The organism is Winogradskyella sp., from assembly GCF_013213975.1.
In the GTDB taxonomy this organism is placed as follows: domain Bacteria; phylum Bacteroidota; class Bacteroidia; order Flavobacteriales; family Flavobacteriaceae; genus Winogradskyella.
The window spans coordinates 1-57,671 of record NZ_JABSST010000005.1 but is presented as its reverse complement, the minus strand read 5'-3'; the positions used below and the strand labels follow the sequence as shown (position 1 = coordinate 57,671).

At 33.7% G+C, this 57,671-nt stretch carries 53 protein-coding genes and 1 pseudogene (1 of these 54 running past the window's edge); 28 read left to right on the top strand and 26 right to left on the bottom strand.

Annotated elements, in window-relative coordinates:
- Window positions 1-203: the 5' end (the start) of an alpha/beta hydrolase gene (locus tag HRU49_RS01150; protein WP_296353288.1), read on the bottom strand. Its footprint begins 1,240 nt before the window's first position; only the first 203 of its 1,443 coding nucleotides appear in the window; it begins with the start codon at window positions 201-203; its stop codon lies beyond the left edge, outside the window.
- 36 nt (window positions 204-239) lie between these two features.
- Window positions 240-1,964 (bottom strand): ankyrin repeat domain-containing protein, encoded by a 1,725-nt coding sequence (locus HRU49_RS01145; protein WP_296353286.1) that lies wholly within the window; start codon window positions 1,962-1,964, stop codon window positions 240-242.
- Between the two features lie 318 nt (window positions 1,965-2,282).
- Here HRU49_RS01145 and HRU49_RS01140 point away from each other — a divergent pair, with 318 nt between their 5' ends.
- A complete protein-coding gene (locus HRU49_RS01140; protein WP_296353285.1) occupies window positions 2,283-2,495 on the top strand; it encodes a hypothetical protein in 213 nt (70 codons plus the stop codon).
- Between the two features lie 183 nt (window positions 2,496-2,678).
- Here HRU49_RS01140 and HRU49_RS01135 read toward each other — a convergent pair whose 3' ends face one another.
- Window positions 2,679-2,831, bottom strand: coding sequence for an SsrA-binding protein (locus HRU49_RS01135; protein WP_296353283.1), 153 nt, complete (start codon window positions 2,829-2,831; stop codon window positions 2,679-2,681).
- A gap of 682 nt (window positions 2,832-3,513) precedes the next feature.
- Between HRU49_RS01135 and HRU49_RS01130 the strand changes: the two genes are divergently transcribed.
- Complete coding sequence (locus tag HRU49_RS01130) at window positions 3,514-5,469, top strand: endonuclease (protein WP_296353281.1); 1,956 nt, start codon at window positions 3,514-3,516, stop codon at window positions 5,467-5,469.
- 77 nt (window positions 5,470-5,546) lie between these two features.
- Here the strand turns inward: HRU49_RS01130 and HRU49_RS01125 are convergent, their stop codons facing one another.
- Window positions 5,547-7,466 (bottom strand): M56 family metallopeptidase, encoded by a 1,920-nt coding sequence (locus HRU49_RS01125; RefSeq protein WP_296353279.1) that lies wholly within the window; start codon window positions 7,464-7,466, stop codon window positions 5,547-5,549.
- A gap of 2 nt (window positions 7,467-7,468) precedes the next feature.
- On the bottom strand, window positions 7,469-7,828 hold the full coding sequence (locus tag HRU49_RS01120) for a BlaI/MecI/CopY family transcriptional regulator (protein ID WP_296353277.1): 360 nt from the start codon (window positions 7,826-7,828) through the stop codon (window positions 7,469-7,471).
- A 159-nt stretch (window positions 7,829-7,987) separates the two neighbouring features.
- Between HRU49_RS01120 and HRU49_RS01115 the strand changes: the two genes are divergently transcribed.
- Entirely contained in the window at window positions 7,988-8,938 is a 951-nt protein-coding gene (locus HRU49_RS01115) for a calcium/sodium antiporter (RefSeq protein ID WP_296353274.1), read from the top strand.
- A gap of 48 nt (window positions 8,939-8,986) precedes the next feature.
- On the opposite strand, the gene HRU49_RS01110 is transcribed toward HRU49_RS01115, so the two are convergent.
- Window positions 8,987-10,003 carry a glutamine synthetase beta-grasp domain-containing protein gene (locus HRU49_RS01110; protein WP_296353273.1) on the bottom strand — a complete coding sequence of 339 codons (1,017 nt, stop codon included), beginning with the start codon at window positions 10,001-10,003 and terminating at the stop codon, window positions 8,987-8,989.
- A gap of 175 nt (window positions 10,004-10,178) precedes the next feature.
- Between HRU49_RS01110 and HRU49_RS01105 the strand changes: the two genes are divergently transcribed.
- The 5 genes from HRU49_RS01105 (at window position 10,179) to HRU49_RS01085 (ending at window position 15,859) form a co-directional block, all read left to right on the top strand.
- Window positions 10,179-12,365 (top strand): glutamine synthetase III, encoded by a 2,187-nt coding sequence (locus HRU49_RS01105; protein ID WP_296353271.1) that lies wholly within the window; start codon window positions 10,179-10,181, stop codon window positions 12,363-12,365.
- 257 nt (window positions 12,366-12,622) lie between these two features.
- Window positions 12,623-12,760: a hypothetical protein gene (locus tag HRU49_RS01100; RefSeq protein WP_296353269.1), complete on the top strand. Its 138-nt coding sequence runs from the start codon at window positions 12,623-12,625 to the stop codon at window positions 12,758-12,760.
- A 181-nt stretch (window positions 12,761-12,941) separates the two neighbouring features.
- The gene (locus tag HRU49_RS01095; RefSeq protein WP_296353267.1) at window positions 12,942-13,613 is read left to right on the top strand and encodes an outer membrane beta-barrel protein; all 672 of its coding nucleotides are present in this window, start codon (window positions 12,942-12,944) and stop codon (window positions 13,611-13,613) included.
- Window positions 13,614-13,658: 45 nt separating this feature from the next.
- On the top strand, window positions 13,659-14,837 hold the full coding sequence (locus HRU49_RS01090) for an AIR synthase related protein (protein ID WP_296353265.1): 1,179 nt from the start codon (window positions 13,659-13,661) through the stop codon (window positions 14,835-14,837).
- A gap of 11 nt (window positions 14,838-14,848) precedes the next feature.
- Window positions 14,849-15,859, top strand: a complete 1,011-nt coding sequence (locus tag HRU49_RS01085; protein ID WP_296353263.1) for a DUF3078 domain-containing protein — start codon at window positions 14,849-14,851, stop codon at window positions 15,857-15,859.
- Here HRU49_RS01085 and HRU49_RS01080 read toward each other — a convergent pair.
- Complete coding sequence (locus tag HRU49_RS01080) at window positions 15,856-16,509, bottom strand: ABC transporter ATP-binding protein (RefSeq protein ID WP_296353261.1); 654 nt, start codon at window positions 16,507-16,509, stop codon at window positions 15,856-15,858. The two genes, HRU49_RS01085 and HRU49_RS01080, sit on opposite strands and share 4 nt — an antisense overlap.
- A gap of 721 nt (window positions 16,510-17,230) precedes the next feature.
- On the opposite strand from HRU49_RS01080, the gene prfA reads away from it, so the two are divergent.
- The 4 genes from prfA (at window position 17,231) to HRU49_RS01060 (ending at window position 20,585) form a co-directional block, all read left to right on the top strand.
- Window positions 17,231-18,307: a peptide chain release factor 1 gene (prfA, locus tag HRU49_RS01075; protein WP_296353259.1), complete on the top strand. Its 1,077-nt coding sequence runs from the start codon at window positions 17,231-17,233 to the stop codon at window positions 18,305-18,307.
- Window positions 18,308-18,338: 31 nt separating this feature from the next.
- Entirely contained in the window at window positions 18,339-19,157 is an 819-nt protein-coding gene (pyrF, locus tag HRU49_RS01070) for an orotidine-5'-phosphate decarboxylase (RefSeq protein WP_296353257.1), read from the top strand.
- 5 nt (window positions 19,158-19,162) lie between these two features.
- Window positions 19,163-19,948: a helical backbone metal receptor gene (locus tag HRU49_RS01065; protein ID WP_296353255.1), complete on the top strand. Its 786-nt coding sequence runs from the start codon at window positions 19,163-19,165 to the stop codon at window positions 19,946-19,948.
- 514 nt (window positions 19,949-20,462) lie between these two features.
- Window positions 20,463-20,585, top strand: a complete 123-nt coding sequence (locus tag HRU49_RS01060; protein ID WP_296353252.1) for a hypothetical protein — start codon at window positions 20,463-20,465, stop codon at window positions 20,583-20,585.
- Window positions 20,586-20,919: 334 nt separating this feature from the next.
- On the opposite strand, the gene HRU49_RS01055 is transcribed toward HRU49_RS01060, so the two are convergent.
- Window positions 20,920-21,624 (bottom strand): DUF4197 domain-containing protein, encoded by a 705-nt coding sequence (locus HRU49_RS01055; protein ID WP_296353250.1) that lies wholly within the window; start codon window positions 21,622-21,624, stop codon window positions 20,920-20,922.
- Window positions 21,625-21,664: 40 nt separating this feature from the next.
- Between HRU49_RS01055 and HRU49_RS01050 the strand changes: the two genes are divergently transcribed.
- The gene (locus HRU49_RS01050; protein ID WP_296353248.1) at window positions 21,665-22,633 is read left to right on the top strand and encodes an MBL fold metallo-hydrolase; all 969 of its coding nucleotides are present in this window, start codon (window positions 21,665-21,667) and stop codon (window positions 22,631-22,633) included.
- Window positions 22,634-22,635: 2 nt separating this feature from the next.
- Here HRU49_RS01050 and purU read toward each other — a convergent pair whose 3' ends face one another.
- Window positions 22,636-23,490, bottom strand: a complete 855-nt coding sequence (gene purU / locus HRU49_RS01045) for a formyltetrahydrofolate deformylase (RefSeq protein WP_296353246.1) — start codon at window positions 23,488-23,490, stop codon at window positions 22,636-22,638.
- A 144-nt stretch (window positions 23,491-23,634) separates the two neighbouring features.
- Here purU and HRU49_RS01040 point away from each other — a divergent pair, with 144 nt between their 5' ends.
- The gene (locus HRU49_RS01040) at window positions 23,635-27,051 is read left to right on the top strand and encodes a methylmalonyl-CoA mutase family protein (RefSeq protein WP_296353244.1); all 3,417 of its coding nucleotides are present in this window, start codon (window positions 23,635-23,637) and stop codon (window positions 27,049-27,051) included.
- Between the two features lie 228 nt (window positions 27,052-27,279).
- Window positions 27,280-27,825, top strand: coding sequence for a sigma-70 family RNA polymerase sigma factor (locus tag HRU49_RS01035; RefSeq protein ID WP_296353242.1), 546 nt, complete (start codon window positions 27,280-27,282; stop codon window positions 27,823-27,825).
- Here HRU49_RS01035 and HRU49_RS01030 read toward each other — a convergent pair.
- Window positions 27,822-28,217, bottom strand: a complete 396-nt coding sequence (locus HRU49_RS01030; protein WP_296353241.1) for a hypothetical protein — start codon at window positions 28,215-28,217, stop codon at window positions 27,822-27,824. The two genes, HRU49_RS01035 and HRU49_RS01030, sit on opposite strands and share 4 nt — an antisense overlap.
- Before the next feature lie 117 nt (window positions 28,218-28,334).
- On the opposite strand from HRU49_RS01030, the gene HRU49_RS01025 reads away from it, so the two are divergent.
- A complete protein-coding gene (locus tag HRU49_RS01025) occupies window positions 28,335-28,778 on the top strand; it encodes an Lrp/AsnC family transcriptional regulator (RefSeq protein ID WP_296353239.1) in 444 nt (147 codons plus the stop codon).
- Here the strand turns inward: HRU49_RS01025 and HRU49_RS01020 are convergent.
- The 4 genes from HRU49_RS01020 to HRU49_RS01005 all read right to left on the bottom strand — a co-directional run bounded on the left by HRU49_RS01020 (window position 28,762) and on the right by HRU49_RS01005 (window position 31,130).
- On the bottom strand, window positions 28,762-29,037 hold the full coding sequence (locus tag HRU49_RS01020; RefSeq protein ID WP_296353236.1) for a hypothetical protein: 276 nt from the start codon (window positions 29,035-29,037) through the stop codon (window positions 28,762-28,764). The genes HRU49_RS01025 and HRU49_RS01020 overlap by 17 nt on opposite strands.
- Window positions 29,038-29,211: 174 nt before the next feature.
- The gene (locus HRU49_RS01015) at window positions 29,212-29,373 is read right to left on the bottom strand and encodes a hypothetical protein (protein WP_296353234.1); all 162 of its coding nucleotides are present in this window, start codon (window positions 29,371-29,373) and stop codon (window positions 29,212-29,214) included.
- A 165-nt stretch (window positions 29,374-29,538) separates the two neighbouring features.
- Window positions 29,539-29,919: a VOC family protein gene (locus HRU49_RS01010; protein ID WP_296353232.1), complete on the bottom strand. Its 381-nt coding sequence runs from the start codon at window positions 29,917-29,919 to the stop codon at window positions 29,539-29,541.
- On the bottom strand, window positions 29,919-31,130 hold the full coding sequence (locus HRU49_RS01005; protein WP_363146077.1) for an MFS transporter: 1,212 nt from the start codon (window positions 31,128-31,130) through the stop codon (window positions 29,919-29,921). The genes HRU49_RS01010 and HRU49_RS01005 overlap by 1 nt, the downstream gene beginning before the upstream one ends.
- Before the next feature lie 233 nt (window positions 31,131-31,363).
- On the opposite strand from HRU49_RS01005, the gene HRU49_RS01000 reads away from it, so the two are divergent.
- A complete protein-coding gene (locus HRU49_RS01000; RefSeq protein WP_296353229.1) occupies window positions 31,364-31,963 on the top strand; it encodes a DUF1684 domain-containing protein in 600 nt (199 codons plus the stop codon).
- Here the strand turns inward: HRU49_RS01000 and crcB are convergent.
- Together crcB and HRU49_RS00990 are read right to left on the bottom strand one after the other, a co-directional pair.
- Complete coding sequence (gene crcB / locus HRU49_RS00995; protein WP_296353228.1) at window positions 31,960-32,328, bottom strand: fluoride efflux transporter CrcB; 369 nt, start codon at window positions 32,326-32,328, stop codon at window positions 31,960-31,962. The genes HRU49_RS01000 and crcB overlap by 4 nt on opposite strands.
- Window positions 32,329-33,087 carry a transcription activator effector-binding protein gene (locus tag HRU49_RS00990; protein WP_296353226.1) on the bottom strand — a complete coding sequence of 253 codons (759 nt, stop codon included), beginning with the start codon at window positions 33,085-33,087 and terminating at the stop codon, window positions 32,329-32,331. It abuts the gene before it with no gap.
- A 91-nt stretch (window positions 33,088-33,178) separates the two neighbouring features.
- On the opposite strand from HRU49_RS00990, the gene HRU49_RS00985 reads away from it, so the two are divergent.
- Both HRU49_RS00985 and HRU49_RS00975 read left to right on the top strand, forming a co-directional pair.
- Window positions 33,179-35,218 carry a dihydrofolate reductase gene (locus HRU49_RS00985; RefSeq protein WP_296353224.1) on the top strand — a complete coding sequence of 680 codons (2,040 nt, stop codon included), beginning with the start codon at window positions 33,179-33,181 and terminating at the stop codon, window positions 35,216-35,218.
- Window positions 35,219-35,761: 543 nt separating this feature from the next.
- Window positions 35,762-36,148, top strand: a complete 387-nt coding sequence (locus tag HRU49_RS00975) for a nucleoside triphosphate pyrophosphohydrolase family protein (RefSeq protein ID WP_296353220.1) — start codon at window positions 35,762-35,764, stop codon at window positions 36,146-36,148.
- Between the two features lie 9 nt (window positions 36,149-36,157).
- Here HRU49_RS00975 and HRU49_RS00970 read toward each other — a convergent pair whose 3' ends face one another.
- Entirely contained in the window at window positions 36,158-37,228 is a 1,071-nt protein-coding gene (locus HRU49_RS00970) for a branched-chain amino acid aminotransferase (protein ID WP_296353218.1), read from the bottom strand.
- 119 nt (window positions 37,229-37,347) lie between these two features.
- Here HRU49_RS00970 and HRU49_RS00965 point away from each other — a divergent pair, with 119 nt between their 5' ends.
- The 4 genes from HRU49_RS00965 (at window position 37,348) to HRU49_RS00950 (ending at window position 39,975) form a co-directional block, all read left to right on the top strand.
- Window positions 37,348-37,851, top strand: a complete 504-nt coding sequence (locus HRU49_RS00965; protein ID WP_296353215.1) for a DUF4920 domain-containing protein — start codon at window positions 37,348-37,350, stop codon at window positions 37,849-37,851.
- A 97-nt stretch (window positions 37,852-37,948) separates the two neighbouring features.
- Window positions 37,949-38,284 (top strand): hypothetical protein, encoded by a 336-nt coding sequence (locus HRU49_RS00960; protein WP_296353213.1) that lies wholly within the window; start codon window positions 37,949-37,951, stop codon window positions 38,282-38,284.
- A gap of 46 nt (window positions 38,285-38,330) precedes the next feature.
- Window positions 38,331-39,005, top strand: coding sequence for a tRNA (5-methylaminomethyl-2-thiouridine)(34)-methyltransferase MnmD (mnmD, locus tag HRU49_RS00955; RefSeq protein WP_296353211.1), 675 nt, complete (start codon window positions 38,331-38,333; stop codon window positions 39,003-39,005).
- Window positions 39,006-39,069: 64 nt separating this feature from the next.
- Complete coding sequence (locus tag HRU49_RS00950) at window positions 39,070-39,975, top strand: TIGR01777 family oxidoreductase (RefSeq protein ID WP_296353209.1); 906 nt, start codon at window positions 39,070-39,072, stop codon at window positions 39,973-39,975.
- Here HRU49_RS00950 and HRU49_RS00945 read toward each other — a convergent pair whose 3' ends face one another.
- The 3 genes from HRU49_RS00945 to HRU49_RS00935 form a co-directional block, all read right to left on the bottom strand.
- Entirely contained in the window at window positions 39,976-41,154 is a 1,179-nt protein-coding gene (locus HRU49_RS00945; RefSeq protein ID WP_296353207.1) for a P1 family peptidase, read from the bottom strand. It lies immediately after the preceding gene.
- A gap of 105 nt (window positions 41,155-41,259) precedes the next feature.
- Window positions 41,260-42,045, bottom strand: coding sequence for an anti-sigma factor (locus tag HRU49_RS00940; RefSeq protein WP_296353205.1), 786 nt, complete (start codon window positions 42,043-42,045; stop codon window positions 41,260-41,262).
- Window positions 42,045-42,599: a sigma-70 family RNA polymerase sigma factor gene (locus tag HRU49_RS00935; protein ID WP_296353203.1), complete on the bottom strand. Its 555-nt coding sequence runs from the start codon at window positions 42,597-42,599 to the stop codon at window positions 42,045-42,047. The genes HRU49_RS00940 and HRU49_RS00935 overlap by 1 nt, the downstream gene beginning before the upstream one ends.
- A gap of 129 nt (window positions 42,600-42,728) precedes the next feature.
- On the opposite strand from HRU49_RS00935, the gene HRU49_RS00930 reads away from it, so the two are divergent.
- Window positions 42,729-43,241, top strand: coding sequence for a fasciclin domain-containing protein (locus HRU49_RS00930; protein WP_296353201.1), 513 nt, complete (start codon window positions 42,729-42,731; stop codon window positions 43,239-43,241).
- A gap of 166 nt (window positions 43,242-43,407) precedes the next feature.
- Here HRU49_RS00930 and HRU49_RS00925 read toward each other — a convergent pair whose 3' ends face one another.
- Window positions 43,408-44,061, bottom strand: a complete 654-nt coding sequence (locus tag HRU49_RS00925; protein WP_296353199.1) for a YceI family protein — start codon at window positions 44,059-44,061, stop codon at window positions 43,408-43,410.
- Between the two features lie 149 nt (window positions 44,062-44,210).
- Between HRU49_RS00925 and HRU49_RS00920 the strand changes: the two genes are divergently transcribed.
- The 4 genes from HRU49_RS00920 to HRU49_RS00905 all read left to right on the top strand — a co-directional run bounded on the left by HRU49_RS00920 (window position 44,211) and on the right by HRU49_RS00905 (window position 47,955).
- A complete protein-coding gene (locus tag HRU49_RS00920) occupies window positions 44,211-44,762 on the top strand; it encodes a nucleotide exchange factor GrpE (RefSeq protein WP_296353197.1) in 552 nt (183 codons plus the stop codon).
- A 69-nt stretch (window positions 44,763-44,831) separates the two neighbouring features.
- A complete protein-coding gene (gene dnaJ, locus HRU49_RS00915) occupies window positions 44,832-45,938 on the top strand; it encodes a molecular chaperone DnaJ (RefSeq protein WP_296353195.1) in 1,107 nt (368 codons plus the stop codon).
- Window positions 45,939-46,180: 242 nt separating this feature from the next.
- Window positions 46,181-47,107: an ABC transporter ATP-binding protein gene (locus HRU49_RS00910; protein WP_296353194.1), complete on the top strand. Its 927-nt coding sequence runs from the start codon at window positions 46,181-46,183 to the stop codon at window positions 47,105-47,107.
- Window positions 47,108-47,109: 2 nt separating this feature from the next.
- A complete protein-coding gene (locus tag HRU49_RS00905) occupies window positions 47,110-47,955 on the top strand; it encodes a caspase family protein (protein WP_296353192.1) in 846 nt (281 codons plus the stop codon).
- 100 nt (window positions 47,956-48,055) lie between these two features.
- Here the strand turns inward: HRU49_RS00905 and HRU49_RS00900 are convergent, their stop codons facing one another.
- The 5 genes and pseudogenes from HRU49_RS00900 to HRU49_RS00880 form a co-directional block, all read right to left on the bottom strand.
- Window positions 48,056-51,043 carry a tetratricopeptide repeat protein gene (locus tag HRU49_RS00900; RefSeq protein WP_296353189.1) on the bottom strand — a complete coding sequence of 996 codons (2,988 nt, stop codon included), beginning with the start codon at window positions 51,041-51,043 and terminating at the stop codon, window positions 48,056-48,058.
- Between the two features lie 31 nt (window positions 51,044-51,074).
- Window positions 51,075-54,290 carry a CHAT domain-containing protein gene (locus tag HRU49_RS00895; RefSeq protein WP_296353187.1) on the bottom strand — a complete coding sequence of 1,072 codons (3,216 nt, stop codon included), beginning with the start codon at window positions 54,288-54,290 and terminating at the stop codon, window positions 51,075-51,077.
- 136 nt (window positions 54,291-54,426) lie between these two features.
- Window positions 54,427-54,705, bottom strand: coding sequence for a hypothetical protein (locus HRU49_RS00890; RefSeq protein ID WP_296353184.1), 279 nt, complete (start codon window positions 54,703-54,705; stop codon window positions 54,427-54,429).
- A 61-nt stretch (window positions 54,706-54,766) separates the two neighbouring features.
- On the bottom strand, window positions 54,767-56,806 hold the full coding sequence (locus HRU49_RS00885; protein ID WP_296353182.1) for a caspase family protein: 2,040 nt from the start codon (window positions 56,804-56,806) through the stop codon (window positions 54,767-54,769).
- A gap of 10 nt (window positions 56,807-56,816) precedes the next feature.
- A pseudogene (locus HRU49_RS00880) lies at window positions 56,817-57,671 on the bottom strand (caspase family protein); the annotation flags it as partial.

The window sequence follows — 57,671 nt, the reverse complement described above, 5'->3', positions numbered from 1 at the left end:
GAATTATCCAGTAATTGTAATTTAAATCGAGAATAATCACTTCTATTGGTAAGGCATGAATCTGAGATGGTAATGGCATCATCAAGAAGCTTGATGTATTCATTGTTTTGGGCCTTTACAGATGCAGAGAATAGAATAACAACTATCGCAATAATGTTATTGCGTAAGGCTTTTCTATTTAACATTGCATAAATATTTGACATAAAATACATTTGAGTAATAATTTTAGTCATTAATATCTAACTTTTTCTAACTTTTCTTAAGTACTTCGCTAATGACTTATACCCAGCCTTTTTTGCTATTTTCTCAGGTCTCATCTTGTCTTTGTTTTTTGATTTAGTACTGACATTGTTTTTAATCAGTAGTTTTGCCAAATTCATGTTTCCAGTTTTTGCTGCCAGATGCAAAAGATTATCATTATCGGAAGTTTTTATATCTACATCAGCACCATAAGAAATGAGTGTTTCTACAATGTCAATTTGTTCTTCTTTTACAGCAATCTGAAGTGCGCTGAGCATCCCAGGAGCAGATGCATCAGGTGAGATGCCTGTATTGAGATATGTTTCTAAAGATTCGGTTGTCTCATTGCGTATGGCCGCATCAAGTAAGACTCTAACTTGCTTATTTGTAAGTGTTTTAACGTCGGCCCCAAAGGCTATTAATAATTCTGCTACAGCAATGTTCTTATCATCTAGTGCATTTTGAAGGGCGGTATATCCTGTAGTTATACCTGCATCAGCAAGCAGATCGTTATTTAATAGTAATTCTAAAAGTTCTAAATTGTTTTTGCTTATAGCAATATCAATTAGAGCTCTTGCATAATCATCAGATAAATTTTCTGCAGAATACTTTAAAATCTTTTCTAAGGCCTGAATGTTATTACTTTCTAATGCAAGGTTTTCAAATCTTCCTCTAGCTGTGGTATAGGTGTGGTTAAAAATCCAACTATAGATTTCCCAAGATTCAAAGCGTTCTATTAAGTTATTTACTATAGCATACGCTATGTTGGAGTAGATAGCATTTAAAAGGACTTCAGTAGGTAAGGTATTGATTTTGTGAGCCTGACAACCTGCTGTATATTTGACGTCATCCCACTGCACGGTTTTAACACAATTACAGGTAGAATCATATTTATAATCGCCAGTATATCTGCCTTCGTTATAAGTAACAGCACCTCGCACAAGAATTCCTTCGATAAAACCGTTTTTATCAAATACAGGTCCGCCAGAGTTACCGGGAAATGCATCGATATCAGATTTAAACCAATACTCTGGGCTAGTATCAACAACCATAGCATTTGTAGAAAATTTAAGAGGAAGCCCGGTTGGTGTTCCTATTGTATAAATTGGGCCATTTTCTAATACAGTGCCACTGGTTCTAAATCTGTAAGGTGTTCTTTCTGAAGCCCTTTTAAGTTTTAGTACAGCATAGTCTTCTGAAGTTTCATCATCGAATTTCGAGGCTAGAATTTCTTCAACTTCATAAATATTTTCGTTTTTAAAATTTAGGCGTTTACCATCTATAAAATTAGACTCACTTGTATAATCAAATATCCAAACGACATTATTTGCTTCTTCCATAGAGTTAATACAGTGGCCTGCTGTAACTAGAATGTCAGGCGCAATTAAAAAACCAGTGCAACTTGCAACTGTAGGCTGGTCTAAAAATTTGACATTATTATCAAAGTTATCTGTGTTAAATTGAAAAGATAACCGATCTCTTAATGACCAAGAATAGAAGTCGTCATCGTAAGCATTACTTTTTGTGACCATTGCTGCTGTGGCTCGCGCAAATTGTTTAAAGCCTTCGGCATCTTTAATTTCTTTTCGATCGTCTTTACCAAAGACTCCTCTTGAGGGTTCTGAACCGGGTTCATTAAAAGGGTATTCAATAATTTTTTGATCTTGTGCATTTGCTGTTAATAGAGAAGTCGAAACTAGTAATAGTGTTAGGAAATATTTCATGATTATTTGGAATTAATAGCATGTTAAAGTTATCTATTTTTATCTTTTGAACAAATTATGTGCCAAATACCTAGAATTTGTTTAGACTATAATATTTTACTGAAGTGATAATGAGATAACGACGATTTCTGATTCCTTGCGCTATTTCGTAAATTATATTAGTTTATAATTGTAAGAGTTCTTGCATTTAGGCTTATGATTTTGCTAAATTTTTATACCACAACTTTGACATACCGAGTGATCATAAAAAGATAGTTTTAGGGTTAATGAAATTAAGTTTCTCAGCGCTATCGTTGTATTAGTGACAATGATGATAAAATGCTTTCTCCCTCGGAATTACCTTTAAACCTTAACGGATCAGAATCCTTAGGTTCAAATTGTGTATGTAAGGTTTCGATAATTGTGAACGGACAATGCTCCAGTACCGATATCTTTTCTGGTGTTGTTTTTCTTCAGTTTTTTGAAGTAAGTACCTTATTATTTAATCCAGCAACGGATGAATTTGGTGCAAATAATGAAAACGTCCAGTAGCGCGTTTGGTTTGGAACACCAGAAAGGCTTTAGACTCCAAACTTTATTTTCTGAGATGACCTGCTGGATGGACACAGCGAGGTTGGACTGTTAGGAATTCTCGACCTTTAAGCACAAGAACTTTTACCGCTTAAACGATAGATTAAATTGATTTTTTAAAAGGCCTAGATTTGGCAGTCTTGTTTAATTTAATGCCTTTTTAGTAACGTATGTGCGCCAAGCAATAATAGCGAGTTGGATCTTAGTAGCTTTACTAAGATCTAACTGCCTTTTAGAATAACTTGGAAGAATAATCTTATTAAGTTTTGCAATAGCCTTAAAAATAGATGTTTTCATTGGTGTATAAAAGCAAAAGTTGCGGTTGTCTTGTGCTCATTTTTGCGTGATTAGTGCAAAAATAGTAAAACTTATTCTAGAACTAAGTTTTACTTTATAATTGGTTACATTGATTGACCTTCCTTTGATTGATTAGTTCGTTTTGATTGATTGGTTCGTTTTGATTGATTGGTTCGTTTTGATTGATTTTTTAGTGATTTTAAATTTAGAAAATTGAAAAAATAATATCAATAATTAGTTTAGCTAAAGTCATCATATTTTTTTGGTTTAGAGGTTAATAAATTGTTTTACTTTCTTGATTGAGTTTTCAATATATAATGGTAACAAATGTTCTTCCAAACATTTTAATGAAAATTGGTGAAATTGAATTTAAATATATAAGTAAAAAAATGAAAAGGGTTACTAATTAATGCTACTTGTCTTCATTTAAAATAATAAATGTAAGCTTAAATAGTGTTAAGTGTTATAATATAAAACAATTGTAGGGTGTTTTTAGGTCTGATTTTAAAATCGTAGAGGAATTTGATCTTTAAAATCCCGATATTTTGAGTTTTCATCTTTTCAGCTCATCAATAGTATGATCAAAATCAGAGTTTATTTTGAGGTGAATTAGTGTAATTATATCAACTAGTTTTTTGACTCAATTGCTGAATTTAAACCTATCTTTGCCTAAATTTTAGATATGAAACGATTTTTACCACTAAGTTTAATCCTTCTTATTAATTTAACTTGGTCTCAAGTTTTGGTGATAAATGAGTTAGATCCAGATTCACCAAGCATCGATACGGAAGAATTTATTGAATTAAAGTCTGTGACACCTAATTTTTCAACAGATGGATATATTCTAGTGTTTTTTAATGGATCAACTAATGGAGGCGATTCGAGTTACATGGTAATTGACTTGGATGGTTATGCAACAGATAATAATGGTTTGCTTGTTGTTGGGAGCTCTGGGGTATCCCCTTTTCCACAGTTTTTAATTTCAGATAATGTAATTCAGAACGGGGCAGATGCTGTTGGAATCTATCAAGCAACTGTTGCTGACTTCCCAGAAGGAACCTTAGCTACTCAAGATAATCTTATTGATGCGATAGTTTATGGTACCAATGATTCAGAAGATACCGTTCTATTAAGTTTGATGGGGGAGACGGTCCAATATAACGATAATGGTACAAACGCTAATGCAAGATCAATTCAGCGTTTCGTTGATGGTATGGGGTTAGAATCATACACAACTGCATCCCCAACTCCAAGACGTGAAAATGATGGTTCTGGAAATGCTATAAATCCAATTTCAATTTCTACGTCTCAAACTCAATATGATGAGGGTTCAAGTTTTAATATTATGTTTTTAGCCGAATCTAATGTGACTTCAGACTTGAATTTTACGATAAGTTTGGATAATTTTGGCTTTAATACTTCCGATTATACAGGTAATATTAATCTTATAATGCCGAGTGGTGCAAATTCAACAAGCACTACTATTACCCTAATCGATGATCCAGACGATGAAGGTGACGAGGTTGTTAAAATTCGATTTACAGATTTGGTTGAGCCGATCGTGCCTTCAAATAATTTTGTTGAAGTTAGAGTAGTAGATAATGATTTCACAACGGCTGCATGGGGAACCCCATTAAATCCTACAACTGGGATTGTGCAAAGTACACAGCCGCAAGGCTATTACGATAGCTTAGATGGATTATCTGATCTTGCCCTTAGACAGGCGATACAAGATATTATTGCTGATCCAAATAATGTCAGAGCACAGACTTATGCAGATGTAATTAATATTTTAAAGGAGGCGGATCAAAATCCAGAAAATAGTAATCAGGTGTGGTTATTATATACAGAGGAAGGTCGAGCAAAATTAGACCTGCAAACTGGGAGTAGTAATACAGGGAAGTGGAATCGTGAGCATACCTTTCCGAGGTCCAGAGGTGGCTTTGATGATATAGAAGAAGATCAAATTGCCGATGGAATAGACGTGTTTTGGACTACCGAAGCAGATTCTTTACGTCATGGTAATTCAGATGCACATGCGCTTAGAGCAGCTGATGCTTCCGAAAACAGCGCTAGAGGAAACCAACATTATGGGCAATATACTGGACCAACTGGTACTTTAGGTAGTTTTAGAGGAGATGTGGCGCGCAGTGTCCTATACATGGAAATTAGATACAATGGACTCGAAGTTGTTAATGGGTTTCCTAGTACAGCGGGTCAGTTAGGAGATTTGGTAACTTTACTTGATTGGCATAGAAATGATCCACCAGATGATTTTGAAATGCATCGTAATAATACTGTTTATAATTGGCAGAGAAATCGAAATCCTTTTATAGATCAACCGCTTTTAGTGGAGTACATTTGGGGTAATAATGTTGGTGATGTTTGGAATCAATCCCTTGGTTTCAATGATAGTGAATTACAGAATGTATTTGTGTATCCAAATCCTTCTGATGGAAGATTTTATGTAAAGACTTCTAAGCTAGTTGACATTGAACTTCTTTCTCTTGAAGGTAAAGCTTTAAAACGTTACAGTAATGTAGAAACTTACATTGATATAGAATTGGCTTCTGGTTTGTACCTGCTTAAGATTACTCAGGAAAATTCAGTGACGTTTCGAAAAATTATCATCAATTAGATATGAATGAAATAAAAAATATTAAAAGCCAAACTTATTTTAAGTTTGGCTTTTTCGTTTTGATTGATGAAAGACGTCTAGTTTTTTTTAGTCTTTATGATCACAACACCGTTTTTGCCTTTATCGCCGTATTTTTCCGCGGCACTCTCATCTTTTAGAATAGTAACTGATTCAATATTTTTTGGGTTAATATCCTGGATTTTGTTAGGGTCTATTTCTTTGCCATCTACAATAAATAACGGTTTTTTATCTGAACCCTCAGAAATAAAAATATTGTTATTATTTTCATTTTGAATGGCCATGATATCTTTCTTATCACCATCTTTGCTTTTCCAAGTATTATAACCTTTAATCATTACGTTATTATCTTCTGATGTATCGATATTAGTACGTTTACCATTAACGATAATTACTTTGCTATCATTGTCTTTATCTTCTTCAATAGTAATCTCAACCCTTTCTTCATCACCAGAAATAACTTCCATATATTTAGAACTCTTAACCATTGTTGTTTTTTCTTTATCGGCATGGCCTTTAACAATGATTTTTGTTTTTTCATCTTCATTTTTATCGTCGTCCTGTTCTTCGGTAATAACGATAATATTATTTCCGTTCAATGATTTTTGAAATTTATATTTAGTTCCGTCTCCTTCATCAGATTCAAAAACATATACATGTTCTGCATGGTTATTATCGCTGGTTCCTATAACAATTAAATCTTTCTCTTCGTCGTAAATAATTTTAATAACATTTATGGCTACATCAGAATTAACATTATAACTTGCATTAGAATTACTTGATTTTGCATTTATTTTAATAGCGGTAATTTCTCTTTCACTATTTCGTTTTACGCCTTTAACTTTTAAAGTTATACCTTCTTTTTTTAGGTCGGACTTAATTTTGTCGAGTTCGGCATCACTCGTATTTTTTTCTATTACAGTAATGTGAAATTTTTGGTTAGATATTGGAAAAACAATCTTAGATTCAGCTATAAGAGCAGAATTAGCTTTTAATTTTGTTTTTGTAGTCTTTGCTTTGTTTTTTGTCTTTTCCTTATTTTCAATGACATTGTAAAAGTGATTGAGCTGCGCTGATGCTTCAATTTGAGGTGTGTCAATTAAACGTTCAGTCTTTTCTTTTTCAATGAAAATGGTTTTGGTGTTAAAACTCATCAGAAAAAGGCTCAGAGTGGGAATTAATAATCCAAATTTCCAGAGTTTGATTTTACTTGATTTTGATTTGTGTAACATAATTATTCTTTTTTTGATTTGTGAATTGTAGAAGTTGTTTGTGATTATAAATTTATGATTTGGAACACTAGATTTCAATAATAATAGTTGATAGCTCTTTTCGCATTTTGCAATTTCTTGAGCTTTCTTATCGGCAATAAACTCTAGGTTCTGTTCAATTTCTTTTTTATAGAGCCAGGTGAGTGGATTAAACCAAAATATGACACATGCTATTTGTGCTAGGATAATATCTAAAGAGTGCCAATCCTTTGCATGCGCTTTTTCGTGATGTAAGATATCTTGAAGCTCATTTCTACCATATTTTTTTGGGTTGAAAATTATCCAATTAAAGAATGAGAAAGGAGAGATGTCCTTTTCTGTTTCTATAAAAATATATTTTCCATTTCTATAGTACTTATGCTGTTTGAATAAAAGTGATAATGAAGTCAATTCAATGATGAGCTTACCTAAAAATAGAGTTAAACCAAAACCATAGATAAGGTAGAGCCATTGCTCCCCGTTTATAGTGCTACCAGCATCTTTAGATGCAACTTCAAAACCATTGACTTCAGTATTAATAGTCTCAATAACTGTTGGATTATGTTCAACATAAACAGGAATTACAATCAACGGTATACAAATGGCAGAAAGCATTCCAATAAGTAAGAACACGCGATTCGCTTGGAAAAATGTCTCCCGCTGTAGAAATAATTTATACAAAAAATAGAATAAGCATAGTACGGCAGATGCCTTTAATAGGTATTCCATGATTATTTGTTTTTTTCTATTAAAGCAATTATTTCTTTTAATTCATCTACACTAATTTTTTCTTCCTTCGCAAAAAAAGAAACGACATTCTTATAGGAGTTGTTAAAGTAATTTTCTATTGCAGTGTTCATGAATTTCTTCTTGTAATCCTCTTTAGTTACAATAGGGAAGTATTGATGTGTTTTGCCATAGGCATTATAGCCGACATAGCCTTTGTCCTCTAAGTTTCTTATTATAGTGGACAGGGTGTTGTAATGCGGTTTGTCATTTTTGACTTCTGCTAAAACATCTTTTACAAAAGCTTTTTGCAATCTCCATAAGATGTGCATGATTTCTTCTTCTTTATTGGTTAGTTTCTGCATAGTACTTCTTTTAATTTGTTTGTTTTCAAATATAACTATTTTTATAGTTATAAAACTAATTTAATAGTTATTTAACGAAATATTTAGTTTTACTTCGCTTTGAAAATGAAGTGTTATCTTCGCTCCTTAACATATTCCAAGTTTAATTTATAATAGTAAATGAGTGTAATTCTTGTTCTTGTTGGTCTAACACTTTTAGTTGTTGGTGGTGATTTTCTTGTTAGAGCTTCAGTTGGATTGTCTTTTAAATTAAAAATATCTAAGCTTGTAATAGGTATGACAGTAGTGTCCTTTGCGACATCGGCCCCAGAATTGCTTGTGAGTTTACAGGCCGCTTTTGATGGTATTACTGATATTGCTCTTGGTAATGTAATAGGTTCCAACATTGCCAATATAGGCTTGGTCTTGGGAATTACAGCTGTAATTTCACCTTTAGCAGTAGATAAGGATTTTTACAAGTACAATTGGCCAATGATGATGTTGGCTTCATTTGCACTCTATTATTTTTTAAAGAATGATGAATTTTTATCAGCAATAGAAGGTGTTATTTTATTTTCTTCCTTAGTGGTTTTCTTGTTTTTATTGATTAGAAGTTCAAGGAAGACCACTCAAGTAAATCTTGAAGAGGTTGATGATGCGTTAGCAGAAGTATCCAATTTTAAAATAGCAGCTTGGTTGCTAATTGGTGCAGCTGGTCTGTATTACGGATCTGAATGGTTAGTGGAAGGAGCCAAGCAATTAGCCATGGCAGTTGGTATTAGTGACTATGTCATTTCTGTGACAGTTATCGCTATTGGTACTAGTGTGCCTGAACTTGCAGCTTCAGTAATTGCTGCATTAAAGAAGGAAAAGGCTATTTCTTTGGGTAACCTTATTGGTTCGAATATTTTTAATATAACTTCTGTTTTAGGATTAACGGCTATTATAAAACCAATTGTTGTTAATCCAGAGACACCAGAAATTTTGTCAACTAATATTTTCTGGATGATCGCGTTCTCAGCTGTTCTTATCCCTTTAATGCTAATACCAAAGCAATTTATTATAGGTCGTTATAAAGGTATGTTACTATTTGGTGCCTACATGGTATTTATTTTTTTAGCACTTAGATAAAAAAAAAGCCTGCATAGAGCAGGCTTCTTAGCTTTATATTGTTATTGTTTAGGCGTCAGCACTTTTTACAGTTTTGATAATTCTTCCTGCAATTTTGTATGGATCACCATTAGAAGCAGGACGACGATCTTCTAACCATCCTTTCCAACCTTTCTCAACAGTGATAATCGGAATGCGGATTGAAGCACCTCTATCTGAAATTCCATAACTGAAGTCATCTATGGAAGCTGTTTCGTGATCTCCAGTTAAGCGTTGCTCGTTAAACTCACCATAAACTTCAATGTGTTCTTTAACAACAGGTCTAAAAGCCTCGCATATTTTTTCATAAGTTTCTTTACTTCCACAAGTTCTCAAAGTAGTATTAGAGAAATTGGCGTGCATACCAGAACCATTCCAGTCCATATCTTTCCCTAATGGTTTAGGGTGGTATTCTATATAGTAGCCGTATTGCTCAGTTAAACGATCAAGTAAATATCTAGCTACCCAAATTTCGTCCCCAGCTTTTTTAGCACCTTTCGCAAATAATTGAAACTCCCACTGTCCAGAGGCAACTTCTTGGTTAATACCTTCAAAGTTTAATCCAGCAGCAATACATAAATCTGCGTGCTCTTCAACTAAATCTCTACCATGAGTGTTTTTTCCTCCAACCGAACAATAGTACATGCCTTGAGGTGCAGGATAGCCGCCTATTGGAAAGCCAAGTGGTAATTGAGTTTGAGTGTCCATGATAAAATACTCTTGCTCAAACCCGAACCAAAAATCATTATCATCATCATCGATTGTTGCTCTTCCATTAGATTCATGAGGCGTACCATCTGCATTTAAAACCTCAGTCATTACCAAATAGCCGTTCTTTCTAGCTGGATCTGGATAAATAGCCACAGGCTTTAAAAGACAATCTGAAGAATCACCCGTAGCTTGTCTTGTTGAACTGCCATCAAAAGACCATATAGGGCAATCTTCTAATTTTCCACTAAAGTTTTCCTCTACTTTAGTCTTACTTCTCATGTTTTGAGTTGGCTTATATCCGTCAAGCCAAATGTACTCTAGTTTAGATTTACTCATCTCAATATTATTTTACAAATTGACAATGCAAATATTGTATTTTTTTCTAATCAGTCAAAAAAAATGGGGTATTTTAGGTGAAATGTTATTAATAATTGTTGATAACCCTATTTTTTAAGGGGTGTATTAATTTTACATTGATAAATTCTTATTTTTGCAGGAAATAATTACGAATATGTCAACTCTGAGATTTAATGCTGTAAAAGAATCATTAAAGCGTAGTCCCCTAAATATAGAAGAACCAAAAAGACGCTCTGAAGCTTTTGGCTCGAATGTATTTAATGAAGCCAGCATGAGGCAATACCTTACGAAGAGTGCGTTGGATGGTATCGTTGAATCTATAAATAAAGGAACAAAGATTGATCGGCTAATGGCCGATCATATTTCTGTGGGAATGAAAGAATGGGCTATATCCAAGGGTGCAACACATTACACGCATTGGTTTCAGCCATTAACTGGAGCAACTGCTGAAAAACATGATGCCTTTTTTGAAACTGTGGGTCATGGGCTTGCTATTGAAAAATTTGACGGTAGCCAATTGGTTCAACAAGAACCAGATGCATCAAGTTTTCCGCATGGCGGTATTCGAAACACCTTTGAGGCCAGGGGTTACACAGCATGGGATCCAACTTCGCCTGCCTTTATTTATGGTACTACGCTTTGTATACCAACTGTTTTTGTGTCCTACACAGGTGAGGCCCTAGATTATAAGACCCCATTATTGAGGGCTCTACAAGCTGTTGATTCTGCTGCTGCTGCCGTGTGTAAGTATTTTGATAAAAACGTACGAAAGGTTAGTGCATCACTTGGATGGGAACAAGAATATTTTCTTATTGATAATGGTTTGGCAACATCAAGACCAGATATAGTTTTAGCAGGCCGTACACTTTTAGGTCATTCACCCGCGAAAGGCCAACAATTAGATGATCATTATTTTGGAACTATCCCAACAAGAGCAATGGCTTACATGAGAGATTTGGAAAATGAATGTGTGTTGTTAGGGATTCCTGTTAAAACTAGGCATAATGAAGTTGCTCCAAATCAGTTTGAGTTAGCGCCTATTTTTGAAGAGGCTAATCTGGCTGTGGATCATAACTCCTTATTAATGGATGTTATGCAAAAAGTAGCGAAACGCCATCACTTTAAGGTATTATTACACGAAAAACCCTTTGCGGGAGTCAATGGATCTGGTAAGCATAATAATTGGAGTTTGCGCACCGATACAGGTGTTAACTTGTTATCTCCAGGTAAAACTCCAATGAGCAGTCTCCAGTTTCTTACTTTTTTTATAAATACCATTAAAGCTGTCGATGAATATGAAGAATTGTTACGCGCAGCTATAGCATCTGTAAGCAATGATCATAGATTAGGAGCAAATGAGGCGCCACCAGCAATTATTTCTGTGTTTATTGGCAATCAACTAACTAATGTTTTGAATGAGTTAGAAACAGTAACTAAAGGAAAATTATCTCCACAAGAAAAAACAGATTTAAAACTTAATGTGGTTGGTAAAATTCCAGAAATATTATTGGACAACACAGATAGAAATAGAACTTCTCCTTTTGCATTTACCGGAAACAAATTTGAGTTTAGAGCAGTAGGATCTAAAGCTAATTGTGCTAACCCTATGATAGTATTAAACTCTATAGTTGCAAAACAGTTAATTGCATTCAAATATGAAGTTGATGACCTTATTAATAATAAGGATATGAAAAAAGACGACGCTATATTTAATGTATTACGAGAATATATAAAAACGTCAAAAAGAATTTTATTTGAAGGTAACGGATATAGTGAAGCCTGGCAAAAAGAGGCTAAAAAAAGAGGTTTAAGTAATAATAAAACAACACCAGAAGCATTACAGGTAAAGATTTCTGATAAAACTGTTAAGTTATTTGAGTCTTTAGGAGTGTTAAATAAGGTAGAATCTGAAGCGAGATATGGTATTGAAATGGAAGAGTATATTCTGCATGTTCAGATAGAAAGTCGTGTGCTTGGTGATATAGCGCGAAATCATGTGGTTCCTACTGCAGTAAGATATCAAAATATTTTAATTGAAAATGTCACAGGATTAAAAACTATTTATGGTGATAAATTCAAAAAGCTAGCAACGGGTCAATTATCTCTTATTGAAGAAATTTCAAATCATATTGAAGCTATTAATTTTTTGGTGACGGAAATGACCGAAGCTCGTAAATCCTGCAATAAGTATGTCGATCTTTATAAAAAAGCAACAGGATATTGTAATAAGGTTAAACCTATTTTTGAGAAAATTAGATACCATTGTGATAAACTTGAATTGATGATCGATGACGAATTGTGGCCATTAACGAAATATAGAGAACTATTATTTACTAAATAAATAACTTATTTACTAAATAAATAACTGTATTCTATGAAACACATAAAATTCCGATTAACATCAGGATGGCTTTATTGAAATGTAAGTATTGATACGTAGTTTTTTAAGTCCTTCATGTCGCATTTATGTAATTCGTCGATTTCAATTTACTAGTCATCGAAAAGGTATAGTAATGATGTTAAAAAACTACTTTGAGTCATTTAACCACGAAGATTTATTAGTATTTTTGAGATGCTATTAATCAATATTTTGTTAAAATGAAGAAGTTACTATTAAGTGTAGCTATTCTCGTGGGAGCAACTTTAATTTTGTCTCAAGACAAGTCAGAAAACATGAACGATGTTGTGAATGACGAAGTTGTTAATATTCAGCCTGAGCTACAAACAGAATCTTAAAAAGATTAAGTGATATTGGTGAGTAACTTACACCAAAAGAAAAGGATAAATCTATTTCTATAGATTTATCCTTTTCTATTATTGATAATCTTTAATAATTTTATGTTTTGTAGATTATTTTAATATATTGCGGCGCTCCTCAATCATAATTAAATCAACCTATTTTGTAATTAAGGTATTTATGTTGATTAAATTGAAGTCCGTTTTACTATTGTTAGCCATATCATCTATTGGCTTATCCAATCTAAGTGCTCAAAAAGATGTAGAATCTAATCAAGATAATAAAAGACTATATAAGAAATTAGGATTTTATGATATCCGAGGCACTAATTCTGTTGATATTGCTGCTGGTTCAACCTTGATCACAGGCGATTTTCCAGAGCCAGAATTTAAAGTTTATTTTCGTTTAGGATATAAAAGATTCATTACAGAACATCTTGGGGTAAGTATTGCCTTTAATAAATATAACCTTGCTTTTAATGAAACTTTTAATGAAGGATTTGTTTCTTTTGATTTTAATTTAGAGTATTTGATGGCCCCGTTTAGTAATATATCTCCTTATGCTTACGGTGGTTATAGTTATAACGCATCTTCTGACTTTCAAACCACAGGTCCAAAAGTTCAAGGAGGATTAGGAGTTGAGTTCATTGTTTTTAAAAAAGTTGGTCTTGAGATATTCGGAGAATACAATTATGTGTTTTCAAAAAAAACAAGCCCCATTATTCAAGAAGAAAATAGTATAAGTTTTTTAAGGCTTGGTTTAGGTCTAAACCTCTATTTTGGTGGTCAAAAAACAAAAGAGAGGCTTTTAGAAGAGGTAGACACCGTAATTCAATCAAATATTATTAAATAATAATTAGCAATTCTTACTTTTGTGTTACTTAATTAAAATACTTCAATGAGTAATTCAGTGAGCAAAAGGTATTCGCAAAGGGGTGTTTCAGCTTCTAAGGAAGATGTCCATAATGCTATTCAAAATATTGACAAAGGTTTATTCCCTAATGCCTTTTGTAAAATCGTTCCAGATTATTTAACTAACGATGATGACTATTGTCTGATAATGCATGCGGATGGTGCTGGAACAAAATCATCTTTAGCCTATATGTATTGGAAAGAAACAGGTGATATTTCTGTATGGAAAGGAATAGCACAAGATGCCTTAATTATGAATATAGATGATCTTCTTTGTGTTGGGGCGACAGACAATATTATGTTATCTTCAACCATAGGAAGAAATAAAAACCTTATTCCAGGCGAAGTTATTTCTGCAATAATAAATGGTACCGAGGAACTAATTAGTGATTTAAATTCGTTTGGAGTAGCAATACATTCTACGGGTGGTGAGACAGCAGATGTGGGTGATTTAGTGCGAACTATTATAGTAGATTCTACGGTAACAGCAAGAATGAAGCGATCTGATGTAATTGATAATGCTAATATCAAAGAAGGAGATGTTATCGTTGGACTAGAATCTTTTGGTAAAGCTTCATATGAGACTGAATACAATGGTGGAATGGGTAGTAATGGATTAACTTCTGCGAGACATGATGTCTTTTCTAAGTATTTAGCAGATAAGTACCCAGAAAGTTATGATGCAGCAGTCCCTGAAGAATTAGTTTATTCGGGGCAAACTAAATTAACAGATTCTGTTAAAGATGTACCAATCGATGCGGGGAAACTAGTTTTATCACCAACACGAACATATGCTCCTATTATAAAAGCCATATTAGAAAAATATAAAAGCGATGCAGTTCATGGTATCGTGCATTGCAGTGGTGGTGCTCAGACGAAAATTCTTCATTTTATAGACAATCTTCATGTGATTAAAGATAATATGTTTGCAATACCTCCGTTATTTAAGCTCATTCAAGAGCAATCAAAAACGGATTGGAAAGAAATGTATCAAGTATTTAATTGTGGGCACCGTATGGAATTATATGTAAAACCAGAAATTGCGGAAGATATTATTGCTGTATCCAGGTCGTTTAATGTAGAGGCGCAAGTTATCGGAAGAGTTGAAGCTTCAAATACTAAAAAACTTACCATTACAAGTGAATATGGTGTTTTTACCTACTAATTTTATATCAAATGAAACGCTATTGGTTAGCCTATATTATTGTTTGTTTGTTTTCAGTATATGAGGTTGGTGCGCAGCCAGATTCCTTATTCTTAAATAACAAGCAAAAGGAAAGCATAGTTAATTTAGGGTGGCAAACAAAAAAGGAAATCGGCTTTTATCTAAATCAGGTATCTTTTTCTAATTGGAATGCTGGTGGTACTAATTCAATTTCTGCCATTATAAGTGGAAAAGCCTCCGCAAAGTATAAGAAAGAGAATCTATTCTGGAATTCATCTTTAACATTGAGATATGGTCTTAATAAGCAAGCACAACAGCCTATTTTTAAGACAGAAGATGTAATTGAAGTGGTATCCAATTTCGGATTAGAAAAGGACAAGAAAAGTAATTGGTTTTATTCGGCTAGATTTAGTTTTAATTCGCAGTTTGCTAATGGATTTAGCAATCCAGAAGCAGAGGATCCAGTGTCTAGATTTATGGCTCCAGGTTATGTGTTTATGGGAATTGGTATGGAGTATGGTAGGTATATAAATAGATTATCTATTTACGGCTCACCATTTACTCTAAAAACGACCTTTGTATTAGATAAAAACCTGGCAAATCAAGGTGCGTTTGGTGTAGATCCTGCGATTTATGATTTGGACGGGAATATTATAAGTGAAGGAAAAAAAATAAGACAAGAGCTAGGTATTCTTTTAACAGGTCAATTTGAAGATGAGGTTTTCGAAAATATGAATCTTATTACACGATTGCGATTATATACAGATTATCTTAATAGCTTTGGTAATATTGATTTGGATTGGGAGGTTAATTTAGACATGAAAGTCAATAAATATGTTCAAGCCACATTTGGATCTCACCTCAGATATGATAACGATATAAAAGTTGAGGTAGAACAGAATGAAATGACCAACGAGGAAGTGGTTGTTAAGGGTCCTAAACTTCAATGGAAACAGCTGCTTGGTGTTGGTGTAGTTGTAGACTTAGATACCATTATGAATAAGTCAGACGGGTCTCCTTAAATTTGACGGATATACTTATAGTCTTCTAACTCTTCAAGGGCTTCTATTTCTTTTGTCGTTCCGTTTTTAAGTAGGTAAATACGATCTGCAGCCGCTATAATATGTTCATATAAATGATCAGTTATAATAATTGCTTTTTGCTTTTTTTCCTTAAAAATTAGTTTCTTAATATATTCAACATATATGGGTGCAATATGAGAAAAGGGTTCGTCTAATAGTACTAGTTTGCTATCGGATTTTAGAATAATATAGGTTTCTACAATACGTCTTTCACCACCTGATAAATGACCTATTCTCTCATGTCTATATTTATTAAAACTTTCAAATTCAGAAGTAAATAATTTCCAATTTAAATTGTATAGCTTAAAAATATTTTGGAGGCGCATTCCGCTGGGAATAAAGTGGTATTGCGATAAAAATTTAACAAGACCAGACTTGTATAGTGGTTTTAGAATCGGCTTATTATCTATTCTTACCAATTTATATTTAGATTTTAAATTGCCAAAGACAATATTAAGCAAGCAACTTTTTCCACATCCGTTACTTCCTAAGATTGCGGTAGTTTTACCAACTTCAGCCTTCAAGTATATGCCATTTAGAATACATTTATTTTTAAAATAGAGTTCTATGTTGTCAATTTCAAAAACCAAAGAGGATATATTTATAGGAGTGTTTTAGTTAAAAATAAAAACGCAATGGTCATTAGACAGTCTAAGAACAAAACAAAGGCAAAAAGTTTAATTGGCGTAATGCTAAGGTTTTTGTAAAATGTAAACTGCCTTTTGTTAGCGGTTTCGGTCATAAAATACCAAGCAAATATGGTCAAGAAACTCTTTGTAAGTAGGGCTGGAGTATAGTCGGAATCAACAGAAGCTAATAGCACATTTATAATTATAGACCATACAATAAACGTTTTGTAAAAATTGAGGTAGACCAATAGACGAATCATACTCGAAAATACAATTTTTAAATAAAACCTTTAATGAGTAGCAAAAATGTACATGTGATAATGCTATCAAAGATAAATATAGTGCTGAAAAATTTTAGATGTGATACACCTCGTATCTTATAAAATTTTAAACGTTGTCTTAACCTTCTATCGCTAATCATAATCCATAATAGAAAAGTCAGGAACAGTTTTGTGCAGAGCGCTAAAATTAGGGCAGGATTAATGGCCGTAATGATTATGGTTACTAAAAAGGACCAAAAAGCCAACGGTTTATAGTAGTTGAGTATAGAGGTGAACTGCCGTACCATATACATACAATAACGCCATTAGGCTCATAAATATTTTATACATTATTGCTAAATTTCATTCAAAATATAATCCATAAAAAATTGTACTTTTGACATTCAATTTTTTGAAGATAAATGTTAGATAAAATACAGATTGTAAAGCAACGTTTTGATGAAGTTAATGATCTCATTATTCAACCGGATATTATTTCTGATCAAAAACGCTATGTACAACTCAATAAAGAATATAAGGATTTAAAGAAGATCGTAGATCGAAGTGCTGTTTATAAAAACCTTTTAGATAATATAGCTGAAGCTGAAGATATTATTGCTGATGGTTCTGATGCTGAAATGGTTGAAATGGCTAAGATGCAGTTGGATGAAGCTAAAGGCGAATTGCCTGCTATTGAGGAAGAAATCCGATTTTTATTAATACCAAAAGATCCTGATGATTCTAAAAATGCTGTTGTTGAAATTAGAGCAGGAGCTGGTGGTGATGAGGCAAGTATTTTTGCAGGTGATTTATATCGGATGTATTCTAAGTATTGTTCTGATAAAGGGTGGAGTACCAGTGTGGTAAATATTAGTGAAGGGACATCGGGTGGTTTTAAAGAAATTATTTTTGAAGTCAATGGTGAAGACGTTTATGGTACATTAAAGTTTGAAGCTGGTGTACATCGTGTTCAACGTGTCCCGCAAACTGAAACGCAAGGACGTGTTCATACAAGTACCACAACCGTAATGGTGTCTCCAGAAGTTGAAGAGTTTGATTATGAACTTGATATGACCGAAGTTAGAATTGAGCGTACCACCTCTACAGGTCCAGGTGGACAGTCCGTTAATACAACATACTCGGCTATTAAATTACATCATGAACCAACTGGTATGATTGTGAGTTGTCAAGACCAAAAGTCCTCGCATAAAAACTTAGAGAAAGCGCTTAAAGTGTTACGTTCTCGATTGTATGAAATGGAATTAGAGAAGCAACTTGAGGCCGATTCAGAAAGACGTAAGAGCATTATAAAGCGTGGTGATAGAAGTGAGAAGATTAGAACTTACAATTATCCTCAGGGACGAGTTACTGATCACCGAATAGGTTTAACACTTTATGATTTGTCAAACATTATTAATGGTGATATTCAAAAAATAGTGGACGAGCTAATGTTAGCCGAAAATACAGAGTTGTTAAAAGCTAGTGATGATATCATTTAAAATTAGACTGCTTTCAAGGTTTCTTTAATACATGACAACAGACCAACTTATAGCGCAGATTCATAAAAAACAATCCTTCCTATGTATTGGTTTGGATGTAGATTTAAACAAAATTCCTCAACACTTATTAGAGGAAGAAGATCCTGTTTTTTCATTTAATAAAGCCATTATAGATGCTACGCATCATTTGTGTGTTGCCTACAAACCTAATACAGCGTTTTATGAAGCTTATGGCCTCAAAGGATGGCAAGCATTAGAAAAAACAATCAACTATTTAAATGAGAATTACCCTGAATTATACACTATCGCAGACGCTAAACGTGGGGATATAGGTAATACTAGTACCATGTATGCCAAGGCATTTTTTGAGGACTTAGCCTTTGATAGTGTTACAGTGGCACCATATATGGGTAAAGATTCTGTTGAGCCGTTTTTGGCTTTTGAAGAAAAACATACCATTTTATTAGCCTTAACATCAAATCAAGGAGCTTTTGATTTTCAGACCAAAACCATCGAAGGAAATGAGCTTTACAAGAAAGTATTAGAAACCTCTAAATCTTGGCAAAATTCCGATAATTTGATGTACGTTGTTGGTGCCACAAAAGCAGAGTTTTTAGCAAGTATTCGTAAAATTATACCTAATAGTTTTATTCTGGTACCAGGTGTTGGTGCTCAAGGTGGTAATCTTCAAGATGTATGCAAATACGGTATTAATTCTAACGTTGGTTTATTAATTAATTCATCTAGAGCTATTATTTACGCCTCTCAAGGGAAAGATTTTGCAGAAGCTGCTGCTGCTAAGGCACAGACACTCCAGTCCGATATGGCAATTGAGCTGGGTAGATTATAATTCTGATGGTTTTTGTTGATCAACTCAAAAGAAGTTTAGAGCTACCCTCATTGCCCAAACGTATTGTTTCGTTAGTACCGTCACAAACTGAATTACTAGTAGATTTAAGCCTGGAATCCTCAATAGTTGGAATTACTAAGTTCTGTGTACATCCGCATTATATTAGAAAACAGAAAAACATTGTTGGTGGTACCAAACAAGTTAATTTTTCTAAAATAAAAGCTCTTCAGCCAGACATTATTCTTTGTAACAAAGAAGAGAACACTAAGAGTATAGTTTCTGAGTTAGAGAAATTTGCACCGGTTCATATCAGTGATATTAGCACAATTCAGCAATGTTTTGAGCTTATCAATATGTATGGTGAATTATTTAATGTCGAAGCTCAAGCACAACAGTTAATTGCAAGGATTCATAAAAAGCGAGATGATTTTAGGCAAAGATTTGCTGAGCCTAGACTAAAAGTTGCATACTTCATTTGGAATAATCCCCACATGGTAGCAGGGTCAGACACCTTTATAAATGAAATGTTATCAGAAGCTGGATTTATAAATGTGTTTCAAGATGATTCACGTTATCCAGAAATCGAACTTAATCATCCAAAGCTAATAGAAGTAGATGCCATTTTCCTATCTAGTGAACCATTTCCATTTAAAGAAAAGCATGTAATGGATTTAAAAAAGCAATTTCCTAAGAAACACATATTAATTGTTGATGGCGAACTATTCTCGTGGTATGGTAGTCGACTTCTAAAGTCCTACAGTTATTTTTCACAACTGCATGATGAAAACTAAAAAGTCGGTATCAACGACAATACCGACTTTGAACTAACTAACTGTGCGAATCTCTTTTAAGACTTATCTCTTTTGCAATGCAAAGATGCTAACTAAAAGTTTAATCAATGTTATGTTAATATTAGCATACAATTAAATATACTTTAATAGTATGTAGTTAAACTATATCAATTTTGAAGAAACCAATCAATATATCATGTATAATACTATTCTCAGTAGTATTTTTTACGCAAAAAAAACCTCATTAATTGGTGCTCAGAAAAACACGCTAAATTCGGTTTTGGATTGGGACTTGGTAAGTTACTAATACAGATGAATCTGAAGCAGGTCAAAAATGTTATTATGAAGATTCAGAGTCAATGTATTCTTCAATAGAATTGGACTAGCAACTCACCAGGATACAGAGGTGTAAGTAATAATATTTACAGTTATACAGCTAAACACTAGGAATAAATCTGGGCAGATTACCAAGGACAACACCTCTACTTTAATGGTATTAAAATTGAAAATTAAAATGATACTGAAAACAGAAGAAAGTAATGTCAGAGCGAAATCGTTTTACCATTGCATTAATAGGACTCATAATGAAGATGGAACTGCAAGACCACTTTGGAAAACAATAACTGAAGATGGTTAGGTTATTATTGTCTTTGATGGCTTATATAAACGAACGGATTAATTTGAGGATATGTAGGATCTCTAATTATAAATTAAAGCTTATTAATTTCACTTTTACCATAGTTACCTTAAATTCTGAGATGTCACTCAAATTACGATCTGTTTGTCTTAAATTATAGGCCAGCTTGATCAATCCCTGATATTCAAATTTCAAATTTTATTCTATTTGGAGTAATCCTTCTAAATGAGCCAACGCATTTAATATTCTAATCTGTGTAGCAGGTATAAACTAAAGTGACTCAAACGTTTTTTAAGTCATTAATATTTTCTGTAAATCACTGATTGTTTATTTTTTAGTCTTGAAGCGCAAATACCTTTTTCAATAGATCCGTACTTCTAGAAGACATTTTATTTCTAATTTCTTTTTCTTCTAGTGCTATCATGGTATATACACCCTCTAAGGCTTCTGATGTTACGTAGTCAGTCAAATCTGGATTAACATTATTAGTTAGTGGGAGCGTATTGTACTTCGTGATTAGGTTAGTCCATATTTGATCTGCTCCGACCTTGCTAAATGAGTTTTGAATAACAGGCCTAAATTTGTCATATAGCGCTGTTTGTGTTTTAGTGGTCAAATAATTGGTTGCCGCACTATCATCACCTAAAAGAATATTTTTTGCATCGGTAAACGTAATGTCTTTTACAGCACTTACAAAAATTGGAGTAGCTTCTTTAACAGCATCTTCTGCCGCTCTATTAAGTGCTTTTAAACCACTATCAGCAAGACTACCTAATCCAACATTTCTCAAGGCTTTATCAACCTTTTGTAATTCTTCAGGTAATAATATTTTAACGAGTTCATTTTTATAAAATCCGTCTTTCTGAGTAAGTTTACTTACTTGTTTATCAATTCCAAAGTCAAGAGCTTGACGCAATCCAGCTGCGATATCGGCATTACTTAAGGTACCGCCTTGAGGTAATTCATTAATTACGTTTTGTAATTCAGCACAGGCTGTGAAGTTAAAAACAATAAGTAAGGTGAAGATTCTTTTTATCATAAGTTTTGGGTTTTTATCTTTAACAAAGATATATGTTCCTATGAAAGCCTATCAATATTCATTCGTATTATTTTTTCTTGTATTTTCTAATTGTACGGAAGTTGCCGTGAATAATCGTGAAATCTCAAATTTGGGTGCATCTTCTAAAGCTAAACAGTATATAACTGTTTTAGGGATTGCCCAAGATGCTGGTTATCCTCAAATTAACTGTGAAAAGGAATGCTGTGCAGCGTACTTTAGAGGAGAAGAGTCCAAAAAATTGGTGTCTTGTTTGGGATTAATTGATCATAGTACAAAGCAGAAATGGTTATTTGATGCTACTCCTGATATTGCAGAGCAAACAGAAGTTTTAAAAAAACAACACATAGATAATGGTTCTATTATAAATGGTATTTTCTTGACTCATGCACATATTGGGCATTATACAGGGCTCATGCAATTGGGTAGAGAGGCACTTGGAGCAAATAAAGTTCCAGTATATGCCATGCCACGTATGAAGCAATATATAGAAACTAATGGTCCTTGGAGTCAATTAGTTGCTTTGGAAAATATAAACCTCAAAAAATTAAAGCAAGACTCAATAGTTATGCCGAGTCCAAAACTAAAAGTAACTCCAATCTTAGTGCCGCACCGTGATGAATATTCTGAAACCGTTGGTTATACGATAGAAGGACCAAATAAATCTGCATTGTTTATCCCAGATATTGATAAATGGGATAGATGGAATAGAAATATAGTTGAGGAAGTTAAAAAAGTCAATTATGCATTCTTGGATGCTTCATTCTTTAGGGATGGCGAACTCAAACGAGATATGAGTAAAATTCCTCATCCTTTTATAACGGAAACCACAAGTTTATTTGAAAATGAGGCCCAAGAGATAAGGCAAAAAATTCACTTTATTCATTTTAATCATACAAATCCTGCTTTAAAGGATAGTCATAGATTAAAGGATAGTTTAAAATTATTGGGCTTTAATTTTGCTAAGCAAGGAGATAATTTTGCGCTTTAGTACTACGAGAATATTACCGTTTTATTATTAAACACCATAACTTTTCGATTAGCGTGAAGTTTAATAGCATTAGAGAGTACAATTTTCTCTAAATCACGTCCTTTGGCAATTAGATCTTTGATGGAATAAGAATGAGATACATGAGCTACATTTTGCTCAATAATTGGACCTGCATCTAGCTCTTCTGTAATGTAATGACTTGTTGCGCCAATGATCTTTACACCCCTTTTAAAAGCGGAATGGTACGGTTTTGCACCAACAAATGCAGGTAAGAAAGAATGGTGAATATTAATTATTTTATTTGGATACTTGTTAATTAAAAGATGAGAAACTATTTGCATATAACGCGCTAATACAACAAAATCAATTTGATGTGTTTCTAATAATTCTAATTGTTTAAGTTCTGCTTCTTTTTTATTCTCCTTTACGATTGGGATATAATGAAAAGGAATTTTAAAATTATCAGCTATAGACTTAAGATCCTCATGATTACTCACTATAAAAGGGATTTCTAAATTTAGTTCACCTGAATTATAGCGTCCTAAAATATCGTAAAGACAGTGGTCATATTTAGACACGAATAAGGCCATTTTTGGCTTTTTATTTGCCGAATAGATGCGCCATTTTAAATCAAACTTATCCACTAATGCATTTTGGAACAATTCTTTAAAACTTTCAACAGAAAATGAGTCCGAAATAAACTCACATTCAAGGCGCATAAAGAATATATTTTGTTCGCGATCAACATGCTGATCGATATAAACAATGTTTCCATTACTTAGTGCCATGAAATTAGTTACAGAAGCAATAATATTTGGTTGGTCAATACAATGTATCAGCAGTGTAATTTTTTGCATATTTTGAATATTTGCATAGTACTTAAGTATTGCAAAATAGTAAGTTTTGGGATGTAGTTCTTGGTTTTATATTATTCATAATTATTGTGTAATATTTTTGAATATTCCGTAAATTTGCTATCGAATTAAGCTAGATTTTTACGAATGGAACAAGTCGCACCATATAAGCCTAAGTATAAAGTAAGAATAGTAACTGCCGCTTCACTTTTTGATGGCCATGACGCAGCTATAAATATTATGCGCCGTATTATTCAAGCAACAGGTGTTGAAGTCATACATTTAGGTCATGATAGAAGTGTTGAAGAAGTGGTTAATACTGCTATTCAAGAAGATGCAAATGCCATTGCAATGACTTCCTATCAAGGAGGTCATAACGAATACTTTAAGTATATGTATGATTTACTTAAAGAGAAAGGCGCTGGTCATATCAAAATCTTCGGAGGTGGCGGAGGTGTTATTCTCCCTGAAGAAATTAAAGACCTAATGGACTATGGCATTACAAGAATTTATTCTCCCGATGATGGACGAGAAATGGGTTTGCAAGGTATGATTAATGACCTTGTTAAGAAATCTGACTTCGCGATAGGTGATCAATTAAATGGAGAGGTTAACGTATTGCATGAAAAGAATCCTAAGTCAATTGCTCGTGTTATTTCTGCAGCTGAAAATTTCCCTGATGTTGCTAAAACTACCCTTGATAGCATCCATACAAAGAATATTAACTCAAAAACACCTGTGCTTGGAATTACAGGAACAGGTGGTGCAGGTAAGTCATCCTTAGTAGATGAATTGGTGCGTCGTTTTCTGATTGATTTTCCAAACAAGACTGTTGGGCTAGTGTCAGTTGATCCTTCAAAACGTAAAACAGGTGGTGCACTTTTAGGTGATCGTATTCGAATGAATGCTATTAATTCACCGAGAGTGTATATGCGAAGCCTGGCAACACGTCAATCGAATTTGGCGTTGTCGAAATATGTTAATGAGGCTGTTGAGGTTTTAAAGGCCGCTGAGTATGATTTAATTATTTTAGAAACATCAGGTATTGGTCAATCTGACACTGAAATTTTGGAGCATAGTGATGTGTCGCTTTATGTTATGACTCCTGAATTTGGTGCAGCAACACAGTTGGAAAAAATTGATATGCTGGATTTCGCAGATTTAGTCGCGATCAACAAGTTTGATAAACGAGGAGCTTTAGATGCGCTTCGTGATGTAAAAAAACAATACATGCGCAATCATAACCTATGGCATGAAGATCCGGATACCATGCCTGTATTTGGAACTATTGCGTCTCAGTTCAATGACCCAGGAATGAATACGCTTTACAAGGCTATAATGGATAAGTTGGTTGAGAAAACTGAAGCAGATCTAAAGTCAACGTTTGAGATTTCAAAAGAGATGAGTGAGAAAATCTTTGTTATTCCTCCTGCGCGTACAAGATATCTTTCTGAAATCGCTGAAAATAATCGTGCCTATGATAAGATTGCAAATACTCAAGTTGAAGTAGCACAGAAGTTATATGGTATTTATAAAACTTTAGAGTCGGTTATAGGTCAAAAACCAAAACTTGATAAATCTGGAATTGATAGCGATAGTATAATATCTAGTACTACTGAAAATATAGAATTTATAAAACTATTGGTTGCTGAATTTGATCGTGTTAAGTTAAATTTAGATCCTTACAATTGGGAAATTATTACTGGTTGGGACGATAAGGTAAATCGATATAAGGATCCTGTATATACGTTTAAAGTAAGAGATAAAGAGATAAAAATAGAAACGCACACTAAATCCTTATCACATTCTGATATTCCTAAAGTTGCCTTACCAAAGTACCAAGCTTGGGGGGATATTTTAAGATGGAGTTTACAAGAGAACGTTCCTGGTGAATTTCCTTACGCGTCAGGGTTGTATCCATTTAAACGCACTGGGGAAGACCCAACTCGAATGTTTGCAGGGGAAGGTGGGCCAGAACGTACTAATAGACGCTTTCATTATGTGAGTCTAGGCATGCCAGCAAAGCGCTTATCAACAGCGTTTGATAGTGTAACTTTATATGGTAACGATCCAGATTACAGACCAGATATTTATGGAAAAATTGGAAATGCAGGTGTAAGTATTTGTTGTTTGGACGATGCTAAGAAACTGTATTCTGGTTTTAATCTCGCAGACCCTATGACATCGGTGAGTATGACTATTAATGGTCCAGCACCAATGTTATTAGGCTTTTTTATGAATGCTGCTATCGATCAGCAGTGCGAGATTTATATTAAGGAAAATGGTCTTGAGAAAGATGTTGAAAAGAAAATTGCAGCATTGTATAAAGGAAAAGATAGACCGACTTATAATGGAGATATTCCTAAAGGAAATGATGGACTGGGTTTAATGCTATTAGGAGTCACTGGTGATCAGGTGTTGTCAAAGGATATTTATGAGGTCATCAAAGCCAAAACCATATCTCAAGTTAGAGGAACGGTTCAAGCAGATATTCTTAAAGAAGATCAGGCTCAAAATACCTGTATTTTCTCTACTGAATTTGCCTTACGATTAATGGGTGACGTACAGGAATATTTTATAGATAACGGAGTACGTAATTTTTATTCAGTGTCTATATCTGGCTACCACATTGCAGAAGCTGGCGCTAATCCGATTTCGCAATTGGCTTTTACATTAGCAAATGGATTTACTTATGTAGAGTATTACTTAAGTCGAGGAATGGATATTAATAAGTTTGGTCCTAATTTATCCTTCTTTTTCTCTAACGGTATCGATCCAGAATACGCTGTAATTGGTCGTGTAGCACGTAAGATTTGGGCGAAGGCTTTAAAGCATAAATACGGTGCAAATCCAAGAGCCCAAATGCTTAAATATCATATCCAGACCTCTGGTCGAAGTCTTCATGCTCAAGAGATTGATTTTAATGATATTAGAACAACACTTCAAGCGCTCTATGCTATTTATGATAATTGTAACTCGTTGCATACCAATGCCTATGATGAAGCCATAACCACTCCAACTGAAGAATCAGTGAGACGTGCTATGGCCATACAGCTTATCATTAATAAAGAATTGGGCTTAGCTAAGAATGAAAATCCAATACAAGGATCATTTATTATTGAAGAACTAACTGATTTGGTTGAGGAAGCTGTTCTTACAGAATTTGACCGAATTACAGAACGCGGAGGTGTTCTAGGTGCTATGGAAACCATGTATCAACGCTCAAAAATCCAAGAGGAGAGCTTGTATTATGAAACACTGAAGCACAATGGAGATTTTCCAATTATTGGGGTAAATACGTTTTTAAGTAGTAAAGGTTCACCAACAGTTCAACCCGCTGAGGTCATTAGAGCCACAGAAGCAGAAAAGGAGTTTCAAATTAAGACACTGAAAAACTTACATCAAGCCCTTAATACTGACGCGTTATTAAAAGATCTTCAGATGAAGGCTATTCATAATCAAAATATTTTTGAAGCATTAATGGAGGTATGTAAGGTGTGTTCTCTTGGACAAATTACAGCAGCCTTGTTCGAAGTGGGAGGGCAATATCGCAGAAATATGTAAATTTTTTTTAGTCCTTTTGCATCTTTTTTCAAGGTTCTACGTCTATTAGACGAATTAAAAAATATTAAATCATGAAAAATTCAGATAAATGCTCATGTAATTGCGAGCCATGTATCAATGGCCAATGTGCAGATTGTTCTTGTGAAAGTTGCACATGTACAGATTGTAATTGTTAATTATTATCAGCTTAGAAATTGCTAATTCTAAGCTGATATTTTATATTTAGGGATGACCACTAAGAATGCTTGGGACACATATTCGGCAGATATTAAGCACTTTATATTGAGTAAAGTGAAAAACGAGGCTTTGGCTGATGATATTCTTCAGGATACCTTTATTAAAGTTCATACGAAACTTCATACATTAAAGGAAAATTCTAAACTTAAGCCCTGGTTGTTCTCTGTTGCTAGATATACCATATTAGATTATTTTAGATCCTTATCGCAAGACATTGATTTAGATATTCCTAATCAAGATGTAGATGATAACGAAGATGATTCAAGTCATACAGAAAAAGACTGCCTTAGAGGTATTTTAATTAATCTTCCTAAAAAGTATAGAGACCCTATTTTTCTTTTTGATATAATGGGACTCAAACAAAAGGATATCGCGACACGTCTAGAGTTACCTCTGCCAACCATTAAATCTCAAATTCAAAGAGGACGTAAACTAATTGCGCAAGGGTTTATGGATTGTTGTGGTTACAAAATGAATCAAGAAGGCTACTTAATTGGGGAACTACAAGATAAAGAAGATTGTAAAATATGCAACTAAAGCGTTAGCATCCAGTTACGCTGCAATTTTTTAAATGTTTTGAGTTCGCCTCTTAAAATAGGAAGATAGTCTCTTCCATTGCTTTTGGAGCGTTCTAATCGTTTACAACTTCGATAAAGTTTATTTGTCAAGCGCTCAAGACTTTCAAGATGTTGATGTTTTTTTTCAGAGAAACGTGCGCGTTCAGCATTAATAATTTCTGGGGCTAAATGCGTTGATTGTTGTACAATATCTCCCGTGAAGTAGATATTATTGTCTTCTGAGCCGTCTTCATTTAAATACGACAAATCCTGACTAATGTGAGTCGATATACATCGAGATATCATAAGGATATCCATGGCCTTTCTATATATAGGCAACTCAGACAAGTGTGATGGTAGGTTGTAATTCATTTTCGCAAGCAATTAAAACGAAATTACGGAGTAGTTTTAACAATTTACTTTAATAATTAAGGTAAAAGCTTATATTTGCTTTAAAATTTATGTTAATTTCTGTCAAAATAATTTAAAATGGCTATTGATGATATTAATAAGAAGATTTTAAAGTGTTTACAGGATAATGCACGCCTTTCAAATGCCGAAATCGGAAGACGCGTGGGAATCAGTTCTCCTGCGGTTAGTGAGCGTATTAAAAAGCTTGAAGACGCCGAAGTCATTGAAGCATTTACTACTGTTATTTCACCGTTTGAAGTAGGGTATCAATTTAAGGCCATAGTCACCTTACGCGCCTTTATGGGAATGCTAAAACCATTTCTTGAAAAAGTAAAAACCTATGACGAAGTCGTTAATTGTTATCGTATTACTGGTAACGAAAATATTGTTATGGAGGTCATTCTTAAAAATCAAAAACACTTAGAATCCTTCATTGATCAGTTAATTAGCTATGGTGAAACAAAAACCCAAATTGTGTTGTCTCATGTGGTTAAACATAGTGAGATTAAACCAATACGATGATTAATTTTTTAATCATCAAATGCGGTACGGCTTCTAATTTCCAATCAACAACTAACCCATCAGCTAAGGACTGATTCATCTCCTTACGGTAAAAATAGTGGCTTAAATAGAAGGTAGTTTCAAATAATTTTTCGCCTTCTTCAGAGGTAATATTATTTCTATCATGAGTAAAGACTTCATCCTTTTTAATATCTAGGATTGGGAATATTGCTCGCATCTTGTCAATACCACTTGGAAAGCTAAGTGAATACTTCATCATCTAATAATCTGGCTTTAGCTAAAACAAAGGCACCATCGCGATGTGAGGTAATACATTGAGCGTCTTTATCGACCTTTCTAACCAAATTAAGCATTACTTTATCTTTTAACTAGTTGTCTCAATGCTGTTAAGTATTCAGAACAACAACGATAGTGATTTTAGGAATGTTAATCTTTAGATAATTAGGTTTGGTAATAATCGTATGCCTTCAGAAGTTGTAATAAGATCATCTGTGTTTGCCAAAGTAAAAACATGTATGGCTTTTATAGTCTTTGAAGACGGTCTGCCGAAAAATATCATATGGTGCACTGAGTTTTGTGTTATAAAAGCATCCATAATTAGAAATTGGACATTATATTGGTTGGTTTATAATATTCGTTATGCCTTAACTTCAAGACTTGAATCTTTGATAAAACTTACTTTTTGCTATTGTCTTTAGATAGACTACCCCTTAAAACAGTTAATAGGAGAGCTACTAAAATTGATTGAATTTTTATTTGTCTATTCTTTTATGCGCCAAGGTGGGTTTTTTCTGTTTTCTTTTGCATTGAACAAAATAATTTGATTGCCATCTGGATCTTTAAGATGTGCTTCTCTCCAAAACAATGGCTTATCCTCGGGTTCACTTGTAAATGCAATGCCTTTTTCTTTGAGAATGTTCACTTCATAATCTAAATCTTCAATCTCAAAATAAACACTGATACCTTCACCTGTTGGTAATTGGTTTACGTTGTGTATTGAGAAGGTACTGTCACCATCAGGGCACTCAAACCTAACATAACGCGGTAAGGCATCAACAATCAGTGTAAGCCCTAGCTTTTTATAAAATTCCGTCGCTCTTTTAAGATCTAGCGACGGAATTGTAATTTGATTAAGATTCATTATAATTTTTGTTTTACACGAGTATGAAGCCAGTATGCAAGAAGTATTGCTATTAGTCCATAGCCTGCAGTGAGTAACCAGTTTATTTGATAGCCATAATTATGAATTATACCTAATCCAATTTTAGGACTAAATATATGAGCTAAGGAAAAGGACATTGAATACATCGCCATGTAACTTCCCTCTAACCCGTCCTTTGCTCTTTTAAGTGCAAATCTATTGGTGTATGGAAAGCCTAGCATTTCACTTAAGGTCATAAGAATAATGCTGATAATTAGAATTCCTATCCAAAAGTTATTGTACAAGACTAAGAAGCTTAATGACAATAGACTACAACACACAATAATATATTTTGTAATTGGAATCATTTGCTTTTCTAAATAATTCAGAAGTGGCATTTCAAAAATTACAATAATTGCTACATTAAGAAATAGGATAATACCTATCTTAAATTCATTGAGTTGAAAGATCTCATCATAGTATAATGGTATAGTTGTAAATAATTGAAAAAAAGCCATTCCAAAGAGAAAACAAATAATTGAATGAATCCAAAAAGAAACATCTTTATAAACAACATTCTTGTCTAAATTTTTGTATTCATTTCTTATCTCTGCTGGTTTTACTTTAGGATCTTTCACTAGATACAAAAATAGTAGTATAGCAATAATACATGTGAAACCATCAATCCAGAACAGAAGATTATAACCATTAGTAATAATTATTAATCCTGCGAGAGTTGGCCCAATACCCATTCCTGCGTTTATAGCTAATCGAATTAGTCCAACTGACCTAGTTTGATTCTCTGGTTTACTATATGCTTTAATAGCTACAAATATTGCAGGTCTAAAAGTGTCTGCGATAGACATTGTTACTAATATACCAAAACAAAATCCCCAAAATGTATCAATATATTGTAAAGCCATAAAACACAGACCAGTCAAAAATAGGCTACTAACCATGACCTTAAAGAACCCGAAAATGTCTGTTAATTTTCCGCCTAACCAAGATCCTATAACAGAACCAATACCAAAAAATGCGAATATTGATCCAATATCATTTTCTGAAAGACCCATATCTTTCTTAAGGTATAAAGAAAGAAAAGGAATAACCATGGTTCCAGCTCTATTTACTAAGCTGATTAAGGATAAATACCACATCTCTCTTGATAAATCCATGAAAGATTCAATGTAGTTTAAGTAAAGCTTTTTCATTTTGGTTGTTGTTATAAAAATAAAAAGTCCGACGGTTTCGTCGGACTTTTAAATATTGTTTAGTGATATATAAGAATAGCTACAATAGATAATACATCCGAATGGTTTCCGAAGAAATCACACAGGTTTGTTTTGTATATCTAATGGCTTGCAACATTGTTTTACTCTAATTACACTCCAAACTTACAATAAAATCTGATAAGTTGTATTTTTGATCTGTAAAAAGATTAAAGATGAAACGAGTTTTAATGGCGCTATTTATACTATGTTCGCTGAGTTGTTCCAAAAAGGAAAAACTCTTGGGTGATACTGCTTGGCAAAGAAAAGTGAATTCTGACTTTAAGGATGCTTCAAAATCACCATTAAAGAAAACCGATCTTAAGTCATTTAAATCATTGGACTTTTTTCCGTTTAATCCAGAGTTTGTTGTAACCGCGACCTTAGAACGGACACCAGGATCTAATTGGTTCAATATGAAAACCACAACAGGCGAGGTTACTAGAGAACGCATTTATGGAATATTGCGTTTTAATCTTCAAGGGAATGAATTTAAGCTCAATGTTTATCAAGGAGAAGAGCATTTACAGTCTGAACAATTTATTGATTATTTATTTCTACCATTTTTGGATGATACCAATGGCGATTCAACCTATCCTGGTGGTCGCTATTTAGATATGAGAATACCAATGGGCGATACTATAGAAATAGATTTTAATAAGGCTTACAATCCATATTGTGCCTATAATGAGAAGTTCTCATGTCCAATAGTACCAAGAGAAAATTACATTGCAACTAAAGTCGAAGCTGGTCTAAGGGATTTTAAAAAGAATTAAACTTTTACCACATACATTCCAAGAAAAACTGCCATAAATCCAATTGCAAAACTAGCAATGGTATAGATTGCAAAACTTGTAAAGTCCCCAGATTTCAAGAAAATATGATTTTCATAAGCAAAGGTTGAGAAGGTGGTAAATCCACCACAAAAGCCTGTAGCCAAAATTAAAGTTTGGTTTTCGGTAAGACTGTTGTTTTTTGCTGCCATTCCCAAAACAATGCCAATTAATAAGCTCCCAATAATATTGGCAGCAAAGGTGCCGTATGGAATCCCATCATTTGAGCTGTTCAGCCATTTGCCAATTATAAATCGTAATGCGCTTCCAAAGCCACCACCAACGAAAACTAAAAGTATTTGCTTCATTTATTCTTTTATAGGAACGTAAATTTCTGTAATCCAGTCAGAAGGATTAGGATAAAATCCTAGATCGGTTGCGTGAATTTCATAAGGTTTATATTCCGATTGTTCAAATCCTTGTTTGGTCAAATGCTTGATCGTGGCTTCCCGTGCTTTTGGCAAATTTGTGTAATTCCCAGTTAAGGTGGTTTTAAGGACTTTCATATTTGGCATAAAACCCAATGAAATATCTGATTCGGAAGGCAGTTCGACACGTTCATTAATTGGAATTCCATTGCTCATAATAACAGTTTCTGCCATTTCATTATAAACCGTTAACGGGATGCTTTCTTGTAAAACACTGTCGAGCATTACAAGACCTCTTTCATAGGGAGGTCCAATTTCTGATTCCATTCCACCCATAATAGTTGCGAATGCTTTGAGGCCAAATGGTGAATCTTTATCAGAAATAGTGTAAGTTACGTCTATGGATCTATCTTCGTTTGATTTTAGACACCAAGTTATGTCATTCTGCGGGAAATGCGCAAACTGCAATTTTTCAGTGATAGAGGAATTATGCGTTGTTGCTATAATTTTCATGGTACTTATACCATCTTTATCTTCCCAATTTTTAAAGTCAATAATATCACTATATATAACAGCTTGAGGAGTATTCATTGTTTTAGTGTGAGTAACTTCAAAAGAATTTGGTTGTGCCTCAACATGAATAGAAAAGCCAATTACAAGGGTTAATAATAAGAGAATTAAATACTTGACCACCTTCATTTTTAGTGAGATTTAGTAGTTACTCAAAGATAGTAATTTTATGATATGCGTATTAATATTACATTTGTAGACAACACAAAATAACTAATTTATGAATCTAAAATCAATATTAAACATTTGCCTTATTGCCGTTTTGGCGATGTCTTGTAAAGATGATGGCAAGGAAACTGTCCAGGATGATACGCTTGAAAGCAAGGTGTCCCAATTCGATTTTAATGTCGAACAATTTGCTGATATCAAAATCCTAAGATATCAAATTCCTGGTTGGGAGAATCTAAGTCTTAATGAGCAAAAACTAGTATATTATTTAACAGAAGCTGGTTTAGCAGGTAGAGACATTATGTGGGATCAAAATTACCGACATAATTTAAAAATAAGAAAAGCGCTGGAGCAAGTGTACACGAGTTACGATGGTGATAAATCATCTGACGATTGGAAGGCTTTTGACGTTTATCTTAAACGTGTTTGGTTCAGTAATGGTATTCATCATCATTATTCAAATGACAAATTAAAACCAGAGTTTTCTAAAGATTATTTAAATGAATTGTTCCTTGCTACTGACACCAAATTAGATGGTGAAGCTTTTGATGTTATTTTTAATGATAAAGATGTTAAAAAGGTAAATCAAGGGAAAGGAATTGATAACGTTTTATTATCCGCTGTAAATTTTTATGGTCCTGATGTTACCAATGCTGATGTAGAGCAATTCTATGCTGCGAAAACATCTCAAAACCCAGACAGACCATTATCTTTTGGACTTAATTCGCAGTTGGTAAAAGAAGATGGTGTTTTAAAAGAACGTGTATATAAGTCTGGTGGACTTTACGGTTCTGCCATTGATGAGATTGTTAAATGGCTAGAAAAAGCACAAGGAGTTGCAGAGAATAAAGCTCAAGGCGATGCCATAGGACTCTTAATTCAATATTATAAAACAGGTGATTTACAAATTTGGGATGATTATAACGTAGCATGGACTGCAGCTACAGATGGTAATGTGGACTATATTAATAGTTTTATTGAAGTTTATAATGACCCATTAGGGTACAGAGGATCTTACGAAACTATCGTTCAAATCAATGATTTTGACATGTCTCAAAAAATGAAAGTTTTATCAGATAATGCGCAATGGTTTGAAGATAATTCCCCATTAATGGATGAGCACAAAAAAGACAGTGTAGTTGGTGTAACTTATAAAGTAGTTACAGTTGCAGGTGAGGCTGGTGATGCATCTCCAAGCACACCAATTGGTGTAAACTTACCGAATGCTAACTGGATAAGAAAGGAAGTAGGAAGTAAATCTGTTTCACTTGGTAATATTATAAATGCATACAATAATGCTGGCGGAAGTGGTCGTTTAAAAGAATTTGTCAATGATGACGAAGAGTTTGAGTTAGAAGAAAAGTACGGAAAGTTGGCAGACAAGCTTCATACAGCATTACATGAAGTTATTGGTCATGCTTCTGGTCAATTAAATCCAGGAGTAGGTGAGACTAAGGAAACTTTAAAGAATTATGCCTCAACATTAGAAGAGGGTCGTGCGGATTTAGTAGGGCTATATTATTTATATGATTCTAAACTTCAAGAATTAGGATTAGTTGAGGATTGGCAAAAAGTTGGGAAAGCAGCTTACGACGGTTACATTAGAAATGGTCTAATGACTCAATTGATAAGATTAAATTTAGGGGATGATGTTGAAGAGGCTCATATGCGTAACCGTCAATGGGTAAGTGCTTGGGTGTTCGAACAAGGTAAAGCCGATAATGTTATTGAAAAAGTGAGTAGAGATGGTAAGACCTATTACAACATTAATGATTATGATAAGCTTCATGAGCTCTTTGGTCAACTTTTAAGAGAAACTCAACGCATTAAGTCGGAAGGCGATTTTGTAGCTTGCGAAGCTTTAGTAGAAGGTTATGGAGTTAAAGTGGATCAAGATATCCATGCTGAGGTTCTAGAGCGTAATAAGCAATTTACATCGGCCCCTTACAGTGGTTTTGTTAACCCAGTATTAGTACCAGAGATGAACGATGAAGGTGAAATAACAGTAATTAAGGTAACGCAACCAGTTGGTTTTCCAGAGCAGATGTTAGCTTACAGTAAATCGTACAGTTTTTTACCTGTTGTTAATTAAAAGTATTTCAATTTAAAATAAAAAGGCGGTCTAATTAGACCGCCTTTTTTGTGTTCAAATGTTTGAGATGTTTCTTTTTTTAAATAGTCAATGTCAAAGTCAATTTTTGTAACAGTTTGAATGGATAAAAACAATTTTAGATTATGAATTTTCATCATTTTTATTCATACTAAAAATCATGAGCAGGGCATTAATAATTACCAGAATTACTATCGCGTAGAGAAATGTCATTATAGCTTTTGTGAATAAAACAATCAACAAACGCAAACTCCTTTATTAGTGTTGTTAAAATTTTAAAGGCCAAATTAAGACAGTAGAAACTTGACTGCCACGATCAGAGCTATGAAGCTAATAAAGGCAATCAAAATCCAAATTGAACCTTTGTAGTGCGCTTTATGAATTTTTTTATCCTTTCGATATTGAGATGCAACGGCAATGACGAAAACAATAAAAAATAAAAGTCCAAAAATCAATTGACCTGTAGAAAACATTAGCTTATTTTTATACAAAAATACGACTTAACAACTAATTAAAGAAACACTAATGCAAGACAAAATAAATGCGGTAAAGGCATTCCACACAGCTTTCAAAATAGGACATAGAGAAACTCCTAAAGCCGATCTTGGAATGGAAAAGAATATGCTTCGTTATAAATTAATGCGCGAGGAAAATGAAGAGTATCTTGAAGCTGCAAATACTAATGATTTGGTGGAAGTGGCTGATGCCTTGGGTGACTTACTCTATATATTGTGTGGTACCATAATTGAACATGGCTTGCAGTATAAGATTGAAGAAGTCTTTGAAGAAATACAGCGCAGCAACATGAGTAAGCTTGGTGAGGACGGTGAACCGATTTACCGAGAAGATGGTAAGGTTTTAAAAGGACCACACTACTTTAAACCAAATATTGCCGAAATTTTAGAGCGCTAAGCTCTTGATTTAGCATACCTTAATTCTCCAGCCAAAAGGATCGTTTGATTTGTTGGTTTGAATATCAGTAATACGTTTTTTGAGATGTGCTCCAAAAGTGTTTTCGATTTCTGGTAGATCATAATCCTGACCTTTAAATCCAAAACCAGATATTGGTGAAACAACGGCCGCAGTTCCTGCTCCAAAAATTTCTTTTAAACTACCATTTTCTGAAGCTTCAATGAGTTCTGAGACTTTAATTTTACGCACCTCAGTTTGTATGCCTTCAGCTTCTGCAATGGTCAAAATACTTTTTCTTGTAATACCGTCGAGTATTCTATCGCTCGTTGGCACCGTTAAAAGTGTATCGTTAATACGCACAAAGATATTCATGGCACCAGCTTCTTCTATGAATTCGTGCGAATTATCGTCTGTCCAGATTACTTGCTGGTAACCTTTATCTTTAGCTAATTGTGTTGGATAAAACTGTCCTGCATAATTTCCACCAGCTTTGGCAAATCCCACTCCGCCATTGGCCGAACGAGAATATTTTTCTTCTATTAAAACTTTCACCTTACCAGAAAAGTAGGCTCCTGACGGTGCAAAGGCAATAACAAACTTATAGGTGTCTGCTGGAGATGCATGAAATCCTTCACCACTAGCTAACATAAATGGTCTTATGTATAAAGAACTACCTTCAGAATTCGGAATCCAGTCCTTTTCTAATTTTAGAAGCTCTTTTAAGCCATCCATAAAAATAGCTTCTGGAAGCTCTGGCATTGCCAATCGCTTTGCAGATATATTTAACCTATTGAAATTGTCAATTGGTCTAAACAAAAACACATTATCATTACCATCTTTATAGGCTTTCATACCTTCAAAAATGGATTGGCCATAGTGAAATATCTTAGCAGATGGTTCTAAAGAAATGGATTGATATGGTGTAATCCTAGGATTCTGCCATGTACCATCTTCAAAGTCACATACAAACATATGGTCAGTAAAGACCTGACCAAAGCTTAAATTATCAAAATCTACATTGCCAATTTTAGAATGGTCGGCTTTTGTAATATCTATTGTAATTGTGTTTAAATCTGCCATTAAACAATCGGTTTATTTCACCGTAAAAATACAAAACCGAAAGCGTTAAAAAAAGGTAATATTGTCTTAAAATCCTTAACTTTGTACAACTTTAAATCAATTTAGAAAATACTATAAAAATGAAGCGAATAGTTTACTTATTAGCCGTTGGACTGGTGTTATTTTCATGCAAGAATGAGAAGCAAACCACAGAAGGAAATCAAGAGCAAAAACAACCGGAAATTGCCTATGCATCTTTTGGAATGGAAATTTCGGATGCTGATGCGTTATCATCAGATCGTATGTTAGAGCATTATAAGCAACTTAAGTCTGGAGATACTGTTAATGCCAAAATGAGAGGAACTATTGTAGATGTTTGTTCTAAGAAAGGATGTTGGATGAAATTGGATATGGGCGGAGATGAACAAGTAATGGTTCGTTTTAAAGACTATGGATTTTTTATGCCGCTTAATGCTGAAGGAGAGGTTGTTGTAAATGGTAAGGCTTTTATTACAGAAACCTCTGTAGATGAGCTAAGACATTATGCTGAAGATGCGGGAAAGTCTGCAGAAGAAATTGCAGCTATTACAGATACTAAGCTTGAATATAAGTTTGAAGCCGATGGTGTATTACTTAAGCAGTAGGTATTATAAAATGATCCTATTGGTATTGGTTTGTTTAAGTTGCAATGATAAACCAAGATTAGAGGAAACTGAGGAAAGGTCAAAACAAGAATTGATCATGTATCAGCCTTCGGAAATGGCCAATTTTATGAATGTTATGTATGCCTATAACTTACAATTGAAAGAACAAATTACAGCAGGGCAACAACCGGTTTCTATGCCCTTGGATCTTATGACCTTATACGCAGCCGAAATGAGTAATGGGCATTCAAGAACCACTACTTGGAATAGTTTTGTCAATGTATTTATTGAATCCCAACAGATGATTGCGGATACCTTGTCAGATATAAATTTAAAAGAACGTTACAATAACGCTATCAATAATTGTTTGGCCTGTCATAAAACAGAATGTACAGGTCCAATTCCTAAGATTAAAAAATTACTTATCCATTAATAAGTACAATGTAAACGAGAGGTTTTAGGAACCGCTCTATTATTGAATGAAAAGAAAAATCATCTCTACATCAGATGGCTCTAAGACCATTCATATTGAAGATTGGAATGAACAATACCATTCTGTACATGGTGCAATACAAGAAGCAAATCATGTTTTTATAAAACATGGTTTAATTTTTTTCATAGAGTCCTTGTACAAGACATCTACAATTCGAATTCTTGAAATTGGTTTTGGAACAGGACTTAATACTTTTCTTACTTTACTTAAGGCAAAGGAGCTTAATTATAAAATCGATTATGTTGGTGTAGACGCCTATCCTGTTACGAAGGAGGAGATTCATCAACTTAACTATGCAGAATTAATTTCTAAAAAGGATAAATTTCAGTTTGAAAAGTTGCATGAGACTGTCTGGGAAACATCTCAAAGTATTACTTCTGATTTTAAACTCGAAAAGCAAGAAAAGTTTTTTAAAGATATCAATTCAGATGAAGAATTTGATATCATTTATTTCGATGCTTTTGGTGCACGAGTACAACCTGAGTTATGGACAGAATCTATTTTTGAGATTATGTATAAGGCCATGAGGTCTAATAGCGTATTAGTTACTTATTCTGCAAAAGGTAGTGTAAGACGAGCAATGCAAGCCGTTGGTTTTATTGTGGAACGATTGCCTGGACCTCCTGGTAAACGAGAAATGCTCAGGGCAACCAAACGTTAAATCCAAATTAAAATCCTTATTGCCGCTGACACCATGTCGTATCTTTGCAGAAACAAGTTAAGCAATGACTATTTTAATTACAGGTGCGACGGGACTTATAGGTAAGGAAATTGTAAAGCAATGTCATGCTAATGGACATAAGGTTCATTTTTTAACGACTTCAAAGTCCAAATTAAGTACACAAGCTGGGTACCGAGGATTCTACTGGAATCCGTACCAAAAAGAAATAGATCATGCTTGTTTTGAAGGTGTTTCTGCAATCATTAATCTCGTAGGAGCATCAATTTCTAAACGTTGGACAGATGCTTATAAAAAAGAAGTACTAAATAGTAGAACTCAGACGGCTAAATTGTTACAAGACACGATTAAAGTACATAATTATAAAATTGATTATGTAGTTTCTGCAAGTGCCATAGGTATTTATCCAACTAGTCTCACTAATTATTATGATGAGAACTACAGCAAAAAGTCTAACTCATTTTTAGGTCAGGTAGTTGAGCAGTGGGAAACAGCTGTAGATGGTTTTGAAGAACTTGGATGTAAAGTTGCTAAAATTAGAATTGGTTTAGTGCTTGCTAAGAAAGGTGGAGCATTACCAGAATTGATTAAACCAATAAAGTTAGGAGCAGGTGCAGCAATGGGCTCAGGTAAACAATGGCAAAGTTGGATACATGTTCAGGATTTAGCTAGTTTATTGATGTATACTTTGAAGTATCAGTTAGTAGGAGTTTATAACGGCGTTGCACCAAATGCTGTGACTAACGAGGAATTGACAAGAGTAGCAGCAAGTGTTTTACAGCGTCCACTCCTATTACCTAATATTCCAAAGTTTATGATGAAACTAATGCTTGGTGAGATGTGTATGTTATTGTTTGAAAGCCAACGTGTAAGCTCCCAGAAAATCGAGAATAAAGGGTTTGATTTTAGATTTGCAAATCTCAGACCGGCTTTAGAGGATTTATTATTGTAGTTACTTATCTTTTAGCCTATTGTATTTTTTCATGGCTTTAATTAGTAAATCATGAGGGATGGCATAAGCTTTATTGCCATTTATGCCTTTCATATCCTTAGCTGCAATCATGGCATTGATAATCGCTTCTTCAACTACCTGAACAGCAGCTTCAAATAGTGGAAATGTCTGGTCATTTGGTAATGAAGTTACAGTTACAGTTTCATCACGATTAAAGGCTTGCTCATTGGCAGTAGAAAAGGCTATAAAAATATCACCAGAGCCATTACTCCCGCGACCACCAACAATACCAACCCCCAGAGGAATTCTCTGTGCAACCCGTTTTAATTGATGTGGTAACAAAGGAGCATCTGTAGCTACAACTACAATAATTGATCCGTCGCCTTCTTGTCGTCTAGATTGAGGAGGTCCTTTATACTCTATACCTTGGTTATCTTTTAATTCTAGCCCAACAGGTACACCAGCAATCGATAAGTTCCGCTTTGCTCCAAAGTTAGATTGTACAAGAGCAGCAACAGTATATGTCGAATCTTTTACCTTAATAACCCTTGATGAGGTGCCTGTACCACCTTTGTAACCCAAACACATCATACCAGTACCACCACCAACGTTTCCTTCTTCAATTTTGCCGCTTTTTGCATCTTCAATGGCTTCTAAAACATGTACTTCTTTAACATGAAATCCATAAATATCATTTAAAAAGCCGTCATAGGTTTCCGCAACAACGGGATAAGTATACCACCAATCTTCTCCTTTATACCAATCTGTATCAACATACCATTTTAATACTGCATCTCTTACCACACCAACACTATTGGTATTAGTAATCATTATTGGGGTTTCTAAAAAACCAGACTCAGTAATCCATGTCGTACCTGTCATTTCACCATTACCATTAAGACTATACCAATTAGCATATACTGGGCTAAATTTTTTGGCCTTTCCTCTCGGAAAAATTGCTGTGACACCAGTTCGCACAGGACCTTTGCCGACTTCATTGTCTCCATCTCCAGAAATAATAGTACTGTAGCCTACTTCAACACCTTTAACATCGGTTATAGCATTAAATTCACCAGGTGTTCCGACAAATGGAATTCCTAAATCTCTTGCTCTTGGTTTTTGAGCATTGGACTGTGTGAAAATTATTAATGATGTAATAACAATCGCTAATTTTTTCATAATATGGTGTCAACATGATACTACACGAATGTACTAAAATGAAATCAAACCCTATGATTCTAGGTTTACAAATCTCAGATCAGTATTAGAAGATGTTTAATTCCGTTAATTGAGGTAAACGTTGGTTACCAAGCGTTCAACCGTAGGATGATCACTACCACCAAGAGGTTCGATGGTAATATTTAAAGACTCAGCGTGCTCTATATAGCTCATGACCGCAAGAATAGAGCCTTTAGATATGACTCCCATATTGATCATTTCGCCCTCAACATCAGCCCACATTTGATAATCATGAGCTTCATCTAACTCTGGTAATCGTTCTGTATTCACAATAACAGATTTTGTTTCGTGGTTTACATAACTAATGACTTTACCTTCGGGCATTAAAGTATTACCTTTTAATATATACTGTTCTGTATCAGGATGGGTGATGGTAGTCAATAGTGCCAATTCATTGTTGAGTTGCTTATTCAGAGTATTAATTTTATTATCCAACTCTAGTTTTTCGTTTTCAACTATCTCTAATTTCTGTTTAAAACTATTTAGTTGATTATACATCCATGCACTTCCAGCAAACAACAATAAGGCAATACTTGCTGCTATTCCGAGAAACCAATTTGAATTTCTATTGGATTCTAACGTAACTTCTTTAGTTTGTTTTATGTTGTCTGTTATTTTCTTTAAAAGTTGAGCCTTGACAAAATCAGGCGGAGTAATGGCATTATCAAGTCCAAGTCGTTCAAAGTCTTGTTCTAAATGCGAATAATGTGCTTTGAGTTCGGCATCAGAAACTAAAAGTTGCTCAATTTGCAGATTTTCATCGGCATCAAGTTCACCTAACAAAAATTGTTCTAAAAGTCCATCGTCTAATATCATTTTCTTATCCATCATCACAGCACATTAAATATTAGTAATACTACACTTATTGATTTAGTGTAAGCCGTTCTCAATTGTTTTAAAGCCTGGCGCACATAGGACTTGAACGTACCCAGTGGCACATCCATTTCTTGGTGTGCTTCCTTGTGCGTTAATCCTTTGAAGTAAACCAATTCAATAGCTTGCTTGTGATGTGCTTCTAATGATGTTATAGCCCCATTCAATTCTAAGAAATCAGCATCTTTACTAATAGTAGCTTCTTTACTATCATATACACTAAAATCATCGGTTTGGATGAGCGGATCATTTTTTCTTAAAAAATTTAACGTTTTGTTCCTGGCAATACGAAATATCCAGGTGTAAAAACGTCCCTTGCTATTGTCATAACTATTGGCTTTTTCCCAAACAGACATAAAGGTATCCTGAAGTAAATTTTGTGCAATACCTTCATCTCGCGTCATTTTTAGAATGACACTATAAATGGCCCCAGCATATTTATCGTAAAGAAAGGATAGCGCACGTTCCTCTTTATTTTGAAGTTGTTGGATAAGTGCGTTTTCGTTTTGCATTAATGTTAAAGATTTCCCAAATATTGGGTTGTGCTCATCTGGCAGCCCAAAGCCTGTGTAAATATAATTGAAAGCACTTCAAAAAAGAAATAAGTGCACAATTTAGTTTAACCAAAATTTAAAAAAATCATGAAAAAGTTAGTATTGGTATTAACAACAGTAGTCGCGTTAGCATTCACTCAGGTGGCCTCAGCTCAAAAAACAATTGTAGACGCAGCAGTAGGAAATGAAGATTTCTCAACATTAGTAGCAGCATTAAAAGCAGCTGATTTGGTAGGTGCTTTACAAGGTGATGGACCATTTACAGTATTTGCTCCAACAAATAGTGCTTTTGCAAAGATTGATGCGACAACTCTTAACAACTTACTAAAGCCGGAAAACAAAGAAACATTAACTAAAATATTAACGTATCACGTAGTAGCAGGTAATTTAATGGCTAACGATGTAGTTGCTGCATTGAAGAAGGGAAAAGGAAAAGTTGAAGTAGAAACATTAGCTGGTCAAAAGTTGACGGTAATGCAAAAAGACGGAAAAATTTGGTTAAAGGACCAAGCAGGAAATTATAGTGAGATTACAGCGACAGATGTTAAAGGAAGTAATGGAGTAATCCACGTAATTGACACGGTGGTAATGCCTAAATAGATTTAGTTTTATTAGTAATTAGTAAAACTATACAAGCCATTAATCCATATTTTGGTTGGAGTCTGATTGATTGATGGCGAATGCAATTTTAGTGATAAAATTGCTATGGAGAAGAAAAGCACTTACAGCAATGTAAGTGCTTTTTGATTTTAGCGTATTGTAATGCTTATGCTTTTTCTGCAATAAGATTAATTGTTAATTCAATGTCATCGTTAATAAACTTGTCACCTAAATTGTCAAAGAATGATTTAGAACCATACTTTACGTTCCATTTAGAACGATCAATTGTGAACGTTTCACTCTTTAAGATCATGGTGTTTCCTTCCATATTTGTACTCACAGGAAAACTAATATTGTTAGTCGCATCTTTTAAAGTAAGGTTTCCAGAAAGCACAGCTTGACCGTTTATTGTTTTTAATCCAGTTACTTCAAAAGTTGCTTGAGGATACGTTGCAACGTCAAAAAAGTCAGCACTTGTTAAGTGTCCTTTTAAACTAGCATTACCTTCATCTTCAACAGGAATATCTGTAACGGCGATACTTGCCATATCAATTACAAACTTTCCACTTTCGATATTTCCGTCATTTACACTGATAGCTCCATTAGCTATAGCAATAGTTCCATTATGAGATCCAGTTGGTTTAAATCCTTTCCACTCAATGGTAGATTTATCTGTTACGGCTTTATATATTACAGCTGTTGCTTCTGCTACAGCAGCTTCTTCAGCAGCAGAGGTCTCTGCTTCGTCAGCTTTTTCTTTACAACTTGAGAAAGCAACAATGGCAATTAATGCAAAAATTTTAAAAAATGATGTTTTCATGTTAATATGATATTTATTGTTTTGAATTGCAAATATAAGAATATATTTTCCTAGGAAAATATAAAAAAATGTTAATGACATTTTGACATTTTAATCATAATGGCAGTACTTTTGCCCTCTAAATCGAAGAATAAATACAAAAACTCAAGATGAGTAAAAAAGATAAAAATAAAGACGCAGAAGCGCAGCACGTAGAAGAAACCTCTACAGCACCAGCAGAAGCTGAAGAACAAAATGAAGTCAAAACACCTGAGGAGCAACTTCAAGATCAGTTAGCAGCAGAGAAAGATAAGTTTATGCGTTTGTTTGCTGAATTTGAGAATTATAAAAAGCGAACAAATAAAGAGCGCATTGAATTATTTAAAACTGCCAGTGAAGGGGTTATGATTGCCATGCTTCCGATTTTAGATGATTTTGAACGCGCCTTGATGCATATTGAGGAGGATCAAGAGGCGGAAGAGTTAAGAAAAGGAGTGCTACTTATCTATAACAAGCTTTTAAATACGTTAGAACAAAAAGGGCTTTCTAAGATTGAGATCAATAGAGGGGATGCATTTAATGCGGATGATCATGAAGCAGTAACTCAAATACCTGCTCCAAGCGATGATCTCAAAGGAAAAATCATTGATGTGGTTGAGCGCGGCTATAAACTTGGTGATAAGGTCATTCGATTTCCTAAAGTTGTTATTGGACAAGCTTAATTATAGAGTAGTCTATAATTTACATAGTCAATTATTAAATAAAAATTCCCTTTTAAAGGGATCAAACATATGAAAGAAGATTTTTACGAAGTATTAGGTGTAAGCAAGGGAGCTTCTGAATCTGAGATTAAAAAAGCCTACAGAAAAATGGCTTTAAAATACCATCCGGATAAGAATCCTGATGATAAAGAGGCAGAGGAAAAGTTTAAAAAAGCAGCTGAAGCCTATGAGGTTCTAAGTAATCCAGATAAAAAGGAGCGCTACGATCAATTCGGTCATCAAGCCTTTGAAGGTGGAGGATTTGGCGGTGGTGGTATGAATATGGACGACATATTCAGCCAATTCGGAGATATTTTTGGTGGTGCCTTTGGAGGTGGATTTAGTGGTTTTGGCGGAGGCGGACGTCGTATGGTTAAAGGTAGTAACCTTAGAATACGAGTGAAGCTATCTTTAGATGAGGTCGCTAACGGAGTTGAAAAGAAAATAAAAGTCAAACGTAAGATCCAAGCCGAAGGAACAACTTACAAAACCTGTGGCACTTGTAATGGGTCTGGTCAAGTGACAAGAGTAACAAATACCATTTTAGGTCGTATGCAAACGGCTACTACTTGTCAGACCTGCGGTGGTTCTGGTCAGGTAATAGATAGTAAATCTTCTGATGCTGACGCACAAGGGTTAAAAGTAGCTGAAGAAACTGTGTCAGTAAAAATTCCTGCCGGTGTCGTAGATGGTATGCAACTTAAGGTAACTGGCAAAGGAAATGATGCGCCAGGAAATGGGATTGCGGGTGATCTCTTAGTAGTTATTTCAGAAGAAGAGCATCCATCTTTAAAGCGTGAAGGCGATAACTTACATTATGATATGTATGTAAGTCTTCCAGATGCTGTTTTGGGTACGTCTAAAGAGATAGATACTGTTACTGGAAAAGTACGAATTAAAATCGAAGCAGGTGTGCAATCTGGTAAGATATTAAGGTTACGCGGTAAAGGAATTCCTAGTATTAATGGTTATGGTAAAGGTGATCTTCTTGTACATGTAAATGTTTGGACACCAAAGACTTTAAGTAAAAAGCAAAAAGAGTTCTTTGAAGATATGCGAGATGATGAACATTTTGAGCCAAAACCTGAAAGTACAGACAAATCTTTTTTTGAAAAAGTGAAAGATATGTTTTCATAAGAAGGCTCTGTTTCATAAAAAATACTATCTTTGAATTATCGCTAATGCTAATTAGCGGTAATTTTTCTTTTTCATAGCAATTTTTTCCCATCCTTATCTAACCATAAGGGTGGGTTTTGTTTTTAAGGGTTTCCATTCTTTTAACAGCAATTTAATAGTGCTTATTCATTCGTATTTATGTGTTAAAATGTATTACATTTAATATCTTTACGCACTAACCAATTTTCAAAACCACTGAATTTATGAATGACTTATTAGTTGCTAATTCTGTCTCTAAAAATTTTGGAGATTTCAAAGCACTAAATGAAGTTTCTATTGCCGTTCCTAAGGGTAGTATCTTCGGTTTACTAGGCCCAAATGGTGCAGGGAAAACGACACTTATTCGGATTATTAATCAAATTACTGTGCCTGACGATGGCCATGTCGAATTAGATGGTCAAGTTTTAAAACCAGAGCATATCAGAGATATTGGTTATTTACCAGAAGAGCGAGGACTTTATAAATCAATGAAGGTAGGAGAACAAGCATTGTATCTGGCACAGTTAAAAGGCATGTCTAAATCAGAGGCTAAAGCGCGACTTAAGTATTGGTTTGAAAAACTTGAGATTGGAGATTGGTGGAATAAGAAAATTCAAGAGTTAAGTAAAGGTCAAGCGCAAAAGATTCAGTTCGTTGTTACAGTGCTTCACAGGCCTAAGTTGTTAATTTTCGATGAACCATTTTCAGGTTTCGATCCCATTAATGCAAATTTAATTAAAGATGAGATATTACAATTGAGAGATGAAGGGGCTACCGTTATATTTTCAACGCATCGTATGGAGTCTGTCGAAGAGTTATGTGATCATATTGCATTACTTCATAAATCTAATAAGATTTTAGATGGTAAGCTCAATGATATCAAACGAGACTTTAAAACAAATACTTTTGAAGTTGGTTTACAGTCTTCAAATGCTAATGCTGTTTTGACTGAAATAAAGAATAAGTTTGAAGTTTTTCCAGCAACGTTTAAAAATTTGAATGATGATATTAAATTAAATATCAAGATTGATAAAAAAACATCATCTAATGATTTACTGTCGTTTTTAACGGCTAAGGCAGAGGTACACCATTTTGTTGAAGTCATTCCTTCAGCGAATGATATATTCATTCAAACTGTAAAAAATAACTAGGTATGAATCATTTATCATTAATCATAAAGCGTGAATATTTAACAAAGGTTAAAAATAAATCATTTATAATCATGACGTTCTTGAGTCCATTGATTATGGTTGCGTTGATAGCGGTTGTAGCCTATTTGTCGCAACTCAATAAAGATAAGCAGCGTACCATTGCAATTTTGGACGAAACAGAGTTTTTGGGTGATATTTTTAAAAGTACAGAAAAGACAACCTATACATTATTATCAGATATAGATGATACTGTAATTGTATCATTTTCTGGTCATGGACTTATCGGTAGCGATAAGGATTTTTATTTTGCTGCACACGATATGGACTTTGAAAATCCTGAAGCAAAAGGGATCTCTTATTCAGAGATTCAAGATTTACTTACAGATATACCTGCGAGAAGAAAATTATTGTTGTTAGATGCATGTCATAGTGGTGAACTAGATGCAACCAATAACAATAAAGGCTTAAATACAAGAGTTATAACCCATATTCCTGAAGGAGCAAAAGGAAGCAAGGCTAAAAGTAAAACGGCTAAGAATGAAGCATCATTTAAACTCATGCAATCTCTGTTTTTTGATATTAACAGAGGAAACGGCGCTTATGTAATATCTGCGGCTGGTGGATCTGAGTTTGCTTATGAAAATGATGAATGGGAAAACGGAGTGTTTACGTATAGTTTTTTAAATGCATTATACGATTTAAGTTATGACACCTGGAAAGGTGAACAAGGCATTCCTATTTCTAAGTTAAAAGATTACGTTTATGAAAAGGTGAAAGAGTTAACCAACAACAAGCAAAGACCAACATCTAGAGCAGAAAACCTTGAATGGGATTGGGTTTTAGACTAAAGATTATATAAAAATCTTGTCAGGTTGAGCATCGTCTGAAATCAAAATATATTTTGATTGAGGGCACACTGCAAAGCAGTCGAAATCTTTTAATGAACTATTAATTCAAAATATACCTCTCTATAGTAGTTTGACTATACAATGTTTTAAGCTTATTAGACCTAAAAAGGGTTTGGTTCACTTTTCTACGCATGGTCTCACTTTTAGGAATATTACCTTTAAATTGTAGATATACTGAAGCCAATAAGTAATCCGTGGTTTTATCAATTTTAGTTAAATAGTTATAGTAGTAATCCGCATTTTCAGTATTGTTGAGGTCAATACTAGCTTTTGTTAAAACACGTAATAAATCTGCATTAAGCGATTTGGAATTAGCTTTGCTTATACTTGGTAAAGCAACATTTAATGCTTCTTCAGGATTATTATTTAGATATAAGTAATTAGCATAAATAAAAGCGGTATTACCCTTACTGTCAATATCGTATGCGAGTTTGTAAAGTTTTGTGACTTCTTCTGGTGTGCCAAACTTACTTTTATCTTTTGCTACCGTATGTAAATATTTAACAATTTCGTTAGTTGTATTGGTGTTAACTGAGTTTTTCGAAGCACTAATTAAATTAGATACAGCTTTTTCGGTTTGATTGGTTTCAATCTGGCTAAAACCTAAATTCTTATTGCTTTTTACAAAAGAGGTATCAATAGTAACCGCTTTTTCAAAAGCATCGATAGCTTTGTCATAAGCCTTGGTTTCAAAATAGGTTTGTCCTAAAAGATTGTAAAAATCTGGTGCTTCAGGTTGAATATTAATTGCAGTTTGCAGTAGATCAATGGATTTTTGCGTGTCATTTTGTCGGTTATATAGCTTCACTAAAGGGCTATAAGCAGCAATAGACTGATTGTTTTTTTCAATAGCCTTCTTATACTGCGCTTCAGCTTCTTTTAGTTTATTAGATTTTTGTTCTAAATAGTTGCCATAAAAGAGATAAGCGTCAGAATTATTGGGATTGGCAGCAATGCATGTTTCAAAAGTGTTTGTAGCTTCGAGAGGTTTCCTAATCTGAGATTTTAACCAAGCCTTTCCTGAATAAGCTTCAATATTGTAAGGATTTAAACGAATAGCTTTATCGAATAGCGAATCCGCCAGCCTTAAGCGGGTTAATCGTTTATATTTTGAACTTATAAAGGCTGCATATTCAGAATAGGTAAATGAACTTTCAGGATTGCTATCTATGGCATTTAGTAATAGTTTCTCAGCTTGCTCATCTTCAATGTTGTTAAGTTTGATATAATTTAATAATCCTTTTGAGGATATAGTGTTAGTAGAATCTGCTTTAATGGCTTTGTTATACCATTCTAAAGAAGTTTTATGATTACCTTTTAAGGCTTGCAATTCACTCATTTTTTGTTGAGCTAAAGCGTTGTTAGGATTTGCTTTTAATGCTTTTTTATAATAGGTTTCAGCAAGTTGGTACTTGCCTTGCAACATGTTTATGTCACCAAGTTTTAAATTGGTGTTATTTCCGTCTTTACCCAATGAATTGTTAAGATGTACTGTGGCGTCATCGTACTTGTACTGGTCGATGAAATTATCACTAATGTTAATATCTGGACTTTGCCATGTGTTTATTAACCCTTTTGCTTTATTAAAGTGATAAAAAGCGCTATCGTATCTTTTTTGGTTGTTATAAACTAAACCTAGAGCATTGTGAATGTATGCAGCTCTTGGTTCTAATTGCAATGCCGATTTTAGTTTACGCTTAGCTGTTTCAAATTTCAAGTGATTGTTGCTTCTTATAATAGCGTAAGCCTCTAAAAGCATTTGACTTGCTTTAACTCGATTGTATAGGAAATTATCTTCACCCATTAACTCTAAGCAGATATCGAGATGTTTAGATTGTCGAACAAATTCTTTACTCGGAGGTAAATAGGTAGAACCTTCAATGTATAGATTTATTAAAGTTTGGGCTTCATTAGATAAAGTTTTTAATAAAATGCTTTGCATTTTACTTTTAATACCTTCAGAAACCGTGTTGTCGTTTAAAACAGATTTATATATTTCATATGCACTTGATGATTTGCCATAGTAGGAATTGCGTTGTATTGCAGCATTAAATCTCGAAATAGTTTCACCGTTTGATTTGTTTTTTAAATCTGTTTTTGCAATTCCTCTAGCAGCAAGTTGTTTAGTGTTTTCAATTGTAGAAGCAATGTCTTCAAAGTTGATAATTGTTGCATCGTTAGATACAACTTTCATTATAGCTCTATCATTTTTTGTACGCAGAATAGGTGTTTGACTTTTCTTGTGTTTTTTTACAACGGTAGTATTTACGTTGTCATATAGATAATCATCAAGTTCTCTGTAAATGATATTTTTATCTGCATTGTCATCTGCTAAGCCAGATAATCCTTTGACTAAATAATAGGTAAAATACCCATGCTTTAAATCTGAGCTTTCATAAGATAATTCATCTGCACCACAACTCAGTATTTTGGTAGAATTCTCAAACATGGCCTGTATGGTGCCCATATTTTTTTGTGTACCTTTTTCAAACACAAAGCCAGATCGGCAGGCATCTAAAATGAGAACTACATTAACACCTTTTAAAGTGAGGTTATTAATAGCTTTATTGAGTAGCGCCAAGGGTACTACACCACCAGAATAATACTCTTGATTGGCATTCGCATCTGCTGCAAGTAAAAAGCCTTCCTTTTCACCAAAATCTTCAACTACATCACCATGACCAGCAAAATAGATGTATAAAACATCACCATCTTTTGCAATTTTAAACTGCTTTTTTAATTCTTGAACAATGTTTAGAGCCACAGCATCTTTATTGATGAGCAGACTGATATTATTGTCTTCTAGATCTTCAATATCGGTTAGATAATTTTTAAAAAGCGCAGCATCATTATCAGCATATTTTAATTTTAAGTCATCGGCATTATAATTGGAAACTCCAATCACAATAGCACGCTTTGTACCATTAGATGTTTTACTAATAGCATTTGGTTTAGATCCACGTGAGCCCTCTTGAGCATAACTCAAAGCAGCCATAACCAGTAAAATATATCGTATAATTTGTTTCATGATTCTACCAAATTACAACTTTTCTAAATTATTACTCAATCAACACAAAAGCGGCCCATTTTTCAGGATTGTCTTTATACTTGTCTGACATTTCTATTTGGGTATTTCTAAAGGCTTTTCTAATATTTTGTCCACCTAGCCAATTCCTGTAAAATGAGGTCATAAACTCAGCAGTTTCTTTATCAGGTACTTCCCAAAGGCTCATCATTAACATATTTACACCAGCCATTTTAAAGGCCCGTTGCAAGCCGTAGACGCCCTCGCTACCGTCAATATCACCTAATCCAGTTTCACAAGCGGAAAGCACCACAATATCAGTTTCAGAAAAGTCTAAAGTGGATATTTCTTCTGCCGTAATGATTCCGTTTTCTTTTTCGTTTGGTGGATTACTACCATTTGTCCAAGCATAATTTGCACCACTAAACAATAAGCCTGTTCTATTTAAGGGGTTGTAGTCTGTTTTATATTTAATACGAGTCTTAGATTTTAGCAGTGACACTTTTTCATCATTGTTTTCAAAGAAAAATCCATGTGTAGCAATATGTAATACTTTAGGACTTTTTCCGCTTAAACTTTTAAAATACGATTCATTAGCATTTGTGCCTGTCAATTTATTTGCGGTAACACGTTTATTGAGTAACAAGGTATCTATACTATTTACTTCACTTAGAGTGCCAGGCAAATAACTCCACGTATTATTTTTTTTCGATCTATTCAGTTCTGTTAAATCTACAGACTGCGGTTCTTGTACTTTTTTACTAATAGCTTCTTCCTTTATTTCATAATCATAGGTAATACCTCCAACTAATAAAATATCGTCTGGTTTAGGATTATTGAGGTTAGAAGTTATCTCGTAGGTACTGCTTAATTGAACTAGGTTATACTTGTTTATTAAAAAATCATCATTGTTTTTAATAGATGAAAATGAGACATTATGTAACAAGCCTGTTGGTGCAAAATATACATTTGCAATATTATCTAATTCTGATTCTATGGGTTTCCAGATCAGTTGATAGAGCTCTGAAGTTTTTGACGTCTGACTCGTTGACCTTGCTTTAGATCCTCTAGTATTATAAAGTTCTTTTGGATTTGAAGAATTTGAAAAGAGTTTTTGCAATGTTGATTCCTCAAAGAGTGAAATAACTTTTGGCTGATTGTAATCCTTTTTAATAATGTATGCGACGTAATAGGTGCTGTCCGTTGCCTCATGCGTGATATAATTAAATCTCGAAAATTCAATGGCAACGTCCTCTGGTTTTAATTGGTCTCTAACCTTGGACCATTTTTTTTCAAAATTAATGGGGTCTTTAAAGCGGTCATTATACAATTGAACTAGTTCAATTTCGGATTGATAAACAGTCTTATTTAATTCTTCTTTAATTTCAAAAAACTTCTCATTGTTTTTGTCTTCAATACTTTGTAAAAACTGTTTATTGTCAATATAATCATTGATAAGAGTACTAATGTCAGGTTCATTAAGTGCTTTTAGTTTTTTGGTAACGTTCTTTGCTTGATCTAATAATAAACCTTTTAAAATGTATTTGTTTTCAAGGTTAATTGTGGTAAGTTCTTCTTGTGGATTGTCAAAATTGAGGGATTCATAAATATTAAATGATGCTTCAATCTCATTAAGAAATATGCGTTTTAAATCATTAGTGCTGAAACTAAATTGTTTTACAAGTTGTTTCTTCGTCAAATCATTCGCTTGCTTCACATTTTTAATGACCTTTCCATATTGTTTTTCGCACTTTTGAGCAATTATTAAGCTATTAAGTGCATCAATATAATCTGGATTATCTGTCCCATAGAATGTCTTTATTTTTGTGATGGCTGCATCCAAAAGAATGGAAGCTTTTTTACATTGATTATCCATAAGATACACATTGGCTAGATCTATCTGCTTGTGCCAATAATTAGGATAGTTTTTGTCTTCTTCATTAAGTGTACTTTCTATATTTTTAATGGCCTGTTTATATTTTTTTTGTTCAACAAGAATTGCACTAAGATTATCTAAACATTCTCTGTAGCTATTGTCTTTTATAGTTAGGTTTAAAGCCTTTGCCTTATTAAACGCTAGGTTTGCAAGGTTTTCTGCTTGTTCTATTTTATCCATATTGAGATAACACATACTTAGTTTTGACATTAAGACTGGAAGTGTTGGTGCGTTGTCTCCTGCGGAAGTTTTGGTGAGCTGTATTGCAATGTCTAGGTAAGTTTTCACTTGCTCGTAGTTTTGAAGTTTCCAACTCAGGTTACTCAAGATCTCATAGTATTGTATTGAACTAACTTTTGGCTTAGTTTCATCTAATTCTATGAGCTCAACCCCCTTACTCGCATAGTAAAATGCTTTTTTATAGTCTGAAGTTTCCGTAAAACAAGCCGTCAAAAACATATAGGTATTTCCAAGAGCTTTGTCATTTGTACGGTCATTGAGTTCTTCAAAAATATCTGCTGCTTCTAATAAGGCTTTTTCTGCCTTATTAAAATACCCGAGATTAACATTTATACCACCTATACTTGTTAGAATATTGGCGTAATTTGAGTTAAATGCGCCATAATTTTTTTTAATGTACTCCAAACTTTCTTTTTCGATTTCCAGTGCATCCTCAAGTCTTCCTAAGCCTTGATATATGCTAGGAAGGTTATTGTACCTCAAATTATTATAGGCTGTTTTATCAAAATATGGATCTTTATTTAAAATTTCTAATCCTTCATTTAGAATGTTAAACGCTTTTTTATAGTTACCAGTCTCTCCATATAAACCTGCCAAATTTGTAAGTCCAATACCATACATCATGTGGTCTTCGCCATATACAGTTTTAAGTAAATTGTTAGACTCTATATATTTTGCTTCAGCACGTTTGTATTCTTTTTTGGCAATATAAATATTAGCCAAAATGGTGAGTGCGCTAGCATATTGTTCATTAGTTTCACCGTATAAGGCTTTTATGCTAATAATGGCTTTTTCCATTGGTTTCTGGGCCAGGTCATTTTCTTCTAATTGCACTAAAATGATAGCATAAGAGTATGCTGTTGACATAAACTCATTAGATGCTACCTCAAAAATTTTCTCTGCTAAATTAAAGGCATTTTTGAAGGCATTGGCAGCCTGGTTTAAATCTTGATTATTGTAGTAATTAGTACCATTTTGAAAGTGTGTTTGCCAGTCATTGTAATCTTCAGAACTCTGCGAAAATGCCAATATTGAAAAGCAAATGCCTAAGAATGTGTGTAATATTTTTTTCATATATGTGGTATTTTAAACGATCTTATTTTTTGATTAATAATCATATTTATAGTTATAATCTTTTTCTATTTGAAAATCTGGTTTTCTAGTATCAATATCCTGTAACTCTTTATAAGATGTGCCTTTTCCCAAGCGATTATTTTTTGTTACTAGAGCGTAAATCAAACCTTAGGTCATAAGAAGCATCCCTTCCCTTATGATAAAAATGGTATAAAAGGTGGAGTAAACGCTGTGTTTTTATATCCCAAACAACTACTGTGCCATCATTAGAGGCTGTAATTAGTAATTTATTATTGTGCACCGTTCTTGAAGTTAAAATGTAAGATGTATATCCATTTGGTAATCCGAGTTTAAAGTTTTGAGCGGGACAATAGAAAAAAGATAAAACAAGAATTGAGAGTAAGGTGTTTTTCATTGGTTACTATTTAATACGTACAAAACGTATCTGTTATTATAAAACTCCTAAACGTCATTCTCTATTCTCTTTGTTTAAAAAAAATAAATTCTCCACCTTCATGGTTGGCATTGCGTATAACGCCATACTGTGGAATATTCTCCGTATTATTGAGAACGACCTCTTGTATGGTTTTAAATAAATCACTCGCCTTTAAATGGATACTTTTGTTTTCTTTTAATGATTTTATTAAGTATTTGATAAATACACTTTCATCTGGTACAGGTTTGTCTAAACCACTTGTCATGGCATTGCGTGCATTCTTTTTTAGAAGTTTTTCAAAAGCTTTGGAGGTTGTATTTGTATTAATATCTCTGTTGTATTCAAAAATAGAACCACTAAAGCAAGCATCACTAATAAGTAAGGTATGCTTGGTCTTAATATTTGAGATGTAATCTTTTATATCTAAGTTAGACATCCAAGAACTTTTGCTGCTTATTTCTGCGTCTGATGGTAACCAATAACCTCTTTTAAAATCAGCATCGTAAACACCATGACCTGCATAAAAAATCAGCAAATGATCTTTCTCAGAACTTATCTGAAATAAGTTTTCTAATGCTTTAAAAATATCTTTGCGTGTAGGGTCTTTTAAGAATGTTATATTTTCATTTTTAAACGCATAGTTATTGACTAATATTTTTTTTAGAGCGGTAGCATCTTCAATTGGAAATTTAAGGTCGTCAATCTTCTCGTCCTCATAGTTTTGTTCAGCGATAATTAATGCTCTATAGGTATATTCTGAAACGATATCACGTTTTTTTTCTTTCGGAATAACACCGCGCATAATATTGGTAGAATTCGTAGAATTTTTTAAAGTTTCGAGTTCTTTTTTTAGTTCTTTAATTCGATTTTTTAGGTAGCTGATTTCAGTTAATTGTAGTTTGTTTTCTTTTGTTAGAAAATCAATTTTTTCAGTGTCATTCATCATCGCTAGGCGTTTAGCACTCCGCGCTGCTTTTCTTTTTTCTTTATCATGTGAATGCTGTGAAGATTTTGGCTCTTGTATTGTCTGTTTTGCTAGTTTATTATGTGTTGTGGCATAAGTTTGAGCCTCATCTATATTACCTAAAGCCAAATGAAGCTCAGAGATTTCATTTAGCTTTTCTAAATATTCTTCATTACGCTTACCATTAGATTGTTCTAATAACTCTAAATCGCTAAGTAAAAGTTCTAGCTCAATAGAGGATTTAGGTTTGTAGGTTTCAACAGGTGTCTGATATGGCATATTACCGTTATTGTCAACAATATTATATTGAAACTCATAAGTAAACATTTCTGTATAAAAATCCTTTATGTACTCTAAAGAACTGTTGTTTTCGTTCCTAATAATAGGGTTAAAATTAATAGGTTCTGGTGATGCAAAACCCTTAAGTGTTAATGTCTCATATGGTGGTGCAAACTTAAATTTACATGCCTCAAAGGAAGTGGTTTGCCTAGGTTCAATTCTTCTTTCGTCACCAAAAAGAGTACATCCAATATTTGGGACAAACCCAGATAATTCGCCCTTGCTATTGATTTCAATAATACTGAAATAAATAGGATTGTCTGACAAATTTGTGACCTCTAATATTGCTGCCGAATCATTAGTGTTAAAGTCTAAATTTCCGTTTATTTTTGAATAATTGCTTAAAGAAAGCTCTTTATTGTTCTTATCGACTGGTTTTATTCGGAAGCTAAAGCTATAATTGTTGTTTTTCAGATTAAGATTATTGATATAAAACCCATAAGCATATTGAAATAGTTTTTCTTTTAATAGCGCGGCTGTTTTACTAGGATTAGAATTGTCTATTCTATACACAACTTTATTTTCTGAAGATTTTTCAATATTGTAATTTGTACCATCAAATGAGAGATTGATATGACTAAAATCTGAATCTAAGAGAATAGACCCCAAACCTTTATCGTAAATATAATTTACGACTTCGCTCTTTAAGTTTTCGTCATTGAAACTATTATCAAAAAAAACTTTTAAACCATAAGAATTATAAGAGGGAGCAGGTGTGTCTTGTGCCATTACGGCTGCATGAAAAAAAAAGAAAAATATAGGAATGACCTTATTCATAAAGTTAAGCCTAATTTTTAGCTCTTACAATCTCATATACAAACTCTGTACTATAGCCATCAATTTTACCACCTTTAGTTCTGGCAGTTGCCTTTTTGCCTCTGGTTTGCGTGTAGGTTTCACCAACAAAATCTTCTAATGGGTTGCTTTCACCAGCACCACGAGTACCTCCTTTTTCGCCTCTAGATTGTACGGTTGATTTAAAATTTATTGGTTTTGGTGTTGCAAATCCCTTAAGAATTAGTGTTTCATATGGATCACCAAATTGAAAATAACAGTTTTCAAATATCATAGTTTTACCAGGCATAATACGTCTTTCATTGTCATTTAGCGTGCAGTCATCATTTGGCATAAATGTGGCAATTTCACCTTTAGAATTAATCTCTATAATGCTAAAGTATAGCGGTTTATCACTTTTGTTTGTAACCTCAAGGAATACCAAGTCATCTTCGGTATTTACTTTAAATTTGCCCGCTTCGTCAATGAAAGCGCTTTCTTCTAAAAGTTCTATTTCATCAATTTCTGCGTTATATTTTCCAGGTAATAATCGAAATTCAAATTCGTAATCATAATTCTTAAGATTGAGGTCCTTTAAATACGATCCTTGTGCATAATTGAATAAGGTATTTGTGATGCCTTTATAATCATATTTGCCATCTTTTTGTGGTTGAGTAAAAATAGATTCGTTACTTATAATTTTGGTGTCTTGGCCACTAACTGTTAGAATAGAAATACTATTTTTTTCTTCAGCAATAATTAATTTTGCCTCTGTGGCAACATCCACAATTTTTCCAATTTTTTTCTCGATTAAAAAGGTTTCTATTTCTTTTTTAATGGATTTAGATTTCACGGATTCATCAATATA

What these genes read in the sequence shown, in the direction of transcription:
- HRU49_RS00945 (WP_296353207.1), bottom strand. Translation starts at nt 41,154, where the DNA reads ATGAAAAAATTAGCGATTGTTATTACATCATTAATAATTTTCACACAG.
- HRU49_RS01065 (WP_296353255.1), top strand. Translation starts at nt 19,163, where the DNA reads ATGGTTTTTGTTGATCAACTCAAAAGAAGTTTAGAGCTACCCTCATTG.
- HRU49_RS01145 (WP_296353286.1), bottom strand. Translation starts at nt 1,964, where the DNA reads ATGAAATATTTCCTAACACTATTACTAGTTTCGACTTCTCTATTAACA.
- HRU49_RS00890 (WP_296353184.1), bottom strand. Translation starts at nt 54,705, where the DNA reads ATGAAAAACACCTTACTCTCAATTCTTGTTTTATCTTTTTTCTATTGT.
- HRU49_RS00925 (WP_296353199.1), bottom strand. Translation starts at nt 44,061, where the DNA reads ATGAAAACATCATTTTTTAAAATTTTTGCATTAATTGCCATTGTTGCT.
- HRU49_RS01105 (WP_296353271.1), top strand. Translation starts at nt 10,179, where the DNA reads ATGTCAACTCTGAGATTTAATGCTGTAAAAGAATCATTAAAGCGTAGT.
- HRU49_RS00895 (WP_296353187.1), bottom strand. Translation starts at nt 54,290, where the DNA reads ATGAAAAAAATATTACACACATTCTTAGGCATTTGCTTTTCAATATTG.
- HRU49_RS01135 (WP_296353283.1), bottom strand. Translation starts at nt 2,831, where the DNA reads ATGAAAACATCTATTTTTAAGGCTATTGCAAAACTTAATAAGATTATT.
- HRU49_RS01015 (WP_296353234.1), bottom strand. Translation starts at nt 29,373, where the DNA reads ATGGATGCTTTTATAACACAAAACTCAGTGCACCATATGATATTTTTC.
- HRU49_RS01085 (WP_296353263.1), top strand. Translation starts at nt 14,849, where the DNA reads ATGAAACGCTATTGGTTAGCCTATATTATTGTTTGTTTGTTTTCAGTA.
- HRU49_RS01040 (WP_296353244.1), top strand. Translation starts at nt 23,635, where the DNA reads ATGGAACAAGTCGCACCATATAAGCCTAAGTATAAAGTAAGAATAGTA.
- HRU49_RS01130 (WP_296353281.1), top strand. Translation starts at nt 3,514, where the DNA reads ATGAAACGATTTTTACCACTAAGTTTAATCCTTCTTATTAATTTAACT.
- purU (WP_296353246.1), bottom strand. Translation starts at nt 23,490, where the DNA reads ATGCAAAAAATTACACTGCTGATACATTGTATTGACCAACCAAATATT.
- HRU49_RS00930 (WP_296353201.1), top strand. Translation starts at nt 42,729, where the DNA reads ATGAAAAAGTTAGTATTGGTATTAACAACAGTAGTCGCGTTAGCATTC.
- HRU49_RS01125 (WP_296353279.1), bottom strand. Translation starts at nt 7,466, where the DNA reads ATGGAATACCTATTAAAGGCATCTGCCGTACTATGCTTATTCTATTTT.
- HRU49_RS00920 (WP_296353197.1), top strand. Translation starts at nt 44,211, where the DNA reads ATGAGTAAAAAAGATAAAAATAAAGACGCAGAAGCGCAGCACGTAGAA.
- prfA (WP_296353259.1), top strand. Translation starts at nt 17,231, where the DNA reads ATGTTAGATAAAATACAGATTGTAAAGCAACGTTTTGATGAAGTTAAT.
- HRU49_RS01115 (WP_296353274.1), top strand. Translation starts at nt 7,988, where the DNA reads ATGAGTGTAATTCTTGTTCTTGTTGGTCTAACACTTTTAGTTGTTGGT.
- HRU49_RS01100 (WP_296353269.1), top strand. Translation starts at nt 12,623, where the DNA reads ATGAAGAAGTTACTATTAAGTGTAGCTATTCTCGTGGGAGCAACTTTA.
- HRU49_RS00935 (WP_296353203.1), bottom strand. Translation starts at nt 42,599, where the DNA reads ATGCAAAACGAAAACGCACTTATCCAACAACTTCAAAATAAAGAGGAA.
- HRU49_RS01005 (WP_363146077.1), bottom strand. Translation starts at nt 31,130, where the DNA reads ATGAAAAAGCTTTACTTAAACTACATTGAATCTTTCATGGATTTATCA.
- HRU49_RS00950 (WP_296353209.1), top strand. Translation starts at nt 39,070, where the DNA reads ATGACTATTTTAATTACAGGTGCGACGGGACTTATAGGTAAGGAAATT.
- dnaJ (WP_296353195.1), top strand. Translation starts at nt 44,832, where the DNA reads ATGAAAGAAGATTTTTACGAAGTATTAGGTGTAAGCAAGGGAGCTTCT.
- HRU49_RS01030 (WP_296353241.1), bottom strand. Translation starts at nt 28,217, where the DNA reads ATGAATTACAACCTACCATCACACTTGTCTGAGTTGCCTATATATAGA.
- HRU49_RS01060 (WP_296353252.1), top strand. Translation starts at nt 20,463, where the DNA reads ATGATACTGAAAACAGAAGAAAGTAATGTCAGAGCGAAATCGTTTTAC.
- HRU49_RS01000 (WP_296353229.1), top strand. Translation starts at nt 31,364, where the DNA reads ATGAAACGAGTTTTAATGGCGCTATTTATACTATGTTCGCTGAGTTGT.
- HRU49_RS01025 (WP_296353239.1), top strand. Translation starts at nt 28,335, where the DNA reads ATGGCTATTGATGATATTAATAAGAAGATTTTAAAGTGTTTACAGGAT.
- HRU49_RS00960 (WP_296353213.1), top strand. Translation starts at nt 37,949, where the DNA reads ATGTATCAGCCTTCGGAAATGGCCAATTTTATGAATGTTATGTATGCC.
- HRU49_RS01110 (WP_296353273.1), bottom strand. Translation starts at nt 10,003, where the DNA reads ATGAGTAAATCTAAACTAGAGTACATTTGGCTTGACGGATATAAGCCA.
- HRU49_RS00910 (WP_296353194.1), top strand. Translation starts at nt 46,181, where the DNA reads ATGAATGACTTATTAGTTGCTAATTCTGTCTCTAAAAATTTTGGAGAT.
- HRU49_RS01035 (WP_296353242.1), top strand. Translation starts at nt 27,280, where the DNA reads ATGACCACTAAGAATGCTTGGGACACATATTCGGCAGATATTAAGCAC.
- HRU49_RS01010 (WP_296353232.1), bottom strand. Translation starts at nt 29,919, where the DNA reads ATGAATCTTAATCAAATTACAATTCCGTCGCTAGATCTTAAAAGAGCG.
- crcB (WP_296353228.1), bottom strand. Translation starts at nt 32,328, where the DNA reads ATGAAGCAAATACTTTTAGTTTTCGTTGGTGGTGGCTTTGGAAGCGCA.
- HRU49_RS00970 (WP_296353218.1), bottom strand. Translation starts at nt 37,228, where the DNA reads ATGGCAGATTTAAACACAATTACAATAGATATTACAAAAGCCGACCAT.
- HRU49_RS00885 (WP_296353182.1), bottom strand. Translation starts at nt 56,806, where the DNA reads ATGAATAAGGTCATTCCTATATTTTTCTTTTTTTTTCATGCAGCCGTA.
- HRU49_RS00975 (WP_296353220.1), top strand. Translation starts at nt 35,762, where the DNA reads ATGCAAGACAAAATAAATGCGGTAAAGGCATTCCACACAGCTTTCAAA.
- HRU49_RS00940 (WP_296353205.1), bottom strand. Translation starts at nt 42,045, where the DNA reads ATGATGGATAAGAAAATGATATTAGACGATGGACTTTTAGAACAATTT.
- HRU49_RS01055 (WP_296353250.1), bottom strand. Translation starts at nt 21,624, where the DNA reads ATGATAAAAAGAATCTTCACCTTACTTATTGTTTTTAACTTCACAGCC.
- HRU49_RS01020 (WP_296353236.1), bottom strand. Translation starts at nt 29,037, where the DNA reads ATGATGAAGTATTCACTTAGCTTTCCAAGTGGTATTGACAAGATGCGA.
- pyrF (WP_296353257.1), top strand. Translation starts at nt 18,339, where the DNA reads ATGACAACAGACCAACTTATAGCGCAGATTCATAAAAAACAATCCTTC.
- HRU49_RS00900 (WP_296353189.1), bottom strand. Translation starts at nt 51,043, where the DNA reads ATGAAACAAATTATACGATATATTTTACTGGTTATGGCTGCTTTGAGT.
- HRU49_RS01140 (WP_296353285.1), top strand. Translation starts at nt 2,283, where the DNA reads ATGCTTTCTCCCTCGGAATTACCTTTAAACCTTAACGGATCAGAATCC.
- HRU49_RS01090 (WP_296353265.1), top strand. Translation starts at nt 13,659, where the DNA reads ATGAGTAATTCAGTGAGCAAAAGGTATTCGCAAAGGGGTGTTTCAGCT.
- HRU49_RS00905 (WP_296353192.1), top strand. Translation starts at nt 47,110, where the DNA reads ATGAATCATTTATCATTAATCATAAAGCGTGAATATTTAACAAAGGTT.
- mnmD (WP_296353211.1), top strand. Translation starts at nt 38,331, where the DNA reads ATGAAAAGAAAAATCATCTCTACATCAGATGGCTCTAAGACCATTCAT.
- HRU49_RS00965 (WP_296353215.1), top strand. Translation starts at nt 37,348, where the DNA reads ATGAAGCGAATAGTTTACTTATTAGCCGTTGGACTGGTGTTATTTTCA.
- HRU49_RS01050 (WP_296353248.1), top strand. Translation starts at nt 21,665, where the DNA reads ATGAAAGCCTATCAATATTCATTCGTATTATTTTTTCTTGTATTTTCT.
- HRU49_RS00990 (WP_296353226.1), bottom strand. Translation starts at nt 33,087, where the DNA reads ATGAAGGTGGTCAAGTATTTAATTCTCTTATTATTAACCCTTGTAATT.
- HRU49_RS01120 (WP_296353277.1), bottom strand. Translation starts at nt 7,828, where the DNA reads ATGCAGAAACTAACCAATAAAGAAGAAGAAATCATGCACATCTTATGG.
- HRU49_RS00985 (WP_296353224.1), top strand. Translation starts at nt 33,179, where the DNA reads ATGAATCTAAAATCAATATTAAACATTTGCCTTATTGCCGTTTTGGCG.
- HRU49_RS01095 (WP_296353267.1), top strand. Translation starts at nt 12,942, where the DNA reads ATGTTGATTAAATTGAAGTCCGTTTTACTATTGTTAGCCATATCATCT.